60 protein-coding genes (2 of these 60 running past the window's edge) are annotated in these 55488 nt (G+C 56.8%); 37 read left to right on the top strand and 23 right to left on the bottom strand.

Going from position 1 to position 55488, the window contains the following annotated elements; translation table 11 throughout:
• A protein-coding gene (locus Q4G72_RS13420) for an aspartyl protease family protein (protein ID WP_303311943.1) crosses the window boundary here: on the bottom strand, positions 1–565 show its 5' portion. 719 nt of this gene lie to the left of the window's left edge; only the first 565 of its 1284 coding nucleotides appear in the window; its start codon is at positions 563–565; the stop codon falls past the left edge of the window.
• Between the two features lie 65 nt (positions 566–630).
• Positions 631–1704 (bottom strand): o-succinylbenzoate synthase, encoded by a 1074-nt coding sequence (locus Q4G72_RS13415; RefSeq protein WP_303311942.1) that lies wholly within the window; start codon positions 1702–1704, stop codon positions 631–633.
• 182 nt (positions 1705–1886) lie between these two features.
• Here Q4G72_RS13415 and egtB point away from each other — a divergent pair, with 182 nt between their 5' ends.
• From egtB to Q4G72_RS13385, 6 genes are all read left to right on the top strand, one after another.
• The gene (gene egtB / locus Q4G72_RS13410) at positions 1887–3179 is read left to right on the top strand and encodes an ergothioneine biosynthesis protein EgtB (protein ID WP_303311941.1); all 1293 of its coding nucleotides are present in this window, start codon (positions 1887–1889) and stop codon (positions 3177–3179) included.
• A gap of 48 nt (positions 3180–3227) precedes the next feature.
• Positions 3228–4211: an L-histidine N(alpha)-methyltransferase gene (egtD, locus tag Q4G72_RS13405; RefSeq protein ID WP_303311940.1), complete on the top strand. Its 984-nt coding sequence runs from the start codon at positions 3228–3230 to the stop codon at positions 4209–4211.
• 23 nt (positions 4212–4234) lie between these two features.
• Positions 4235–5329, top strand: coding sequence for a pyridoxal phosphate-dependent aminotransferase (locus tag Q4G72_RS13400; RefSeq protein WP_303311939.1), 1095 nt, complete (start codon positions 4235–4237; stop codon positions 5327–5329).
• A 68-nt stretch (positions 5330–5397) separates the two neighbouring features.
• The gene (locus tag Q4G72_RS13395; RefSeq protein WP_303311938.1) at positions 5398–6762 is read left to right on the top strand and encodes an MATE family efflux transporter; all 1365 of its coding nucleotides are present in this window, start codon (positions 5398–5400) and stop codon (positions 6760–6762) included.
• A 47-nt stretch (positions 6763–6809) separates the two neighbouring features.
• A complete protein-coding gene (locus Q4G72_RS13390) occupies positions 6810–7343 on the top strand; it encodes a DUF922 domain-containing protein (protein ID WP_303311937.1) in 534 nt (177 codons plus the stop codon).
• Positions 7344–7445: 102 nt separating this feature from the next.
• Positions 7446–7793 carry a tRNA-binding protein gene (locus tag Q4G72_RS13385; protein WP_303311936.1) on the top strand — a complete coding sequence of 116 codons (348 nt, stop codon included), beginning with the start codon at positions 7446–7448 and terminating at the stop codon, positions 7791–7793.
• Here the strand turns inward: Q4G72_RS13385 and Q4G72_RS13380 are convergent.
• Positions 7750–8151 carry a DUF4296 domain-containing protein gene (locus tag Q4G72_RS13380; RefSeq protein ID WP_303311935.1) on the bottom strand — a complete coding sequence of 134 codons (402 nt, stop codon included), beginning with the start codon at positions 8149–8151 and terminating at the stop codon, positions 7750–7752. The genes Q4G72_RS13385 and Q4G72_RS13380 overlap by 44 nt on opposite strands.
• A gap of 36 nt (positions 8152–8187) precedes the next feature.
• Here Q4G72_RS13380 and Q4G72_RS13375 point away from each other — a divergent pair, with 36 nt between their 5' ends.
• From Q4G72_RS13375 to Q4G72_RS13355, 5 genes are all read left to right on the top strand, one after another.
• Positions 8188–9090, top strand: coding sequence for a DUF58 domain-containing protein (locus Q4G72_RS13375; RefSeq protein WP_303311934.1), 903 nt, complete (start codon positions 8188–8190; stop codon positions 9088–9090).
• Positions 9083–10015, top strand: coding sequence for a hypothetical protein (locus tag Q4G72_RS13370; protein WP_303311933.1), 933 nt, complete (start codon positions 9083–9085; stop codon positions 10013–10015). The genes Q4G72_RS13375 and Q4G72_RS13370 overlap by 8 nt, the downstream gene beginning before the upstream one ends.
• A 90-nt stretch (positions 10016–10105) precedes the next feature.
• On the top strand, positions 10106–11131 hold the full coding sequence (locus Q4G72_RS13365) for a vWA domain-containing protein (RefSeq protein WP_303311932.1): 1026 nt from the start codon (positions 10106–10108) through the stop codon (positions 11129–11131).
• Positions 11132–11209: 78 nt separating this feature from the next.
• Positions 11210–11878 (top strand): YggS family pyridoxal phosphate-dependent enzyme, encoded by a 669-nt coding sequence (locus Q4G72_RS13360; RefSeq protein ID WP_303311931.1) that lies wholly within the window; start codon positions 11210–11212, stop codon positions 11876–11878.
• Positions 11879–11980: 102 nt separating this feature from the next.
• Complete coding sequence (locus tag Q4G72_RS13355) at positions 11981–12358, top strand: DUF423 domain-containing protein (RefSeq protein WP_303311930.1); 378 nt, start codon at positions 11981–11983, stop codon at positions 12356–12358.
• Positions 12359–12367: 9 nt separating this feature from the next.
• On the opposite strand, the gene hutI is transcribed toward Q4G72_RS13355, so the two are convergent.
• Positions 12368–13630: an imidazolonepropionase gene (gene hutI, locus Q4G72_RS13350; RefSeq protein ID WP_303311929.1), complete on the bottom strand. Its 1263-nt coding sequence runs from the start codon at positions 13628–13630 to the stop codon at positions 12368–12370.
• A 161-nt stretch (positions 13631–13791) separates the two neighbouring features.
• On the opposite strand from hutI, the gene Q4G72_RS13345 reads away from it, so the two are divergent.
• Positions 13792–15321, top strand: a complete 1530-nt coding sequence (locus Q4G72_RS13345; protein ID WP_303311928.1) for a T9SS type A sorting domain-containing protein — start codon at positions 13792–13794, stop codon at positions 15319–15321.
• On the opposite strand, the gene Q4G72_RS13340 is transcribed toward Q4G72_RS13345, so the two are convergent.
• Positions 15318–15716: a YkvA family protein gene (locus tag Q4G72_RS13340; RefSeq protein WP_303311927.1), complete on the bottom strand. Its 399-nt coding sequence runs from the start codon at positions 15714–15716 to the stop codon at positions 15318–15320. The two genes, Q4G72_RS13345 and Q4G72_RS13340, sit on opposite strands and share 4 nt — an antisense overlap.
• 94 nt (positions 15717–15810) lie before the next feature.
• Entirely contained in the window at positions 15811–16353 is a 543-nt protein-coding gene (locus Q4G72_RS13335) for a cupin domain-containing protein (RefSeq protein ID WP_303311926.1), read from the bottom strand.
• 292 nt (positions 16354–16645) lie between these two features.
• Between Q4G72_RS13335 and pncA the strand changes: the two genes are divergently transcribed.
• From pncA to Q4G72_RS13320, 3 genes are all read left to right on the top strand, one after another.
• Positions 16646–17275, top strand: a complete 630-nt coding sequence (pncA, locus tag Q4G72_RS13330; protein WP_303311925.1) for a bifunctional nicotinamidase/pyrazinamidase — start codon at positions 16646–16648, stop codon at positions 17273–17275.
• Position 17276: 1 nt separating this feature from the next.
• On the top strand, positions 17277–17807 hold the full coding sequence (locus Q4G72_RS13325) for a 2'-5' RNA ligase family protein (protein WP_303311924.1): 531 nt from the start codon (positions 17277–17279) through the stop codon (positions 17805–17807).
• An 84-nt stretch (positions 17808–17891) separates the two neighbouring features.
• A complete protein-coding gene (locus Q4G72_RS13320) occupies positions 17892–19412 on the top strand; it encodes a malate:quinone oxidoreductase (RefSeq protein WP_303311923.1) in 1521 nt (506 codons plus the stop codon).
• A gap of 21 nt (positions 19413–19433) precedes the next feature.
• Here Q4G72_RS13320 and Q4G72_RS13315 read toward each other — a convergent pair whose 3' ends face one another.
• From Q4G72_RS13315 to Q4G72_RS13290, 6 genes are all read right to left on the bottom strand, one after another.
• Complete coding sequence (locus Q4G72_RS13315) at positions 19434–20078, bottom strand: phosphoribosyltransferase (RefSeq protein ID WP_303311922.1); 645 nt, start codon at positions 20076–20078, stop codon at positions 19434–19436.
• 11 nt (positions 20079–20089) lie between these two features.
• Positions 20090–20752 (bottom strand): dienelactone hydrolase family protein, encoded by a 663-nt coding sequence (locus tag Q4G72_RS13310; protein ID WP_303311921.1) that lies wholly within the window; start codon positions 20750–20752, stop codon positions 20090–20092.
• 176 nt (positions 20753–20928) lie between these two features.
• On the bottom strand, positions 20929–21864 hold the full coding sequence (gene ctlX / locus Q4G72_RS13305; protein ID WP_303311920.1) for a citrulline utilization hydrolase CtlX: 936 nt from the start codon (positions 21862–21864) through the stop codon (positions 20929–20931).
• A gap of 77 nt (positions 21865–21941) precedes the next feature.
• Complete coding sequence (locus tag Q4G72_RS13300) at positions 21942–22706, bottom strand: oxygen-binding di-iron domain-containing protein (protein ID WP_303311919.1); 765 nt, start codon at positions 22704–22706, stop codon at positions 21942–21944.
• 270 nt (positions 22707–22976) lie between these two features.
• Positions 22977–23168 carry a cold-shock protein gene (locus tag Q4G72_RS13295; RefSeq protein ID WP_044514260.1) on the bottom strand — a complete coding sequence of 64 codons (192 nt, stop codon included), beginning with the start codon at positions 23166–23168 and terminating at the stop codon, positions 22977–22979.
• A 400-nt stretch (positions 23169–23568) separates the two neighbouring features.
• A complete protein-coding gene (locus Q4G72_RS13290) occupies positions 23569–23997 on the bottom strand; it encodes a BLUF domain-containing protein (RefSeq protein WP_303311918.1) in 429 nt (142 codons plus the stop codon).
• A 235-nt stretch (positions 23998–24232) separates the two neighbouring features.
• Between Q4G72_RS13290 and Q4G72_RS13285 the strand changes: the two genes are divergently transcribed.
• Both Q4G72_RS13285 and Q4G72_RS13280 read left to right on the top strand, forming a co-directional pair.
• On the top strand, positions 24233–24949 hold the full coding sequence (locus Q4G72_RS13285; RefSeq protein ID WP_303311917.1) for a 3-ketoacyl-ACP reductase: 717 nt from the start codon (positions 24233–24235) through the stop codon (positions 24947–24949).
• Between the two features lie 170 nt (positions 24950–25119).
• A complete protein-coding gene (locus tag Q4G72_RS13280) occupies positions 25120–25950 on the top strand; it encodes an ion transporter (RefSeq protein WP_303311916.1) in 831 nt (276 codons plus the stop codon).
• On the opposite strand, the gene Q4G72_RS13275 is transcribed toward Q4G72_RS13280, so the two are convergent.
• On the bottom strand, positions 25947–26498 hold the full coding sequence (locus tag Q4G72_RS13275; protein ID WP_303311915.1) for a GAF domain-containing protein: 552 nt from the start codon (positions 26496–26498) through the stop codon (positions 25947–25949). The two genes, Q4G72_RS13280 and Q4G72_RS13275, sit on opposite strands and share 4 nt — an antisense overlap.
• Before the next feature lie 379 nt (positions 26499–26877).
• Positions 26878–27270 carry a glyoxalase superfamily protein gene (locus tag Q4G72_RS13270; RefSeq protein WP_303311914.1) on the bottom strand — a complete coding sequence of 131 codons (393 nt, stop codon included), beginning with the start codon at positions 27268–27270 and terminating at the stop codon, positions 26878–26880.
• Positions 27271–27477: 207 nt separating this feature from the next.
• Here Q4G72_RS13270 and Q4G72_RS13265 point away from each other — a divergent pair, with 207 nt between their 5' ends.
• A complete protein-coding gene (locus tag Q4G72_RS13265) occupies positions 27478–28416 on the top strand; it encodes an NmrA family NAD(P)-binding protein (RefSeq protein WP_303311913.1) in 939 nt (312 codons plus the stop codon).
• 168 nt (positions 28417–28584) lie between these two features.
• Positions 28585–30402 carry a glycoside hydrolase family 13 protein gene (locus Q4G72_RS13260; protein ID WP_303311912.1) on the top strand — a complete coding sequence of 606 codons (1818 nt, stop codon included), beginning with the start codon at positions 28585–28587 and terminating at the stop codon, positions 30400–30402.
• A gap of 163 nt (positions 30403–30565) precedes the next feature.
• Here the strand turns inward: Q4G72_RS13260 and Q4G72_RS13255 are convergent, their stop codons facing one another.
• The 7 genes from Q4G72_RS13255 to hutU all read right to left on the bottom strand — a co-directional run bounded on the left by Q4G72_RS13255 (position 30566) and on the right by hutU (position 36875).
• Complete coding sequence (locus Q4G72_RS13255) at positions 30566–31060, bottom strand: anthrone oxygenase family protein (RefSeq protein ID WP_303311911.1); 495 nt, start codon at positions 31058–31060, stop codon at positions 30566–30568.
• Positions 31061–31130: 70 nt separating this feature from the next.
• Positions 31131–31925: a helix-turn-helix domain-containing protein gene (locus tag Q4G72_RS13250; protein WP_303311910.1), complete on the bottom strand. Its 795-nt coding sequence runs from the start codon at positions 31923–31925 to the stop codon at positions 31131–31133.
• A 144-nt stretch (positions 31926–32069) separates the two neighbouring features.
• Positions 32070–32696: a succinate dehydrogenase/fumarate reductase transmembrane subunit gene (locus tag Q4G72_RS13245; protein WP_303311909.1), complete on the bottom strand. Its 627-nt coding sequence runs from the start codon at positions 32694–32696 to the stop codon at positions 32070–32072.
• A 93-nt stretch (positions 32697–32789) separates the two neighbouring features.
• Entirely contained in the window at positions 32790–33224 is a 435-nt protein-coding gene (locus Q4G72_RS13240; protein WP_303311908.1) for a hypothetical protein, read from the bottom strand.
• A 211-nt stretch (positions 33225–33435) separates the two neighbouring features.
• Entirely contained in the window at positions 33436–34182 is a 747-nt protein-coding gene (locus Q4G72_RS13235; protein ID WP_303312006.1) for an NADPH-dependent F420 reductase, read from the bottom strand.
• Between the two features lie 224 nt (positions 34183–34406).
• The gene (locus tag Q4G72_RS17900; protein WP_502213682.1) at positions 34407–34655 is read right to left on the bottom strand and encodes a DUF3592 domain-containing protein; all 249 of its coding nucleotides are present in this window, start codon (positions 34653–34655) and stop codon (positions 34407–34409) included.
• Positions 34656–35111: 456 nt separating this feature from the next.
• Positions 35112–36875 (bottom strand): urocanate hydratase, encoded by a 1764-nt coding sequence (gene hutU, locus Q4G72_RS13230; protein WP_303311907.1) that lies wholly within the window; start codon positions 36873–36875, stop codon positions 35112–35114.
• 356 nt (positions 36876–37231) lie between these two features.
• Between hutU and Q4G72_RS13225 the strand changes: the two genes are divergently transcribed.
• Positions 37232–37606 carry a hypothetical protein gene (locus tag Q4G72_RS13225; RefSeq protein ID WP_303311906.1) on the top strand — a complete coding sequence of 125 codons (375 nt, stop codon included), beginning with the start codon at positions 37232–37234 and terminating at the stop codon, positions 37604–37606.
• A 221-nt stretch (positions 37607–37827) separates the two neighbouring features.
• Entirely contained in the window at positions 37828–38766 is a 939-nt protein-coding gene (locus Q4G72_RS13220; protein WP_303311905.1) for an MBL fold metallo-hydrolase, read from the top strand.
• 59 nt (positions 38767–38825) lie between these two features.
• Here the strand turns inward: Q4G72_RS13220 and Q4G72_RS13215 are convergent, their stop codons facing one another.
• Together Q4G72_RS13215 and Q4G72_RS13210 are read right to left on the bottom strand one after the other, a co-directional pair.
• Complete coding sequence (locus Q4G72_RS13215; RefSeq protein ID WP_303311904.1) at positions 38826–39629, bottom strand: DUF4097 family beta strand repeat-containing protein; 804 nt, start codon at positions 39627–39629, stop codon at positions 38826–38828.
• Positions 39630–39780: 151 nt separating this feature from the next.
• Complete coding sequence (locus Q4G72_RS13210) at positions 39781–40716, bottom strand: arginase family protein (RefSeq protein WP_303311903.1); 936 nt, start codon at positions 40714–40716, stop codon at positions 39781–39783.
• A gap of 69 nt (positions 40717–40785) precedes the next feature.
• On the opposite strand from Q4G72_RS13210, the gene Q4G72_RS13205 reads away from it, so the two are divergent.
• The 16 genes from Q4G72_RS13205 to Q4G72_RS13130 all read left to right on the top strand — a co-directional run.
• The gene (locus tag Q4G72_RS13205) at positions 40786–41229 is read left to right on the top strand and encodes a hypothetical protein (RefSeq protein WP_303311902.1); all 444 of its coding nucleotides are present in this window, start codon (positions 40786–40788) and stop codon (positions 41227–41229) included.
• A 122-nt stretch (positions 41230–41351) separates the two neighbouring features.
• On the top strand, positions 41352–42086 hold the full coding sequence (locus tag Q4G72_RS13200; RefSeq protein ID WP_303311901.1) for a YebC/PmpR family DNA-binding transcriptional regulator: 735 nt from the start codon (positions 41352–41354) through the stop codon (positions 42084–42086).
• A 96-nt stretch (positions 42087–42182) separates the two neighbouring features.
• Positions 42183–42596: a hypothetical protein gene (locus Q4G72_RS13195; protein WP_303311900.1), complete on the top strand. Its 414-nt coding sequence runs from the start codon at positions 42183–42185 to the stop codon at positions 42594–42596.
• A gap of 145 nt (positions 42597–42741) precedes the next feature.
• The gene (locus Q4G72_RS13190; RefSeq protein WP_303311899.1) at positions 42742–43815 is read left to right on the top strand and encodes a serine hydrolase domain-containing protein; all 1074 of its coding nucleotides are present in this window, start codon (positions 42742–42744) and stop codon (positions 43813–43815) included.
• 109 nt (positions 43816–43924) lie between these two features.
• A complete protein-coding gene (locus Q4G72_RS13185) occupies positions 43925–44983 on the top strand; it encodes a proline iminopeptidase-family hydrolase (RefSeq protein WP_303311898.1) in 1059 nt (352 codons plus the stop codon).
• A gap of 105 nt (positions 44984–45088) precedes the next feature.
• Complete coding sequence (locus tag Q4G72_RS13180) at positions 45089–45496, top strand: M48 family metalloprotease (protein WP_303311897.1); 408 nt, start codon at positions 45089–45091, stop codon at positions 45494–45496.
• 168 nt (positions 45497–45664) lie between these two features.
• The gene (locus Q4G72_RS13175; protein ID WP_303311896.1) at positions 45665–45847 is read left to right on the top strand and encodes a hypothetical protein; all 183 of its coding nucleotides are present in this window, start codon (positions 45665–45667) and stop codon (positions 45845–45847) included.
• 114 nt (positions 45848–45961) lie between these two features.
• Complete coding sequence (rluF, locus tag Q4G72_RS13170; RefSeq protein WP_303311895.1) at positions 45962–47086, top strand: 23S rRNA pseudouridine(2604) synthase RluF; 1125 nt, start codon at positions 45962–45964, stop codon at positions 47084–47086.
• Positions 47087–47176: 90 nt separating this feature from the next.
• Positions 47177–47701 (top strand): GNAT family N-acetyltransferase, encoded by a 525-nt coding sequence (locus Q4G72_RS13165; RefSeq protein WP_303311894.1) that lies wholly within the window; start codon positions 47177–47179, stop codon positions 47699–47701.
• A gap of 173 nt (positions 47702–47874) precedes the next feature.
• A complete protein-coding gene (bioB, locus tag Q4G72_RS13160; protein ID WP_303311893.1) occupies positions 47875–48879 on the top strand; it encodes a biotin synthase BioB in 1005 nt (334 codons plus the stop codon).
• A gap of 129 nt (positions 48880–49008) precedes the next feature.
• A complete protein-coding gene (locus Q4G72_RS13155; RefSeq protein WP_303311892.1) occupies positions 49009–49890 on the top strand; it encodes an alpha/beta hydrolase in 882 nt (293 codons plus the stop codon).
• Between the two features lie 98 nt (positions 49891–49988).
• Complete coding sequence (locus Q4G72_RS13150; protein WP_303311891.1) at positions 49989–51125, top strand: aminotransferase class I/II-fold pyridoxal phosphate-dependent enzyme; 1137 nt, start codon at positions 49989–49991, stop codon at positions 51123–51125.
• A gap of 41 nt (positions 51126–51166) precedes the next feature.
• Positions 51167–51799 (top strand): dethiobiotin synthase, encoded by a 633-nt coding sequence (gene bioD, locus Q4G72_RS13145; protein ID WP_303311890.1) that lies wholly within the window; start codon positions 51167–51169, stop codon positions 51797–51799.
• Between the two features lie 60 nt (positions 51800–51859).
• Positions 51860–53182 carry an adenosylmethionine--8-amino-7-oxononanoate transaminase gene (gene bioA, locus Q4G72_RS13140; protein ID WP_303311889.1) on the top strand — a complete coding sequence of 441 codons (1323 nt, stop codon included), beginning with the start codon at positions 51860–51862 and terminating at the stop codon, positions 53180–53182.
• Positions 53175–54347, top strand: a complete 1173-nt coding sequence (locus Q4G72_RS13135) for a beta-ketoacyl synthase N-terminal-like domain-containing protein (RefSeq protein WP_303311888.1) — start codon at positions 53175–53177, stop codon at positions 54345–54347. The genes bioA and Q4G72_RS13135 overlap by 8 nt, the downstream gene beginning before the upstream one ends.
• 50 nt (positions 54348–54397) lie before the next feature.
• Positions 54398–55488 carry the 5' portion of a M20/M25/M40 family metallo-hydrolase gene (locus tag Q4G72_RS13130; protein ID WP_303311887.1) on the top strand. Its footprint extends 274 nt past the window's final position, so 1091 of the gene's 1365 nt are visible here — the first part of the coding sequence; its start codon is at positions 54398–54400; its stop codon lies beyond the right edge, outside the window.

The following is a 55488-nucleotide window of genomic DNA, read 5'->3' as shown; positions in this document are numbered from 1 at the left end:
GGTGCTTGTATTTCACGGGGTCAAACAACACCAACCGACCTTCACTGGGCTGCACCTCCACAATAAAGCTCTGGAACAGGTCCCGGCCCAGAATGCCATGAATGGGTACACCTACGTAGCTGGAGAGGTCCAGCACATCATCAGAAAAAACCAGCATGTCGAGCTTGGGGGCCACTACACCGGCCAGTTCCACCCGCACGCCTTCCGTCATAAAAGCCTCCAGGGCCGTTTCCTCGCCTACGCCGGCCACCCGAAACCGCTGCCCTTCCGCCAGCTGCAATTGTTGCTGTAAATGCGGATCGGTGATAAGGGAGGTACCCACACCAGTATCGAGCATGAAGTTATACGGCCCCTTGCCGTTGAGCTGGGCACTTACGATGATGAGGTTGCGCTGCAGGTCGAAGGGCAGCTCCACCCGATGCTTGCGCGCCTTTGCAAACTGAAACACTGCCGGCTGGCTGAAACCGGGGGCCACCAACAGCAGCAACACCACAACCAGCAGCGCCCAGCAGCGGATCCGCGGCAGGTAATAAGCATGAGCAAAGGTGAACAGGAGGGCAGGCATCAGGGCAACATAGATATCGGGTAATATAAGAAAAATGCACTTCTGAAACCAGCCTTTTCGGTGCATTAGTCGGGTATTTCCCAGGCGCCACCAGCAGCGTAATGCAGGTAACCGTGTTGTATATGCAGGGGGCTGGCGATGTTATTATGGTAGAGTTGCCCGGTACCCAGGCCCTGCGGAAAATCACCTACCTGCAGAGCTGCTGTGAGTTGGCTCACGGCATTGAGGCCAATATTGGATTCCAGGGCGGAGGTAAGCCACCAGCCAATGCCCCGCTCCTTAGCCAGCGCTACCCAGCGCCGGGTGGCCGCAAATCCTCCCAGCAACGTAGGTTTCAGAATAATATATGCAGGCTGCAACGCATCCAGCAGGGCGGCTTGCTTCTGGGCATCCGTTACGCCAATCAACTCTTCATCCAGGGCAATGGGCACGGGTGAGGTTTGACACAGGGTGGCCATGAGGTTTGGCTGCCCGGGTTGCACTGGCTGTTCAATGGAATGCAGGCTAAAAGCAGCCAGCTGTTCCAGGCGCTGCGCTGCGTTTTCAGGGCTGAAGGCTCCATTGGCATCTACCCGCAACGTTAGCTCTTGCGGGCTGGCTACGGCCCGGATTTCCGCCAGCAGCTCCAATTCCGTGGCAAAATCCAGGCTCCCGATTTTAAGTTTCAGGCAGGAATAGCCCTCCCCTAGCTTCCGGCGAATCTGTTCCCGCATAAAGGCAGCATCCCCCATCCAGATCAGGCCATTGATGGGCAGGCCGACTTCTCCCCGGCTAAAGGCAGTATCAAAGAGGATGCGGCGGCCTACGTGCAGCCAGTCCAGAGCAGCGGCTTCCAGGGCAAAGCGGATGGATGGCCACTCCGGCGCAACCAGCACCGGCACTTCTTCCGGAGTAAATTGCTGATAACCGGCCGCGTTAAAGCGGGTGCATAGGTCCCTGAGAAACGCTTCTATATCGGGCCGGTGGTCGGGGCTGAGACCGGCCAAAGGAGCTGCTTCGCCAATGCCCTGAACTTGTGGTTGGCGCTCATCCGTGAGATGCAGGTACCAGGCTATATGCTCTGTCAGGGCACCACGGGAAGTACGGGCCGGAAAGTTGAACTGCAAAGCACGGCGGGAGTAGCGCAGGTGTAAAGCCATGGCGAACTAGTTATGAAAGAGAAGGGCAAATAACGACGGGTTTCGCTCTACCCCTTATCAACCTGGCCCAATGCTACGTATTTGCCGGTAAAAGCTGTTTGGTATGGATAGGGCCCGAAAACCTGACCCAGGCTTCAGCAGTTATTGAAATACCTACCTTTCCGCCCTAACCCTGCCACGCCATGCCTGAAGTCCTGACTCCTGCCACCCGCACCGGCGAAGCGCTGTTGGCCCGCTATTCCCTGGTACGGGCCCAAACGGAGGCCATCTGCCGGCCGTTGCTGCCTGAGGATACCGTGGTGCAGCCCATGCTGGATGTTAGCCCGCCCAAATGGCATCTGGCGCATACCACCTGGTTTTTTGAGACGTTTCTGCTACGCGAATATCTACCGGACTACACCGTTTTCCACCCGGAGTATGCCTACCTGTTCAACTCCTACTATAACTCCCTGGGCAGCCGGGTAAACCGCGCCGACCGAGGCACCATCTCCCGCCCTGCTCTGGCCGATGTGTATGCTTACCGCGCCGCCGTGGACCTTGCCATCCGCCGCCTGCTGGATGCTTATGCCAGCGAGCTGCCCGCAGTTTTTTTCGAGCTATTTGAGCTGGGCCTGCAACACGAGCAGCAACACCAGGAACTTCTGCTTACCGATATTCAGTACATTCTCAGCACCAGCCCCCTGGCCCCGGCTTATCGGGCGGCTCCCCCAAAAAACATCGAAGCCCCACTGCCCCCGCCTGCCGCCTGGCTGCCCGTGGCGGGAGGCGTATATACTATCGGCCAGCAGGAACCAGGGTTCTGCTTCGATAATGAGCTCCCGAGCCACCCCACCTACGTAGGAGACTTCAGCCTGCAAAACCGGCTGGTGACTAACGCCGAGTACCTGGCATTTATGGAGGCCGGCGCTTACAAGGACTTCCGTTTCTGGCTGGGCGAAGGTTGGGATATGGTGCAGCAGCAAGGCTGGCAAGCTCCTTTGTACTGGGTGCACCGCCCGGAAGGCTGGTTTCAGTTTACCATGCGCGGACTGCAGCCCCTGCAGCTGGCGGCACCAGTCACGCACGTTAGCTTTTATGAGGCAGATGCCTACGCCAACTGGGCCGGGGCGCGGCTGCCCACTGAGGCAGAATGGGAAATTGCCGCCCGCCAGTTTGCCCCCACTACCCCACAAGGCAACTTTCAGGAAAGTGGGCTGTATCATCCTAAACCACTCGCTGCAGATGCCTCACCCACGGAATGTCATCAATTGTGGGGCGACGTTTGGGAATGGACGTACTCGGCATATCACCCTTACCCGGGCTACCACAAAGCAGCCGGGGCGCTGGGGGAGTACAACGGCAAGTTTATGGTAAATCAGCTGGTGCTGCGCGGGGGCTCCTGCGCCACGCCCGCCAGCCATATCCGGTTGAGCTACCGCAATTTCTTCCATGCTGATAAGCGCTGGCAGTTTACCGGCATCCGGCTGGCCCGCTAGCCACTTTCTTCGGCTGAAAAGCCATTTTCTTCATCTCCGCTTTCCCTTATGCCTGCTTCTTCCACTGCGCCAGCCTCTGTTGCGGATACTGCCCTTGCCCACCACGTGCGCCAAGGCCTGAGCCACACGCCCAAAACCTTATCATCGATGTACTTCTATGATGATGAGGGCAGCCGGCTTTTTCAGCAAATTATGCAGCTCCCGGAGTACTACCCTACGCGCACCGAGCTGGGCATTTTTACCGGTCAGAAGGCCGAAATTAGCCAGGCGCTGCGGCCGGCTGGCAACAAACCGTTTCGGCTGCTGGAGTTGGGTGCCGGCGACGGTCTGAAAACGAAAGTGCTGCTGCGGCATTTGCTGGAGCAGCGTGCTGCTTTTACCTATGAGCCGGTGGACATCTCAGGCGGGGCACTGGCCGGGCTGGCGGAAAGCCTGCAGCGGGAGCTGCCCCAGCTGCAGGTAGAGCCTATTGAAACCGATTATTTCTCGGCGCTGGCGGAGGTGCGGCAAGATGCAGCTCCCAAAGCGGTACTGTTTCTGGGTTCTAATATTGGCAACTTTTTGCCCGATGACCGGCAGCAGTTCCTCCGGCAGCTTTCTTCCCATCTGGCTCCCGCCGACCGGCTGCTCATTGGTTTCGATCTGCAGAAAGACCCGCGCCTTATTCGTGCGGCTTACGATGACAGCCAAGGCGTTACGGCGGCCTTCAACCTAAACCTGTTTACCCGCCTAAACCGCGAGCTAGGGGCTGACTTCGACCTGAAGCACTGGGCCCACTATACTGACTATGACCCGCTAAGCGGCGCTGTGCGCTCCTTCCTGGTGAGCCGCCGGGCCCAGACGGTGCATTTTACCGCGTTGGATTTCAGCGTGCCCTTTGCCGCCTGGGAAGTCATTCACACCGAAAATTCCTACAAATTTACCCGTCCTCAAATTGAGGAACTGGCGGCGGCGGCTGACCTGCAGGTGGTGGCCTTCTTCACGGATGAGCGGCAATACTTTGCCGATGTGGTGCTGGCTCCTGTCCAATAGCTTTCCTTGTTGATCTTACCATTGTGTCATCCTCTGCTGCCCTAATCAGCCTGGCATCGGGCTACCCCCATTTTCCTACCCCGCCGCTGGTCTTGCAGCAGCTGGAACCCTACCTCCAGGGCAGGCCTTTGCCTACTGGCCCGGCGGCAGGACTTCCTGAGTTGCGTGCAGTACTGGCTCACCAGTATCAAGCGGCCAACGTCAGTCCGGAGCAGGTGGTGGTAACGGCGGGCACCAAAGCGGCGCTGTTTGCCGTACTGCGCGCCGCGCTGCGCCCCGGCGATGAAGTGCTGCTGCCCACGCCCAATTGGTTTGGGTTCGATGCCCTGATAGCGGAAGCTGGCGGCACTTTAAAGACCTTCCCCCTTTCGCCGGATGATGGATATACCCTCTCCCCCGAAAAGTTAGCAGCCGCCCTCACACCGCGTACCCGGATATTGCTGTTTACCAACCCCTGCAACCCTACTGGTCGCATTTATACCAGCGCAGAAATAGAGGCCCTGCTGCACGTAACCCGCCGCCATCCGCATATGCTGGTGCTCAGCGACGAAATTTATAACCTTGTCACGTTTGGGCCTCCGGTACCTTCCTTGCTCGATTTTCCCGATCCGCAGCAGCAACACGTGGTAGTGAATGGTTTTTCCAAGTCGCTGGCCATGGTGAGCTGGGGCCTGGGCTACCTGGTAGCTCCCGTAGAACTGGCGCAAAAGTGCGCGCGCTGGCAGCATGCAACCGGCGGCGCGGTGGCCAGCCTTAATCAATTGGCCGGACTAGCTGCCGCCAGCAACGCCGGCCCTATTGCCGCGGATTTGCTGGCTAAGCTGCAGCCGTTGCGCCAGCTTTTGTTGCAGGGGCTACAAGATATTCCACAAGTGCGCTTGGCACCTACGGAAGGCACGTATTATGCCTTCCCGGATTTTCGGGGTTTTCTTGACTCCTCCCTCTCTCCCACGGCAGCCTCGCATGCACTTACCTGCCAGCTGCACGAAGCCGGGGTGGACGTAGTGGACGGCGCTGGCTGCCATGCACCCGGGTTTATGCGCATTTCCTGCGCCGTGCCGGAATCAGCTTTGCGTACGGCTCTGGAGCGGTTGCGGGGTGCATTGCTGAAGCAGTAAGGTAAGCTAAGGATGATCGGCCCGCGGTAGGGTTGTACCTTTGCGGTTGATTCGTTTCTTCTGTTGCCATGCCACTTACTGCTATCCGCCCGCATATTAAACCCACCCTTTTGCTGGCCTACCCCGTGGTTCTGAGCCAGCTGGGCCACATTATGGTGAGTGTCTGCGACAGTATCATGGTGGGCCAGACGGGTACCGTTCCCCTGGCTGCGGTATCCTTGGGCGTCAGCGTCAGTACCGTAGTAATGGTGTTCGGGCTGGGCCTTTCCATGAGTATTACGCCGCTGGTAGCTACCGCCGACGGGCAGCGGGATATTCTTCGTATCGGACAGCTGCTTATCAATGGGGTAATGCTCTGCACCGTTGCCGGCCTGGTGCTAGCTGCTTTTGGTTTGATTGTCCCGGATTTGCTCGGGTATCTGAATCAGCCTGCCGAGGTAGTGAAGCTAGCGGCCCCCTGGGTGCGCGTGCTTTTTGCCTCCATGATTCCCCTGATGATTTTCCAGGGCTTTAAGCAGTTTGCCGAAGGCCTGGGCCTCACCCGGCAGGCTATGTTCCTGTCTATTATGGCCAACGTGGTTAATGCCCTGTTGTGCTATGCACTGATTTTTGGTCACCTGGGTGCTCCACGCATGGGCATGATGGGCGCTGCCTGGGCCACCCTTATTGCCCGGGTATTAATGGCCGCCCTGATGGCCCTTTATGTTTTGCGTGCCAGTCGCCTAAAGCCGTACCGGGAAGCTGCCGGCAGCTGGCTCACGGCTTCGGGCAGTACCATGCGCCGGCTGCTGGGCTTGGGCATGCCCATTGGGGTGCAGATGATGTTTGAGATGGGAGCCTTCAGTTTCTCGGCTATTATGATTGGCTGGTTGGGCGCTTCGGCGCTGGCAGCGCATCAAATTGCTATTAATGTTGCCTCGGTTACCTACATGGCTGCCAGCGGCATTGCGGCGGCGGCTACCATTCGGGTAGGTAACCAGCGGGGGCTGGGCAGTGCCCACAATACCCGGCAGGCTGGCCTTACAGCTTACTTCCTGACTTTTCTCTTTATGAGCAGCATGGGCTTGTTGCTGATTCTGGGCCGTCATTTCGTGCCCACGCTCTATAACCACGACCCTTCGGTGCTGGCTCAGGCTGCTACATTGCTCCTGATTGCCGCCCTGTTTCAGGTTTCCGATGGTCTGCAGGTAGTAGGCCTGGGGGCGTTGCGGGGACTGGAAGATGTGAAAGTGCCTTCCATAGTGGCCCTGCTGGCGTATTGGGCTATTGCACTGCCACTGGGCTACGGCCTAGGCTTTGGATTAAAGATGGGCGCACCGGGCGTTTGGATCGGGCTACTGACGGGCCTTAGCCTGGTAGCCGGGGTGCTTTTATGGCGTTTTCGTCGACTTAGTGCCTTTGCTGTGAACCAACAAATAGCATTAGCGCGTTAACCAAAAAAATCCTATTTTTGGTTATGATGAATTCTATGCTCTTCCCTATGTTGGTTTGGTTGTCAGCCCTGCTGCCTACCTCCCAACAATCCATTCCGGCGCAAGCTACTCTGGAATGGCAGTCTAACCGCCCCCTGACCTGGTCTGATTTTCAGGCGCGACCTACCCTGCCGGCTGAGCTGGCAGCCTTAACTTCGGCTAATCTGGACGTGCGCGTAAGCTGCGTTAACTACCAGGTTACTACCATCGTACGGGCCGTTTTCACGCCCAGTGAGTCGTGGGTACGCAATGCCTCCCAGGCTAAACCAGAGCTGCTGCGGCATGAGCAGATTCATTTTGACCTAACGGAATTGCACGCCCGGCGCGTCCGGCAGAAGATTGCCTTGGCAAAGTTCAATTGCGACCATCTCCAGCCTGCTCTCAACAACTTCACCCGAATAGCCTTTAATGATTGGCGCCGGGAAGAAGCCCGCTACGATCAGGAAACCAACCACGGCCTGAATGCAGCCAAGCAGCAGGCTTGGGACCAGAATGTGCAGCAGCGCCTGCAGGAGCTTTCGGCGTTTGCGGCAGCAAACTAAGAGTACATACCTCTCAATACACTTTGGGTGGCCGGCGCAATGCCGGCCACCTTTTTTGTGAGCTACGTCCGGCTTTTGGTAGCTTGCCGGCAAAAGCTACCTATGGATTCCGCTTCCTTCATTACCTGGGATGATTTCGCCCGCGTGGATTTGCGCATCGGCACCATTCTGGAAGCCCGGGAGTTTCCCGAGGCGCGCAAACCCGCATATCAGCTTTTAGTAGATCTAGGCCCGGAAATTGGCCTGAAGCGCTCCAGTGCCCAGATAACCCGCCACTATCAACTCCAGGACCTGGTGGGCCGGCAGGTATTGTGCGTGGTCAATTTTCCACCACGCCGCATCGGCCCGTTCAGCTCCGAAATCCTGGTTACCGGCGTGGCTGACGAGCACGGGGACATTGTGCTGACTACAGTAGATGCTCCGGTTCCGAACGGGGCTCGGCTGGCTTAGCCGATTTGCCCCGTAGCCTTACGCCGCGCAGATTCAGCGAGTCAATCACGGCATCGTATACTTCCTGCAGGTCTTTTCCATGGACGCTGTAGTACCGGTACGTCTGCCGGAAGGTGGAGTCGTTGGTATGGTGGCTTTGCAGCAGGCTGTCTTTCACCTGCTCAAACAAGGCCACGGAGGAGTCGCGCGAGAGGTGGGCAGCATCAATGCGGCTTTCCGTCAGGTGCAGTTCCATCAGCAGCCGGGCAAAGTCTGGTTTGGGCAGTAGCTTTTGCGGTGGCACGGGCTCTTCGGGCCGTTGGCAAGCACCTAGTAGTACACTTAGGGCCACAAGTGCCCGGAGGGAGAGACTTTTCACGCTGTAAAGTTAGGAAGATGCGTTAGTTTAGCCGGAATGAATACGCCTCAGGCCACGCCACTACAACTACTGCTGCGCAAACTGCGGCAGTTTGAAATCCGGATCCGCCAGGCCGTGGACGCTCAGTTGCAGGGCGACTTCCACTCCGTATTCAAAGGCACGGGACTGGAATTTGATGATGTGCGCCTGTATCAGTACGGCGACGAGGTGCGGGCCATCGACTGGGCCGTATCCAGCAAAGGCCACGGCACCTTCGTTAAAACCTATAAAGAAGAGCGGGAACAACAGGTATTGCTTCTGCTCGACGTCAGCGCTTCGCAACGTGTGGGCGCCGAAGGCCGGCGCAAGCTGGATGTGGGCCGCGAAATCTGCGGGATTCTGGCCCTGACGGCCGCCCGGCAGTCGGCGCAACTGGGTATCCTGGCTTTTTCCAACCAGAAAGAGCTATATCTGCCGCCGGGCAAAGGCATCCGGCACGCCTATGCTCTCATTAAATCCTTATTTGATTTGGCGCCCCGCTCACCCAGCACGGCCGTGGCGGCTGGCATAAAGCAGGCCCTTGGGCTGCTGAAGCGGCGCTCGGTGGTGGTGCTAATTTCCGATTTTATTGATACGGCCTATGAGCGGGAGCTAACCATGCTGGCCCGCAAGCACGACCTGGTAGTAGTGCAGCTGCTGGACCGCCGCGAGCGGGAGTTTCCGCCCCTAGGTATTGTGCCCCTGCACGACCAGGAAACCAACCGCACGGTGTGGGTAAATACCTCTTCCGCCACCTTCCGGGCGCGCTACCGGGCTACCTATGAACAGAACCGGGAGCAGATCAGCCAGATCTGTCGCCGCCACCGCACCGAGTTTTTATCCATCACCACCGATGCCGACTATCTGCCCCAGTTAGTCAATCTGTTTCGGCGGCGCAATCAGCGAGGCAATCGTGGGTAAGAAACACTGCCTGGTACTGGTTTGGGGCCTGCTAACGGGGCCTGCCCTGGCGCAACCAGACGAAACGCCGCGGGGGCGCTTTCTACGCCCTGCCACGCACGTGGGCGAAGTGGTAGAATATGAGTTGCGCCATACGCATAACCCGGGGCTGGAAGTAATTTTTCCGGATTCAGTGGCCGATTTCAGCCCATTTGAATACCTAGGGCAGCAGTACTACCCTACCCGCACCCGGCAAGGTCGTAGCTTAGACAGAACGGTCTACCGGCTGCGCACTTTCTCGCTGGACTCCGTGCAGCAGCTACGTCTGCCTATAACGGTGCTACGTGGCCGCGATACGCTGACGCTGCTTTCTGCCCCCGCGGCGGTGCGCCTGCTTTACACGGCGCCAAAAACGGTACCTACCACGCTGCCAGCCCTTCGCCAAACCACCACGTTGGTACCCATTGACGACCGGTTTAATTACCCTTACTGGCTGGCCGGACTGAGTGGCCTGCTGCTACTGGGCGGGGGGCTGGTGCTGGCCTTTCGCCGGGCATTGCGCCGCCGCTACCAGCGTTATAAGCTGCGAAAAAACCACGCTTACTTCCTGGCACAATATGCCCGCCACATAGAGCGGTTTGAGTTGTCGCGCTCTACCACCAACATGGAGCGGGCCATTACGCTCTGGAAAAACTACCTTACCCTGCTCGAGAACAATAACCTCAATACCCTTACTACCCGGGAAATTGAAGGCCTGTACAACCATGCGCCATCCGTGAGCACCGCCCTGCGCATCGCCGACCAGGTGATTTACGGCCATATGCTTACGGAGGACACCCAGGAAATTAATCGGGCGTTTGACTTACTGCGCCATTTTGCGGAGGAGCGCTACCAGAAAGCTACTCAACGCGGCGTTCTGGATAGCGCGGTTTATCAGGCGGGCTAGCCTGCCGGTAAAAGTGGTATTTGCGCTCGGTTTGGGCCATATTGCACGCTTGAACTCCATGACGCCATACTTTTTTCTGGTTGCTGCTGTATGCTGACCTTTCTGGAAGGGCTTCGCTACAGTACCCTGACTAGCTATACCTGGGAGTGGCCGCGTGTGCTCTTACTCCTACCGGCGGTGCCCCTGCTGTTTGGGTTACGCTGGCTATTGGCGTACCGCAACCGGCGGCGGCTTGGCGTAGCCTTCGTGGCGGGCCGGCTCCGCACCGATTGGAGTGCTGTGCTGCGGTTTTTGCCGGATGTGGTGCTGGCGCTAAGTATCCTGTTTGGTCTGATTGCTCTGGCCCGCCCCCAGCGCACTGATGAGCGAGTAATACAAAGCGGGGCGGGTATCGATATTCTACTGGTACTGGATGTGTCGGGGTCTATGGAGTTGCAGGACTTGCAGCCTAACCGCCTGGAAGCCGCCAAGCGGGTGGCCCGCGAGTTTGTGGATGGCCGCATGGGTGACCGAATCGGGCTGGTGGCTTTTGCTGGTGATGCTTATTCTTTGGCCCCACTCACCACTGACTACGACCTGCTGCGAGAAAACCTGAAAGAGCTGCACCTGGGCATGATTGCCAATGACGGTACGGCCATTGGCACCGCGCTGGGTGTGGCTACCAACCGTATGCGGGACTCGCCCAGCCAAACCAAAGTGTGTATCCTAATTTCCGACGGGGAAAATACGGCCGGCAACCTCGATCCGCTGCTGGCCGCCCAGTTGGCGCACGCCTATGGCCTGCGCCTCTACACCATCGGGCTGGGCCAGGACGGCACCATCCCCTTCGGCACTGACGAGTTTGGCCGCCCCCGCTACGTAGAAACCCGCTTGGATGAAAGTACCATGCGCCAGCTGGCGGCAGCCGGCGGCGGGCAGTTTTTCCGCGCCACAGACACCCAGGCGCTGCGGCAGATTTTCCGACAGATAGACCGCCTCGAAAAATCTGAAATTCGGCAGACCCGCTTTCGGAACACGCGCGACTATTACCGCTATTACCTCTACTGGTGCGTGGGCCTGTGGGTGTTTTGGCTGGGCCTGAAAAATACATTTCTCACCAATTCTATGGAAGACTAGAGCGGATGGTTGAGCTAATGGCCTGCTTGTTCTGGGCCGCTCTTCACGCTCAGTTTTAGCCTTTACTGATCAATTCCGATGAGCATCGCCGAAAATATACACTTGTTTGAACAGGAGCTGGCCGGCACCAGCTGCCGGCTGGTGGTGGTTACCAAAACCCATCCGGTGGCGCGTTTGCGGGAAGCCTATGAGGCCGGTAGCCGCCTTTTTGGTGAGAACCGGGTGCAGGAAATGGTGGCCAAACAGCCTGAGCTACCCGCCGATATAGAATGGCACCTGATTGGGCATCTGCAGACAAACAAGGTAAAATATATTGCCCCGTTTGTGCATACCGTAGAAAGCATTGACAGCCTGAAACTGCTAGTGGAGCTGGAGAAGCAGGCCGCGCGCTATGGCCGGGTTATTCAGGGCCTGCTACAGTTTCATATTGCAGAAGAGGAAGCCAAAACCGGTCTTTCGCTCCCGGAAGCCGAGGCCATTCTACAGTCAGCTGAGTACCAGGCCATGCGCCATGTGCAGCTGACCGGGGTAATGGGCGTGGCTACTTTCACAAAGGATGAAAACCAACTCCGGCGGGAATTTCGGGAGTTGAAAGGATATTTTGATTTGCTGAAGAGCCGCTATTTTGCTGATCAGCCAGCTTTTCGGGAAATATCCATGGGCATGAGCTCCGACTATAAGCTGGCTATTGCGGAAGGCAGCACCCTGATTCGGGTAGGCAGCGCTATTTTTGGGGCCCGGGAGTAATGGGCTCCTACTGGCTAATTTTAGAAGGCTGGTTGCAACAAGCCCGACTACAAGAGCTATTCCGGTCAAATCCTCCAACAATCCACCCCTAACCGATTCCCTATGTCCGCTCGTTTGATTCTGCAACTCGCTGCTTTCCTGGGGGCACTTGGCGTAGGCATTGGCGCTTTTGGAGCCCATAGCTTACGGCCTATGCTGGAAGCTACTGGCCGGTTTGACACGTTTGAAACGGCCGTGCGCTATCAGTTTTACCACACGCTGGCACTGGCCGCGGTAGGCGTTCTGCTGGCGGCCCGCCCAGAGCTGCGCGGCCTGGGGCTCACGGCTGGTTTATGGCTGGGCGGTATGGTGCTTTTTTGTGGCTCGCTGCTGGCACTGTGCTTCACGGGCTATACCAAGCTGGGCGCTGTAGCGCCCATTGGTGGGCTGCTCTTTATTGCGGGCTGGATCAGCCTGCTGGTGGTGGCCCGCCAGTTGTAGCATTAGCTATTAGTGCGGCTGCGGCACCCCCCCGATGATGACCGTACGAACGGGGTTTTCGCCCAGCCAGTAAGGAATTTCTTCGTAGTCGGCTAAGTCCAGCACCAGTATATCGGCCCGCTTGCCGGGCTCCAGGCTACCAATGCTTTCCTGACGGTTGATGGCCCAGGCAGCATTCAGGGTAACGGCCGCAAGAGCCTCGCGGGGCGTGAGCCCCATATTCAAACAGGCCACTGAAAGTGCCAGCCAGAGGTTCTTGCTGGGGCAAGAGCCCGGGTTAAAGTCGGTGCTAATAGCAATGGGCACACCCTGCCGGATCAGTTCCCGGCCCGGCGCATACTGCTGCTGGCGCAGGAATAGCGGCACTAAGGGCAGCAGTACGGCCACTGTGCGGCCCGTTGCAGCTACGCGGGCCGCATCTTCGGCAGAGAGGTAGTCGCAATGGTCTACGCTGATGGCGCCCAGCGCCGCGGCCATAGCGCAGCCGCCCAGGTTGTGCAGCTGCTCGGCGTGGATCTTGAGTTGAAAGCCCAGGTTTTTGGCTTGCGCCAGATACGCCTGGGAATCGGCTATACTAAAGGCACCTTCCTCACAGAAAATATCCACAAACTCGGCCTCGCCCCGCAGCTCCGGTAATACCTCGGCTACCAGATAATCGAGGTAGACGGTGGGCTGGCCTTTGAACTCGGGGGGCACCACGTGGGCGCCCAGGAAGGTGCAGACCACCTGTGCAGCCTGCTGGCGCCCGGCTTCCCGCGCCACGCGCACCAGCCGCAGTTCCGTTTCCTTATCCAGCCCATAGCCGCTTTTGGCTTCCACAGTCGTCACGCCGTAGCGTCGAAACCCTTCCAGATGGTGCAGGGCCTGCGTCAGTAGGTCTTCTTCTGAAGCGGCCCGGGTGGCGCGCACCGTGCTTAGAATACCCCCGCCCGAGGCCAGAATATCCAGGTATGACTCGCCCCGGAGCTTACGCTGAAACTCGTGGGCACGGTTTCCGGCAAAAACCAGATGCGTATGGCACTCCACCAAGCCAGGCATCACTACGCGCCCCCCGGCATCAATTACGGTGGTATCCTCAGCAAGCTGGCTGGAATCCAGCTCGACCATAGGACCAGTGGCCACAATGGTGTCCCCCACGCAGGCCACGTAGGCATTGGGAATGATTTTCCATTCAGTTAGCTCTTCCCTGCTCAGGGGTTGAAGAGACAAACCAGTTTTACTGGCCATGGTTAACAACTGGCTACAGTTCTGGATAAGGAGGGTATAGGGCATGAGAGAAGAATGGGAAGCTTTGATTTAATTTGTTATATAAAAAAATATTTTAATCCTATATTAAGCAGCTAAACGATGGATATTGAGTTGGATAGGCACGGTTAGACAAACCGGTTTTGAGGAATGGGCTGCTGCAAGTTGAATAGTTATCAGTGCGCAAAATGAAAAAATTATTACTCATCCTGGCTTTGGCAATAGTTGATCGGGAGCTATATGCTCAGTTTCCCACAAACAGCTTTGCCGTTACCTCCGCCTGTCCCGCCAGCGCCGGGAACCCCTCTATTCTAAAAAAGATAAATACCGATGGCTCACTCACGACCATTGCCACGGTGCGCGAAGGCTCCACGCCTCTCATTCTAAACGCGCTGGGCTATGATAATAATCCGGACGTAGCTCTGCGCGCAGCCTACGGCCTGAATGTAGTGCAGCCCCTTACCATCAGTAATTTTCAGACCCCACCCAACTTATATAAGATTAACCTGGCTACGGCGCAGGCTACCAAAATTGGGGCAATAGTACCACCATCAGTTCCGGGGCCCACTTTTACCACCGTGTTTCTTAGCCAGACCCTGAATTTTGTGGGAGATGGTAGTCCGGCTTCCGTTTATTACGTGGGTGCTGCCACCTTCCGATATGGGCTATTTACGGGCCAGATAGATATGGTGAAGCTCTACGTAGGCACGGTTCCGCTGCTCCCGGTACCCAGCGCTACGGCTACCTGGCGACTGTTGGATATCAGTGACCCAGCTACGGCACAGGTGATAGAAAATTTTCGGCTACAGGTGCAGGCCTTTATCAGTTCTGGAGGCAGCAGCGCTACGCCCGAAGGCGGGATTCAGGATTGGGTATTTGATTCTTTCTCAGGAAATCTGGTGAGCTATCTGGGCCAGGAGTTTAAGTTTCTTACTATCAAAAACCCTGGCTCGGCACCGGTTGCTACCACCACGCTTATTCCCGCTGCCAACCGTATTCCCACCCCAAGCCCGCAGGATATTGGCTCCATGTTCACCGATAAAGTGGGGAATATGTACGTGGTAACGGCCAATAGCGGCAGCATCTTCCGGATAGACCGCACCACTGGCTTTTATACCGGCCTGGCATTTCCCGGCACGTTTGGCTGCTCACGCGGCGATGCGGTAAGCTTTGCCGGGGCATTGCCGCTACCTGTTAGCCTGGTTAGCTTTACGGCCCGTGCCGCAGCCGGACAGGTAGTGCTGCAGTGGGAAACCGCTACCGAAGACCAAACACGGCAGTTTGTTGTGCAGCGTAGTCAGGATGGGCTTAGCTGGACGCAGGTAGCCACCGTGCCGGCCACCAGCGCCAGCCACGGCGCCCGTTACCAGGCCCGTGACCAAACGCCCCCCTCGGGCACCTTGTTTTATCGGCTGGCTATGGAGGATTTAGATGGCAGCCTAGCTTACTCCCCGATTGAAACCGTGAATAATCAGCCCCTGACGGCTTGGCGGGTATACCCTAACCCCGCCCACGATTTTATGCTGGTAGAAGGGGCTGCCGGGCCCGGTGAGGTGCTTCTGCTCAATGGCCTGGGGCAGGTGGTACGCCGCCTATCAGCGCCTGCCCGGTTTACGCCGCTACGCATAGCTACTGCCGGGCTGCCCGCTGGCCTGTATTACCTCACGGCCTCCGATGCCGCCGGCGTGGCCTTTTCACAGAAAGTGGAGGTGCGTTAGGGCCGACGCGTGCGCTGGTAATACCAGGTATAGGCGTAGTGCCCCGCAATGCCTAGCCCCACCACCCACAAAACCAGAATAATAGCTCCGGCCACCCAGTTAGGCTTTCTTGCCAGGCCCTGCTCCCGTGCCCGTATTCGCGCCTCATCCATAACCGCGGCCGGTATCAACCGAATACTGAGGGCGATACAGGCGGGCACAATCAGGAGGTCATCCAGGTAACCTAATACCGGAATAAAATCCGGAATCAGGTCGATGGGACTCATGGCGTAGGCTAGGGTAAACCCCATTAATGCCTTGGCATACCAAGGCGTGCGCGCATCCTGCGCGGCATAATACAAGGCATAGAGTTCGGCCTTAAGTGCCTTGGCCTGTGCTTTTAAGTGAGCAAACATGCAGGAGTAGAATACGCCGCAGGAGTTACAGCCACTGCTCTAACCGGTGCGGATGGAGGCTTTTACGTACCCGTGTCTTTCGCAGCTAACCGCGCTAGTGCTGGGGTACTTTCTGTAAGCCGGTAATCCGAGCAATTGGCCGCAGAAGGGCAAAAAGGGTCCCCCATAGCCCATACATCGGTGCCGAGAGTTGAAGCTCCTCCCGAAATTCCTGCATGAGCAACGCCGACTGCAACAACGATGGATTGCCGGCAGCAGAAACCTGCCCATCCTGCGCCAACTGAAAAATGGCCGTCAGGAATTCCTCGCTGCGCAGTGCCGGTGTCGCCGTCCAACGCACCACGGTAGGTAGGTCGGCGGCATTCCAAAAGGTATGGGGCTGCCCCGGCAGCAGACGTAGCACCTCCCCTTTTTTCAACACCCTCTCCCCCTCTTCTAACCGTACATGCAACTCTCCCTGGGTTACTTCAAAGCACGTATGCTGCCGCGGATGAGAGTGACTGGGAGGCTGTATCGTGCTTCTAGGAAATACCACCTCTACCTCCACCTTTTCCCCGTCCGATTCTCTGGCCGTTACTACAAAACGTATAATTTGCCCCGTTACCGGGTTTTCGATAACCTTTCCTTTATAAATCATTACGGCGTATTTCTTACTGAATAATTACCTGTCAAGTGCAAAAACTATAAGCAAATCTTCTGGTATAGACTAGTATATCACTCTACAAATGTAAGCCAACTTGTGGCCGTAAATATCACATATTCATGTGGTTCAGCAATATATATTTTATTATATATAAATCATGCTGCATTAGGTTTTGAAATGCATTTGCAGCCAGCTGTTTTTTGGTGCTCCGTGACAATCTACCGGCTTAGCTGTTGATAGTGTTTTTGGCTCTGTTAATTCTTCTTCTTTTTCTGCATTTCCTGGTATGAAGGCGCTACTGCTGATAGATATTCAAAACGATTTTGTACCCGGTGGCGCGTTGGCTGTACCCGATGGCGACGCTATTATTCCCCTGGTAAATGCACTGCAGACCCAGTTTGAGCTGGTAATAGCTACGCAGGACTGGCACCCGGCCGGGCATAAAAGCTTTGCATCGGCACATGCCGGACAGGCCGTTTTTTCTACTATTGAACTGCATGGCCAGTCGCAGGTGCTCTGGCCCGACCACTGTGCGCAGTCTACAGCGGGGGCAGACCTGCACCCGGCGCTGGAGACCCACCGCATTGAGACTATTTTTCGCAAGGGCATGCACCCCGAGATTGACAGCTACAGCGGCTTTTATGACAACGGCCATCTGAAATCAACCGGGCTGGCCGACTACCTACGCGGCCGTGGCGTAACGCAAGTGTACCTGGCCGGCCTGGCGGCAGATTATTGCGTGTATTTCACGGCTAAAGATGCTTTGGCTGAGGGCTTTGAAACCATTGTATTGGCCGACGCCACCCGCGCTATATCGGAGGAAGGATTTGCCCAGGCCAGGGCTGATATTATTCAGCGGGGCGGGCAGGTGCTGCTCAGTACAGAAGCCCTGGCCACCAGCCGCCAGGAGGCCTAGCATGCTGGCCACAACCGATGCGCCACTTATACTTACGCTGCAGCTGAATGTGGAAGCCTTTGCGTTTTTCAACCAGCTCCGCCAGCAGCATTTTCCACCCGAGCGGAATTACCTCGATGCCCACCTCACGCTGTTTCACCACTTGCCGGGCCCGGATTTGCCCCGGATAGTAGAACAGCTAAGTGCCCTTAGCGCCACGCTGCCGCCCATGCCGCTGCAGGTAACGGGGGTAAGGTTTCTGGGGCAGGGAGTAGCATTTGCGCTGGAAAGCCCCGCGGTAGAGGCCCTGCATCGCCGGCTGCAGCAGCTGTGGCAGTCCTCCCTCACACCGCAGGATCAGCAGCGCCGCAGGCCGCACGTTACTATTCAGAATAAAGTGCACCCCGAAAAGGCAAGGCGTTTATTTGAGCAGTTGCAAAGTGACTTCACCCCCTTTACAGCTATGGGCACCGGGCTGCGCCTGTGGGCATACCAGGGTGGCCCCTGGGCCTTGCTGCAGGCTTTTGATTTTGAGCCTGAGCAGAATGGTTAGCGTGTTAACGCTCCGGCCGTCCGTTAAATATCCGGAACCCCTTTACAGCGTTTCGTCGTAACCTGTACGCATCGATATTTTTATATGAGTACTTCTGACACTTCCGCACCGCTCACCGCTGATGTTATTCTGATTGGAGCAGGCATTATGAGCGCTACCCTGGGCATGATGCTTAAGGAGCTGCGTCCCGAGCTGACCATTGCCGTTTTTGAGCGTCTGGATGTAGCAGCTGCCGAAAGCTCTGATGCCTGGAACAACGCCGGAACCGGCCACTCCGCCTTCTGCGAGCTGAACTACACACCTGAAAAGGCCGATGGCAGCGTTGACATTTCCAAAGCCATTAAGATTGCCGAGCAGTTTGAGCAGTCCAAGCAATTCTGGTCGTACCTGGCGGAGAAATACCAGGTAAAAGAACTCACACGCTTTATCAACCACATTCCGCACATGAGCTTTGTGTGGGGCGATAAGAACGTGGATTTCCTGCGCAAGCGCCATGCTGCCCTGGTGCAGTCACCGCTTTTTCAGGGCATGCAATACTCAGAAAGCCGCGAAGAGCTGGCCCAGTGGATGCCACTGATAATGGAAGGCCGCGACCCGCAGCAGTCCGTAGCGGCCACCCGTATGGACTTGGGCACCGATGTCAACTTCGGTTCCCTCACGCGCGGTATGTTTACCCTGCTGCAGGCCAAGCCGGGGGTATCGTTCTACTTTCACCATAACGTAGAAAAGCTCAAGCAAAAGGAAGACGGCCTCTGGCGAGTGAAAGCCAAAAACCTGGCTTCAGATGCGGAAATAAAAATCCGGGCGCCGTTTGTCTTTATTGGGGCGGGTGGTGGTTCGCTGCCGCTCCTCATCAAATCAGGCATTCCGGAAGGCGCTGGCTTTGGTGGCTTCCCTGTGAGCGGACAGTGGCTGAAGTGCGTGAACCCCGAAGTAATAGCGCGCCACCATGCTAAAGTGTACGGTAAGGCTGCCGTGGGCTCACCGCCTATGTCGGTACCCCACCTGGATACGCGCGTGATAAATGGCAAACAGGAGCTGCTGTTTGGGCCTTATGCGGGCTTCAGTACCAAGTTCCTCAAGCAGGGCTCATACCTGGATCTGCCTTTATCGGTGAAGCTGAGCAACATGCGCCCCATGATTATTGCCGGGCTTAAGAATATGCCGCTGACCAAGTACCTCATTGATCAGGTGCGCCAGTCGCCGGAAGACCGGCTGGAGGCCCTGCGCGAGTATATGCCCACTGCTCAGGGTCCGGACTGGGAGTTGGAAATAGCGGGCCAGCGGGTGCAGGTAATCAAGAAAGATGCGAAGGAAGGTGGCGTGCTGGAGTTCGGCACCGAAGTAGTAGCTGCCTCGGATGGCTCCATTGCCGCATTGCTGGGTGCTTCCCCGGGAGCCTCTACCGCCGTAAGCATCATGCTGGGCCTGGTTAAGCGTTGCTTTCCGCAACAGGCAGCCTCCCCGGAATGGGAGGCTAAAATGCGGGAGATGATTCCGTCCTACGGGCAGGAACTGAACGACAATCCGCAGTTGGTGGAAGAGTTGCGGGCGCATACCAGCGCCGTGCTGGGCCTGAACCAGGCATCTGCCCCGGTGCAATAAGAAATCAACAAGAAACTTTGCTTAGATGCCGCCCCGGCTTGCTGCCGGGGCGGCATTGTTGTGTAGCAGCTGAATGACTTCTTCATCACTAACCTGCTCAAAATCGACGTAGAACTGGCCTACTGCCATAAAATCCTGCGGCTGCAACAGGCATACGTACTCATCAACCAACGGCCGGAGCCGGTGGGCAGCCTGCGGCGGGGCCACTGGCACCGCCACAATTAGTTTGGCGGGCTGGCTGTGGCGAATGGCCTGCACAATGCTGACGATGGTATGCCCAGTGGCAATACCATCATCTACCAAAATAACCGTTTTGCCGTGAAGGTTCGTGGGAGTACGGCCACCCATAAACAGGTGGAAGTTCTCGCGCAGCTTAGCCTGAATGCGGGTCGTTTCTTCCTCAATGTACCGAACGGGCACTCCAGCGGCATTTTCATTCACTACCGAGCCATCCAGCGTAACGGAGCCTATGGCATATTCCCGGTTGTTGGGGTGGCCTATTTTTTTGGAAAGCGCCACCTCCAGCGGAAAGCCCAGGTGTTGCGCAATAACGGCGCCCAGCGGCACCCCACCGCGCGGAATAGCCAGCACAATGCCGTCCTGTCCCCGGTACTTCCGCAGCTTTTCGGCCAGCTGTACAGCCGCGTCATGTCGGTTCAGGAACATCAGCAGGCAGGTTAAGAAGTGGGTTGCGGCACGGGCTGCAGGTAGTTGCTAAACCAGCCAGCAGCCAGCTCTGCTACCTGGTTCAGCGCGCCAGGCTCCTCAAACAGGTGCGTGGCGCTGGGAATAATGGCCAGGCGCCTGGTGCCGGGCAACACGGTCAAGGCTTGCTCATTGAGCGCCAGCACCTCTACATCCAGGCTGCCTACTATTAGCAGCGTAGCTGCCCGCACGTGGGCCAGGCCAGGCCCGGTAAGATCAGGACGCCCGCCGCGCGACACTACCGCGCCAATGCGGGCTGGCAGCAGCGCCGCCGCACCTAGCGCCGAAGCCGCCCCCGTGCTGGCTCCGAAATAGCCAAAGGGTAGCGCAGCCGCAAGGGGAAGACTATCCAGAAAGCGCGTAGCCTCCACCAGCCGCCTGGTGAGCAGCGAAATATCAAACCGGTTGGCGTAGATAGTATCTTCAATCTTGGTGAGCAGATCAAAGAGGAAAGTGCCAATTCCGTGCTGATGCAGCACCTTGGCCACAAAGTTATTGCGGGAGCTAAGGCGGCTGCTGCCGCTGCCATGGGAGAAAATAACCAAGGAACGGGCATTGGTGGGAATTATCAACTCCCCCGTCAGCATTGGCCCCTCTACCGGCACTTCTAACAGCTTGTGAAAGTCGTACGTCATGTGTGTATTGTAGCCGGCTTCTGTGAAGCAACAGCCCGTCCTGCCCTACTGCCTTCCCACTTTCTGTGGTCTATATAAGTTACCAAAAACTCCTGATACCTGAAACATAGCCACCAAAACCGCCTCACTACATACCCATGAGTATTACTTCAAGCTACTGAAACCCTTAGGCCCGCTTACCCAGCCGGGCTCGGTTGTGCAGGCAGATACACTTCGGCCAGCATACACCGAGCACTGCCGCCCCCAATGGTTTCAATGGTAGGAATAGGCAGTGGCACCAGCTCGCAATATCTGCTCAACTCATCCCGCTGCTCAGGAGTAAGCGCATCAAAAGCACTCTGGGACATGGCCAGCAGCTCCCGCCCCGCAACCGGCTGCAACGTGAGCATATTGCCGGCAAAGCGGGCTACCTGCGCCAGCGTGATAGGCACAATTTTATGGCCGGTTGCAGTCAGAAATCCAATAACCGATTCCCTTTCCTCCGTATCGGTAATGCTTTCCAGACACACCACGGCAAAGTCTGCGCCCAGGCACATCATGACGTTGGTATGGTAGATTTCCTTTTGCAGGGCATCGTAGGCCCGGAAAGTCACCGGACGGTAACCCAACTGTGCGCATACTTCCTGCAGCAAGCCGGCATTAGTGCGGGGCGAAAGACAGGCGTAGGCTATGCGGTGCTCGTGGTCGAAGATGATGCTGCCGGTGCCTTCTAGAAAGCGGTCCTGCTGCTCATGGGCCGAGAAATCAAGGATTTCCCGGATGGCAAACTGCTGACCTAAGGCTGCCAGAATATCGGGGCGGCGCTCCGGGCGGCGGTTGGGCGCACACATGGGGTACAACAGCACGCGGCCATCGGGGTGCAGCGTGAGCCAGTTATTGGGAAACACCGCATCGGGTTTGTGCGGCTCGGCGGTATCCTCAAATACCAGCACCTGCATGCCGTGGGCACGCAGCGTAGCTACCATGGCATCAAACTCGGCAAATGCCTGCTGCTGCACTTCATCGGCCTCCAGTCCGGCAATAGTATGCTGAAAATGGTTGGACGCGGCCGTTTCCGCATTAAAGGCAAAGCGGGCCGGGCGAATCAGGAAAACGGTGCGGGCAGATTGCATGTGGGACGAAGCCAGAGTTCGGCACAAAGAAAGTGCTTCCGGGGCAAAAGCCGCCGCACGCTTCTGGCCAGGCTGACTCAGGCCACCAGCTGTGGCCCGGCTTTAAGGGTGCTATACCCTGGCTGCCCCCATAGCTCCTTCATTACCCCATCCAGATCCAGCAAAGCCTGCGCGCAGTTGCCCATAAAAGAAGAGCCATGCATAACGGCCAGCGTTTTGGGCTGCAGTTCAGCCAGCGTCTGCAGCAGCTTGGCAGTATTGGGACTGTAGGGCGTGTACTCCAGCAGCGGCCCTTTTTCATATTCCAGCATCGACTGCCGATGGGCACCCAGAATATCATGGTCGGTAATGGCCGCACAGTTTCCGTTCTGATGAAAAAGGTCGGAGCACAGGAGCGTCTTGTTTGTTTCCTCAAACAGCACACTCGCATCCCAGCCGTGGGGTACGTGGGGCGTGGCAATGAGCCGATAGGCGTATTTGCCGGTCTGCAGCCGCTCGGGTGCAGGCAGCAGCCGGGCCGGCCGGATGGCGTAATCGGCCATATTTATAATGCCGCAGATATCACTGCACACGGCCTGCGCTTGCGGCGCTATCTGCAACCACTCGTTCAGGGCGCCGCATTCATCCATTTCAAAATGGCTAAAGCCAATCCACCGGATGCTGGCAGGGTCCAGAAGCTCCCGTACGGCGGCCAGCACTTCCGGAAACATCAGCCGCATCCCGGCATGGTATAGCAGGGGCTCCTCGTCGCGGATCAGGAAATGATTGAATTGCAGATTGTATTCTTTAACGAATACCGAAATGCGGTATACATCGGGAGCTATTTCAGACACTTTGTACATGGCACTGTGGGCATAGGCGGCTCTTCTTTGCTTCTCTTTCCTCCGATGACGGCCTTGCCCGGCCGTTCCTTCCCGGGAAACTCCCAGACCTGTTGCAGGAAATAAACTACAGAATTACAGCGTCAAAAGCCAGCCCAGCGTTAAGGGAAAGTTTACTCCGTGCATCAGCAAGGCACATCCTGACAGTGGAGCAGCAACCGGCGGACAGGGCACAAAAAAAGAAGCATGCCCTGGGGCATGCTTCTTAACTTCATAGGAAGTTCGCGGTAATTAAGCGCGACGCACTTTAACAGCGCTCAGACCTTTACGGCCTTCTTCCACTTCGAATTCAACTTTATCGTTGTCACGAATTTCGTCGATGAGGCCCGTTACGTGGACAAATACGTCTTGGCCGGTAGCGGCGTCGTTGATGAAACCAAAGCCTTTGGTTTCATTGAAGAATTTTACGGTTCCTGTTGACATGATGCTTAGGAAAGTGGTGAAAATGAAGCAACTGGCAACGGAACTCTACTATTTTTCAACACGGAAGGAATGGTAGTGACACGAGGCATTTTGCCTTTAACAATGTAAACGTACGCCTTTTTTTTGGCTGACCCGTTGTTTGATCAGCATTAGAAGCAGCGTCGAATGACATGGGGGTAACGGGGACACCCTGATTTAGGTTCATATCGGTACAAATACATTCCTAGTAGACAGGCTCTTTGAAGCCAATGCCGCCTTATAACTATTTGATATTTAATATATTATGATAATAATATTTTTAACACTGAGAATTGAGAATCCTTTGTATATCGGCCCGGCTTTTTTTCCATAATACTTTTCGCTGCGCCTAATAAAAAGCAGCAAAGCCACGGCGTATGCTTTACTGTTGCTGACTTTCGTCCTCTACAAAGGATTTAAGCATCTCCAGCATGCCATCATCAATCTCGGGCAAGTAGTCATCTAAAAAATTGGAGCGGTAAGGATTGATATATCCGGAGAGGCGCTCAAAGTTCTCGCCCGAGAGCGGCTGAAACCCCATGGACCAGTCTTTGAACATGCGTGCCTGAATGGGCCCATCGGCGAGGGTATGCACGCGGGTATGCCGATAATCGGCCTGGATTTTAGCGTACACTTCCCGCACTGCTTCCTCCTCGCCTTCCAGCACCTGCACAAAGCTGCCGTTGCCATAGAGTAATAGCCCCGTTATGCCCAGCCGCAGATTATTGGCGCGTGCCTGCTGCAGCAGAAATGTGAGGTCGTCGGTGCTTTGCTGCCCCACGGCATAGCTATGATAAACGATGTGGTGCATAACCTTCAGCCAGTATCCGGCTCTCCCCTGCAGCCAGCCTTGCGTTTTCCTGTTCCGGATTAATAATATACCAACTCAGGGGCAGAAAACCTAGAAAGACCGGCGCTGAGCACACAACTGCCGGGCTTTCCCACCACTCTTCATGGCGCCATTTAAACTGTTTGCACACGCCCGACGCAACACTGAGCGCTGGCTTCGGTTATACCCTTCATTATTCATACTATCTGAACCCTTCATGGAATCACTCACCGGAAAAGTTGCCCTGGTTACGGGCGCGGGAAAAGGAATTGGGCGCGCGGTAGCATTGGCCCTGGCGCAGGAAGGCGCGCACGTGGGGCTGCTGGCCCGCACCGAAAGTCAGCTCAGAGAAGTAGCCCAGCAAATAGAATCCCTGGGCGGAAAAACGGCCGTAGTTACGGCCGATGTAGCCAACCGCGAAGCCGTGGAAGCCGCCGTAGCGCAGGTGAAAGCCCAGTTGGGGCCCATTGATATCCTCATCAACAATGCGGGCATCGGCACTTTTGCCAAGCTGGTAGATATGCCGCCCGCCGAGTGGGAGCATATTGTGCAGGTAAACCTGATGGGCACTTACTACACTACCCGCGCCGTACTGCCGGACATGATTGCGCGCGAAACCGGCGACATCATCAATATTGCCTCCACGGCCGGCCAGCGCGGCGCCGCTACTACCAGCGCCTACAGTGCCTCCAAGTTTGCCATTATGGGCCTTACCGAGTCGCTGATGCAGGAAGTGCGCAAGCAAAATATCCGGGTATCTGCCCTCACGCCCAGCACCGTGGCTACGGACCTGGCCATCAGCAACAACCTCACCGATGGCAACCCCGAGAAAGTAATGCAGCCGGAAGACCTTGCCGAGTTCATCATTGCCCAGCTCAAACTCAACCGCCGCATCTTTATCAAAGAAGCCGGCATGTGGTCTACCAATCCATAGAAAGCGTTTGAATGTGTACAGGGAAAGTCTGTAACCGCCTACTGGGTGGTTACAGACTTTTTTATGTGGCAGGAGCCTGCCTGGTGCGACATGTCAGCGCATCACATGCTTGTTTCGTAAGTTAGACCAGCTGAATAGCTACGGCAACGCGTAGCGCACTCCTGCTGTGTATGGACATCCGCCCCCGCGAACAAGCGCCTAAGTGGCAGCAAAGCGCCTTCCACATCATCTTTGAATCAGACACGCCGGCCGGACGTGCATTTGATATTGTGCTGCTGGCGGCCATTATATTGAGTGTGCTGGCCGTGATGCTTGAAAGCGTGGCCAGCATTGCGGCCCGCTATGGGGCCTATTTGCAGGCCGTAGAGTGGTTTTTTACGGGTGTATTTCTGCTGGAGTATATCATGCGGCTGTTGGTGGTGCGACGCCCACTCGCCTATGCCCTGAGTTGGCTGGGCATTATTGATTTTCTGGCTATAGCGCCCACGCTGGTTTCTTTGCTGGTGCCGGGCAGCCGCTACCTGCTGGTTATCCGCACGCTGCGGCTGCTGCGGGTATTCCGCATTTTTAAGTTGGGCCGCTTTGTGGGCGAGGGCGAGTTTATTACCGCCGCCCTCAAGGCCAGCCGCTTCAAGATTCTGGTATTTCTGACGGCCGTTTCGACCTTAATTATTGTAGTAGGCACCCTCATGTATGTAATTGAGGGGGGAGAGAATGGCTTTACCAGCATTCCGGTGAGCATATACTGGGCCATTGTGACCGTAACAACGGTAGGCTACGGGGACATTTCGCCCGTAACGGTGCTGGGCCAGGCCCTGGCCTCGGTGCTGATGATTCTGGGCTACGCCATAATTGCCGTGCCTACGGGCATTGTATCGGCGCAGATGGCGCAGCCCGCGCCGGCACCTCCGGCCTTTAAACAGATAAGGTGCCACGTGTGCCAGGCCGACGGGCACCGTAACGATGCGGAATTCTGCTGGCACTGCGGGGAGAAGCTCTAAGCAGGTACCCCAGATTGCTTCTTTAACTCTGCCCTTTGCCGGGCATTTTCCCCAATGGCCGTACGCACGGCCAGGCGCAGCTCTATTTCATCCATCACAATGCTGGCCATATCCTGCAGAATCAGCTTTTGGGAATCCGTTAAATAGCGGGGCTTTTTATCCATAATGCAGAAGGTGCCCAGGCTATGGCCATCGTGGGTGGTGAGTGGGGCCGCAGCGTAGAAGGACAGCCCCAGCTCACCGGCCACCAGCGGGTTGGCCATGGTACGCGGATCCTTGCGAGCATCCTCCACAATATAGAGCTCATCTGAAAGAATAGCTGAGGCACACAGGCCGGGCTCCCGGTCTATCTGGGCCACTTCTACGCCGTGGTGCGACTTAAACCAGATGCGGTCAGTATCCACCAGACTGATAATAACAATGGGCATATTAAAGACCTTAGAAGCCAGCGCCGTCATCCGGTCAAAGGTGCCGTCGGCGGGCGTATCCAGGATATCGTAGCGCTTCAGGGCGGTAATGCGGGCGGTTTCCGTTGGATTCTCGGTCATAGCAATGGATGGTTAAGTATTGACTTCCTAGCATAGTGAAGATACCAAATCAAAAACTTCCAAGCACATGACAAACGTTATACTTTCATATACCTATCCTGCCTATTAAGTCTTTACAGACGAGCTTGTTAGCCTATAATACACGTGCTACAGTGTCCTAACAGGAATTTAGACAGATGATACACCGACGAAAAAAAAGCTATTAGCGCAACCACAAAAATCAACTATCCCCAGCCTACCCAACAGCAAGACACCAACCTCAGGGAAATAACGGACATCACCACGCCCCCTAGCCTGCCATTAGACAAGAAATACGGTGACAATACGGGTGAAATGCTGATCTATAGCTGAATGAAGCGGATTACCCCAGGGCCGAATATTAGCCAGACTTTGCATCCTGGGAAGCCTCGGTCGGTACTTCTGTAAAAGTGAGGCGGTTTCCGAAGGGGTCAACAACTTCCATTTCCAGGGCTTGCGCATTCCAGGTGGGCACGTGCAGACCGGGGCGGTTGTAGCGGTAGTCTTTGGCCAGCAACTGCTGATGATATCCGGTCAGATCGGCAAAATCCACTACCCGTACGCGGGCTCCGGGGCTGCAGTCGCCGTGGTGCTCGGAGAGGTTCAGCACTACGCCCGCCATTGATATCTGCAGATAAACGGGCGCCTCCGCCGGCAGATGCGCCCAGTCTACCGTGAAGCCCAGCCAATCGACGTAAAATTCCAGGGCCTTTGCGTAATCGAAAATGCGCAGAATGGGAACGAGCGTGGGCATAGAGAGTGGCTGGAAGAATTAGGCAGTAGTGCCGGTTGGCGCAGTTGCGTGGCTTAAACGCAAGCTACTTGGTTTACCTATGGCTTGCACTTTTCATAACATTCCGGGACGCAGCGCGGTAGTACCGTGCAACGATGTCCGGCTGGGATTTGGCCGGCCTTCGAAGGAGAAATATTCCTCGCCAGCTGACACCCTATTTCTTAACCCATGCCTACTATTCCGGTACCAGGAGAGCAGAAAACTGAAAACACCGCCCACCCAGCTACCATTGTGCTGGCAGGCGCTACCGGGGCTCTGGGGCAACAGATTGCCCAGAATCTGCTGGAACGGGGAGCCAGCGTACGGGCACTGGTGCGTAAAGGAAGCACCAACCCATCCGTTACCGCGTTACGGGAACAAGGCGTTTCCCTGGTGGAGGTTGATTTCAATAACCTGATAGAACTCACGCAAGCCTGTGCTGGCGCAACGTGCGTCGTTTCGGCTTTGTCTGGCTTGCGGGAAGTGATAGTAAGTGCGCAGACGCGGCTGCTCAAGGCAGCCGTGGCAGCCGGCGTGCCGCGCTTTATTCCCTCCGACTACTGCATCGATTTTACCAAGCTCCCCAACGGCAGCAACCGCAACCTGGACCTGCGCCGGGAGTTTGCCGAGGTGCTGGATAAGTCGCCTATTGCGGCTACCTCCATCCTCAACGGCATGTTTACCGACCTGCTCACCGGGCAGGCGCCGGTTATCCTGTTTGGCCTGAAACGGGTGGTGTATTGGGGTGATGCGGACCAGCTCCTGGACTTTACTACTTTGGCTGATACCGCTAAGTTTACTGCCGCGGCCGCCCTGGATGCCACCACGCCCCGTTACCTGCGCGTGGCCGGCGAAGTGGCCAGTATCCGGGATTTGCAGGCCGCTGCCAGTCAGGTAACGGGGCAGCAGTTCAAGCTATTCCGCGTGGGTAGCCTGGGCGCTTTTGGTACCGTCATTAAAATAACCAAAGCCCTGATGCCTGCCAACGACGACGTTTTTCCGCCGTGGCAGGGCATGCAATACTTACACAATATGTTCAGCGGCCTGCCCAAACTGGAGCCGTTGGATAATGCCCGCTACCCGGAAATTCGGTGGACTCCGGTGCGGGAGGTGCTGGCGAAAAAGTAACGCCGGACAGAAAGGTTTTCCGGCTCGCTCCTAAAGCAAGTGGGCGGGGTTATACCGCAACAGCTTATCAAGCAGAAGCAGGCCTGTCCCTTCTGTTTGGCTCCTTTGCGCAGGCTTGCGTATGTTGGCACTGCTAAACCTCCGTCCCGTCTACTTTTTGCATGTTGCATGATGATAAAACCTTTTCTCACAGCGCTGTTCGTTACCTCGGCGCAGCTACTTATAACCGCTCCAGCCAGCGCCCAAACCGACTTCACGCCCACCTGGAGCAAGGGCGTGGTGTGGTACCAGATATTTCCGGAACGCTTCAGCAACGGCGACCCCAGCAACGACCCCAAAGTAACGGATCAGAACGGCGCCTACCCCTTCGACGACACCTCTCCCTTTGAGATTCATCCCTGGCAGAGCGACTGGTACCAGCTGCAGCCCTACGAGCAAAAGAACGGCAAGGACATCTGGTTTAACATCCAGCGCCGGCGCTACGGCGGCGACCTGCAGGGCGTGCTCAATAAGCTGGATTACCTACAAAAGCTAGGCGTGCAGGCCGTGTATCTCACGCCGGTGTTCTGGTCGCCCTCCTCGCACAAGTACGACGCGCTGTGCTACCACCACGTCGACCCCACTTTTGGGCCCGACCCGGACGGTGACAAAAAGCTGATGGCCACGGAAAACCCGCTCAAGCCCGAAACCTGGGTGTGGACCAAGGCCGATATGCTGGTGCTCAAGCTCATTGAGGAAGTGCACAAACGCAAGATGTACATCATCTTCGACGGGGTATTCAACCACCTCGGAGCCAAGAGCTTTGCCTTCCAGGATGTGGAGAAAAACCAGCAGGCCTCTCCCTACGCCGACTGGTTTATGGTGAAAAGCTGGCGCGATGCCTCCAAGGGCACCAGCTTCGAGTACAACGGCTGGTTTGGGGTGAAGACCCTGCCCGAGCTGAAAGAAGACGCCAACGGCATTGTGGCCGGCCCCAAGGAGTACATCTTCAACGCTACCAAGCGCTGGATGAACCCCATGGACAAAGGCGCATCCCACGGCATTGATGGCTGGCGCCTGGACGTGGCCTATGACGTGGGTCACCCCTTCTGGAAAAGCTGGCGCGCCCACGTGCGCAGCATTAACCCGCAGGCGTACATGACGGCCGAGCTGGTGTTTCCGATTGAGCAAACCCGGCCCTACCTGAGCGGCGACGAGTTCGACGCCACCATGAACTACAACTTCGCTTTTGCCGTGCACGACTTCTTCGTGCAGGACGCCACTGCTTCTACAGCCACGCAGTTTGATGCCCGCCTTAAGGAACTGCGCGAAGCCTTCGGGCCGGGCGTGGCCCTGAACATGCAAAACCTGGTAGACAGCCACGATGCCACCCGCATTGGCAGCGCCGTGGCCAACCCCGACGGCAAGAAGTTCGGCGACTGGGGCGCGTATTTTAACTGGAGCCAGAAAAGCAACAACAAGAGCTACAACGCCCGCAAGCCCACCGCTGCTCAGCTGCAAAAGCAGAAGCTGATTGCCGCCTTCCAGATGCTGTACCTGGGCTCGCCCATGATTTTCTACGGCGACGAAGCCGGCCTATGGGGCAGCAACGACCCCGACTGCCGCAAGCCCATGCTCTGGGCCGAGAAAACCTACGACCCCGAAACCTTCAACCCCGACCAAACCCAGCACGATGCCGACCCGGTAGCCTTTAATCTGGAACTGTTTGCCTGGTATCAGCAATTCATCAAGCTCCGCCAGCAGCACCCGGCCCTGCGCCTGGGCACCTTCACTACCCTAGCCACCGATGACGCGCAGAAGCTCTACGCCTTCCGCCGCCAGCAGGGCTCCGACGATGTGCTGGTCATCTTCAACCGTGGCAGCCAACCAGCCACCTTCACCCATGAGGTCCTGACCAGGAACAAATACCGCAACGCCTTAACCAAAAAGAAGGTGAAGCAGGTAACCGTTCCCGCTATGGACGTGCTGGTGTTGAGCAAGAAATAAGGTTGCCTTTTGCGGATTTGGCTGGCTAAGAAAGTCGCTGAATACTGCTTAAAGCGAATTACAAAAGCTCGCTTATATAGAATAAAAGCGCCGCTCCGGTTATCCAGTGCGGCGCTTTTGTTCTGTTTTCATTTGGCTGCTGAGGCCGTACCCTATTCTCCTATTACGCTTCGGCTAGCTTTGGCTGCTGTGGGGCGGTGTAGGTGCGGTGCAGGGCCAGGGCCGAGCATACTACTCCCGCCGCTACCACCAGGGTCCGGAACCAGTTGGTGGTACTCCACTCCTGCCACACGTTTTTCAGCATGACCTGATCAGTGGTGCCGGATTCAAACATGATGGCATTGCGGGGGTAGAAATACTGGAACGTGAGGCCTTCGGCCAGAAAATACAGCAGAAAGGCCCCGATGAGAAACTGACGGGTTTTGCGCCCGCTTTTCCAGAACAGCACCACGCATAGCAGCCCCAGCCCCTGGTTGAGCGGGGAGAAAATCCGGAAGAAATTGCCGGGGTTCGACGCCTTATAGTACTCCCGGGCCACGTCCATGGAATAGGGAATATTATTTCCCCAGGAGGGCGCGTCTACAATGGAGCTGTAGATGTTGGTGAGCATCAGGCCCGATGCCACCACGAGCGAGGCGAAAAGGAAGGTGCGTTTCATAGCGGTAGGTTGTTTGTTTACACAAATATCCTGCGCCCTGAAACCGGGTAATTGTATATATCGGACAACTTTAGTGGAACAAGTGCCCGGGCCGCTGGCTGCGCCGCTGCCGGTAGTTGCCCGGCGGCATGCCAGTAAAATGCCGGAACTCCCGGATAAAGTGCGCCTGATCGTAAAACCCACTTTCCAACCCCACTTCCGTCAGGCTTTTGTTGGGTTGATGCAGGGCCTGCAGCGCACTAAGGTAGCGCCGGTACCCCAGCAAAGCCTCCGCCGACATCCCAAACAGCTCGTGCGCTTTCCGGCTGAGCTGCCGCGGCGAGTAGCACGCCCGGGCAGCCAGCTCCGTAACCGACACGGCCGCAGCCGGACTGCTGAGATATCCGGAAACCACCGCATCCTGCACCGGCACGGCCTTGAGCTGGCGCTGCACCCAGGCCTCTATGAGGGCCCGCCGCTTGGCAAAGGTGCCGGCTTCCGCCAGCTGGCTGGTCAGCGCCTCATAGGCCGGGCTCAGCAACCGCAGATCCGTAAGGCTGTTTAAAAATTCGCCGGCGGGCACCTTCAGCAGCTTTCTGACGGCCAGCGGCGTAAGCTGCACTCCAAACAACGCCTGCGCTGGCGGCGCCTGCAGCTGCAATGGCCGGGTGGCGAGGCCGCTGATAAAGCACGAAGACGTGGGCTGTACCTGGGCTTCCGGCCCCACCGCAACCTGCAGCGTGCCGGCAAAGCTGAAAATCAACTCAATAATTCCTTTCGGCAGAATGGTTTCCTGCTGATGCGCGGGCATCCCCTCCACTTGCCACATAGCAGCAACGTAGGGGGCCACCTCAGTGTGGGCGCAGGAGCAGTAGTGTGCTTCCATCGGTCAGGCGGGTAGCTGCCCTTGGCTGGCCTTGATAGTTAATGCGGCACGAACATATTGACTAACTAATATAATAAGTATCAGAACAATACGGCTGTATGCCACCTCCTGGCGCGGCCACCAAACTCGTGCAAGGAGGTAGCATTATTTCCCCAAAGTCTGCAGGTAGCGCGCAGGAATGGGCAAGCCTTGCAGGCGGTTGGTCATGGCAAACAGAATGAGCAGCGCCACCACTACCCCCGCGCCGCCAATACTCAGCGCCTGCCGACGCGCGCTTGCTTCACCCCAAAGACGAGTGCCTTTTTGATAGTGTAGGCTGGCTATGTGCAGAAAGACGGCCGTCACCCCCAGAAAGTAATACGGGATGAAGAACAGGCTAAACGGAAAGGTATTGATGCCCGCCGCCGCGAAGTACAGATTTGTATCGAGCCCAAACCAGGCCCGCCCCGTGAGTACCGCGCCGGTATGCACCAGCAGAAAGAAAGCGAGGTACAAGCCAGAGAAAATCTGAATCCGGCCCGCTAGCGGCCGCTGCGGCTGACTGCGGCTGTGCCAATACAAGCGCAGGCCCGTGAAAACCTGCCCCGCTACGGCCAGCAGCAAGCCTGTTTCCACCACCGGGTTGCGGTACACCACGCGCAGTGCTGCCATGGTAGCCAGGTGCGCCGACACACTCCACAACGCCACCAAATGGTTGCCGAGGTGAGCCAGGATAAAAACCGACAGCAGCAGGCCGGTCCAATAATGGTAGGTATGGAGAGCGGAACGCATAAGCCGTTGAGAAGATTAACGGCCTCAATATTAGCTCAGGTTTATATTTATTCCCCGCTGGGGCAGCAATTGAAATATAACCCCGCCCTAATGTCAGGCATGAGTAGCAAGTTCGCGCCTGGGTATAGCGCTGGATTTTCCAAGGGCCAGTCGCAGACTAAAGAGCGACAATAACAGCGTAATGGGCGTGAAAATCATCTTTTCGACCTCGTTTTTCGACAGCAGATTACCCAGGGTGTTCAGCAAAAACAGCCCAAACATGATCCACAGCGCCGTCTTTATCAGTCCAGGATGGATGCGCACCTCTAGCAGGCCAGCTTTTACTGCCACCACGCCTAACATTACCAGGTTTATTGCCACCGATATAGTTTCGAAGGTCAGCATCTGGGCCTGATCTTTCATTCTACCGCCCCACACAATGCCGAAGGGAATCACGCCGGTGATAATCAACGCGTGGAACATCAATGTCAGTGCAATAAGGAGTAGCAAGGCATACGCGGTGAAGCGTTCGGTCAGCAGCAGTTTCATGAGGCAGGGAAAAGTAGTGTGGAGGGCGGAACAATAATACCGGAACGGCCCGAATGATACGCCCTGAGTGGCAAGCAGCAGAAAAAAAGCGCCGTCTGAGTTTCCCCAGACGGCGCGGTATCGAATTCGTATTACCTGGGAGCTGTTTCGGCTGCGCTCAGCATAACGGCTTAAATAGTCGGTTTTCAGCCGCCAGCTACCCAGCCGTCAGTTACTGCAGCTTGATGCCTTGCGCCGCCATGGCCTGTTCCTGCTGGGCGTGGTTGCCCTGGAACTCGGTGTGCTGGGCATCCGTGCGCTGGGTACCCAGGCTGGCCAGGTTCTCGCGCAACTTGTCAGCTGGCATATCGGCGCCGTATGCGGGGGAGCCGGGCTGCTGCCGCCACGATTCGCGCAACGTGCCGGCGTCCACGGCGTCGAAGCCCAGTTCCTCCACCAGGGCTATTACTTTCTGCTTGGCGGCGGCATCGTCGCCGGCTACGGGCAGGGAGATACGGCCGGGCGTGCCAGCGGGCTGGCCCTTCTGCTCGAGGTGGTGGGCGTAGATGTTGTTAAACACCTTCACCACCGAGCGGCCCAGATGCTGTTGCACCCACTCGCTTTCGGTCAGGGCGCCGCTTTCCAGCTCCGGAATCCGGCCGTCGCGCAGCTGCGGGTAGTAATTGCTCGTGTCGATGACGGGCACGTCGGCGGCCACGCCCTCGAACAGGTCTTTGGGCAGATCGGGAATGTTTTTCAGCGGAATGGTTACCACGATGAGGTCACTGCCGTGACGGGCTGCTTCCTTGGCCGTTACGGGAGTAGCGCCGGTTTTCCGGGCTAAGTCCTGCAGCGTCTCGGGGCCGCGGGAGTTGGCAATGTATACTTTATGGCCGAGGCTGGTGAGCCGCACGGCAAGGGCGCTGCCGATATGGCCGGCGCCAATGATTCCGATGTTCATAACAGGGATAGTTTGTATGGTTTGCGCGGCGGCACTGCACCGCCGCAGGGTAGTAAACAGCGGAAGTGGGGAATTGCTTTTTGGACGGGTAGATGGTGAGGGTTAGCTTATGGCTTATGCCTACCTATGACTAGCAGTTGCATCCACCTTTTTAGAATGAACAGCGCCGCCTGAGGAAACACAGGCAGCGCTGGCATTAAGATGCCATTTGGTAAATCCCAGAGCTACAAGCAATACAATCATCAGATATACCTACGGCTAGCATCTGCAATATCGAATTCATAAGGATCTTCTTGATTATATGTCACCGTTACAGTAGCTCCTTTTGGATAACGAGGTATAGCAAAAGATACTCCATATACAGATTCTGCTTCAATTGTCTTCCCATTCTGAGTCACAAATCGAACAATAGGACGCACAGTTGTTGTCCTTCCCCAGTTTATCTTATTGCGCACAATTAGACCTTGCACACGTACACCATGTGTCTGCATTCTGTCATGGTGACGCTTCGCTCCTCGGTAGGCAAATACCAGGATTGCGGCCATTATGCCAAAAACAAAAACTGCGAAGGGGTTTAACTCAAAGCCCATACGTTCCTAGCTTATTACACTAATTTTTTAATACCCGTAATCTTCACCCCGTACTCCTTGGCTACCTGCTGCGCCAGCAGGTAAAGGAGTACGGGGTGAAATAAGCACATGTCTGATTTCAGACTACTGTAGTGTTAACCTTGGAGAATGGCACCGTCGAAGGCAATTACTTCTGACGATTTGAAGTGGGATTGCGGCCAATAAGGTAAACACCCAGAATTATTAGCGGAAAAAACACAATCCATGATAATTTACCCACAACCTTAGGAACAGCAGGTTCAGCAAAGCAGACTAGAAACAGAAGGAAGTCGCCTATTATTAGTGCAATGCCTCCTATGATTTCCCAAGTTTTTTTGTTCACGATACACCCGGAATCTTCACCCCGCGCTCCTCAGCTACCTGCTGAGCCAGCTCGTAGCCCGCATCCGCGTGACGGAAGACGCCCATGCCGGGGTCGGTGGTGAGCACGCGGCGCAGGCGCTCGGCTTTTTCGGGGGTGCCGGTGGCCACGATGACCATACCCGCGTGAGTGCTGTTGCCGATGCCCACGCCGCCGCCGTTGTGGATGGATACCCAGTCGGCGCCGGAGGCCGTGTTGGCCAGGGCGTTGAGCAGGGGCCAGTCGGCTACGGCGTCGGAGCCGTCCTTCATCCCTTCGGTTTCGCGGTTGGGCGAGGCCACTGAGCCGCAGTCGAGATGGTCGCGGCCGATGACGATGGGGGCCGATACTTCGCCGCGGGCCACCAGGTCGTTGATAACCAGGCCGAACTTTTCCCGCTCGCCGTAGCCCAGCCAGCACACACGGGCGGGCAGGCCGATGAAGGGCACCTTGGCCTGGGCCTTCTCAATCCAGCGGGCCAGCATCTTGTTGTCGGGGAAGGTTTCCAGCAGGGCGCAGTCTATGCGTAGGATGTCCTGCGGGTCGCCGGAGAGGGCGGCCCAGCGGAAGGGGCCTTTGCCCTCGCAGAACAGCGGGCGGATGTAGCCGGGCACGAAACCGGGGTACAGGAACTGGCCGTGCTCGTCGCGCACTTTAAGGCCGCCTTTTTCGGCCTGGCCGCGCAGGTTGTTGCCGTAATCGAGGGCCACGGCGCCGGCGGCCTGCATATCAATAATGGCCTGGCAATGCTTCACAATGGACTGCAGGGCCTGGCGCTTGAACTCCTCGGGGTTATCCTTGCGCAATTGCAGCACCTGGTCAATGCCGCCCTCAGGAATGTAGTCCATCAGGTCGTGGGCCGAGGTCTGGTCGGTCACGATGTCGACGTGGTAGCCGCGCTGCAGCAGCTCGGGCAGCACGGTGGCGGCGTTGCCGGTCAGGCCGATGCTCCAGCCTTTGCGCGCCTGCTTATACTGCTCGCATAGCTCCAGGGCGTGGTTCAGGTCGCGGGCCTGCTCGTCGAGGTAGCCTTCCTGCACCTTCTGCTTCACGCGGGCGTCAATGGGCTCGATGACCAGGCACACGCCGTCATTCATCGTCACGGCCAGCGGCTGAGCGCCGCTCATGCCACCGAGGCCGGCCGTAACGGTGACGGTGCCGGCCAGCGTGCCGTTGAAGTGCTTATCGCCCACCGCGGCGAAGGTTTCATAAGTACCCTGCAGAATGCCCTGGGTGGCAATATAAATCCAGGAGCCGGCCGTCATCTGCCCGTACATCATCAGGCCCAGCTTATCCAGCTCATCAAAATATTCCTGGGTACTCCAGGCGGGCACCAGGTTGCTATTGGCAATGAGCACGCGCGGGGCGTGGGCCCAGGTGCGAATCACGCCCACCGCCTTACCCGACTGCACCAGCATGGTTTCGTCGGCTTCCAGATTTTTGAGGGTGCGCACAATGGTCTGGTACTCCTTCCAGTTGCGGGCCGCGCGGCCGGCACCGCCGTACACAATCAGCTCATCATACACCAGGCTCACGGCTGGGTCGAGGTTGTTTTCCAGCATGCGCAGAGCGGCTTCAGCTTCCCAGGTTTTGCAGCGCAGGGTGTTGCCGTGCATGGCCTTTACCGTTTCCTCGGGCTTGTACTCGTAGTACATGGGTCGGGTGGCTGGTTTGCTCGCTTCCGAGGATTGGCTGTTGGCTTCGAGGTTGAGTTCGGGGGTTTCCAGGGCAGAGTGCGGCATGGGTGGGAAAGCTAATGTTGGGTGTTGAGTGGAGCGGCGAAGATATTGGTTTTCGGCGGGTGGCAACGGGCTTTTTAACCAGGCCAGCCGCTTCGTATTAATTGCCTTACCTGCTTATAAATGCACTGAAAACGAGTTCTGATTGGGGCATTATACCGCTCTGAAACAGCATAAATGAGTCAAAGCCACATTGATTTTATTCCATTCGGTGCTGCTCAGTGACGAGCTTACCACAGCATGAACATAATTATATTATAGTTGTCTCTGAATTAGTTACGTACTCCCCACTTAGTATTAAGGCTGCTTACCAGCGGCTACAACCAACCCTATACTTCACTCTATTCTTTAGCCCTCCGATGAAAAAGCATTTGATTCTCAGCCTGTCTTTAGTTGCAGCCTCATTAGCCTTTACCTCGTGCGGTAACGACCGGGCAGGTAACGAAACCCGGGACGTTGGCACTGGCGTCAACGAAGCCAATACCACCTCAGCCACATCCATTGACCCTGCCTTAAATACCGATACCAGCACCCTGAGCACCACTACCACAACGGGTACGGGCGGCTCAACGGCGGGTGGCACTACCGCCGGGGGCGGTACTACTACCGCAGGCACCACTACAGGTAGCACCACAACTGGCACTACGGCTGGAAGCACTACCTCCGGCGGTACTACTGGGGCTGGGTCAACAGGTGGTGGCACTTCGGGCACAGGCTCTACCACTGGCCGCTAACCCGGTTCTGCTTACTAAATCCGATAAAGCCCTTTGCAATCTGCAGAGGGCTTTTCTTTTCGAGGAACGTTCATGGCAAGGGGCTTATCAGCTTTAACCGATGTCAGAAATCGGAGACACCCCTCCGGACAAACCAAGTGCATGGGCATCAGCAGAGGCACCTGACTGCGAATGATTTGCGTAGGAATATTATTGCGCCATCACTTCACACAATCTTTCCTATGGAACAGGTAGCTGCTGGCATTACCCAGCTTCGCATTCAGCGTTTTGTGAATCTGTATTTTGTGGAAACCGGCGAGCCGGGCGAATGGGTGCTGATAGATACCGGCCTGCCGGGCAGCGAGGGCACCATTAAAAAAGCTGCCGCCAAGCTATTTGGAGACGAGAGCAAGCCCAAAGCCATATTTCTGACGCACGGGCACATGGACCATGCCGGCTCTGCGCTGGCCCTGGCCGAGTATTGGCAGGTACCCATTCATGCGCACGCGCTGGAAATGCCGTTCCTGACCGGCCGGGCCGTATACCCGCCCGCCGACCCTACCGTGGGGGGCTCCCTGGCCTTTGTATCCCGGTTTTTCCCGCCCCAGTCTTTTCAGTTTGATGGCCACGTGCAGGCCCTGGCCCCCGACCTGCATGAGCCGCCGTTTATGCCCGGCTGGCAGTGCATACACGTGCCCGGCCACGCCCCCGGGCAGGTAGCCTTTTTCCGCCACCAAGATGCCACCCTGCTAGGTGGTGATGCCTTTGCCACCACCGACCATGACTCGGTACCGGCTATTCTGCTGGGCCTGCCGCGCATCAGCCGCGCCGGCACCCCTATTACCTTCGATTGGCAGGCCTCCTGGCAATCGGTGGCGAAGCTGGCCCACCTGCGGCCCAATGCCATTGGGTGCGGGCACGGCCCGGTGATGCGCGGCCCCCACGTAGCCGATGAGCTGCTGGAATTCGCCACGCACTTCCCTATTCCCAAGCATGGCCGCTACGTAAATCACCCGGCCCGCACCGATGAAAACGGCGTAGAATATCTTCCCCCTGCTCCGCCCGATCCGCTACCCGCGCAGCTGGTTCTGGCGGGCAGCGTGGCCGCTTTGGTAGCCTCTGCCGTGTGGTGGTCTTCCCGGCGGCGCGTGAGGACCACGCAGCATGAATGGGCCCTATAAACAAGAAAAGGCCCGCCGGAACGTTCCGGCGGGCCTTTTTATATATCAACAGTAATTAGCTATTGCTGATTGACTTTGATTCCGCCATTGGTGGTAACGGCTTTCACCTGAGCACCGCCCTGGCCGAGGCTGGCCGTAATTTCTTTGCTCATCATGCCGGTTTTAGTCACGGGCAGGTCGCCGCTGATTCCGCCCATGTTGGTGCTGGTGTACAGCTGAGCCGAATAATTTTTAGGCAGCTCCCAGGTAATGCCGCCATTGGTGGTGGAAACATCCAGGCCTTTGCCTTCCCACTTGGTGCCGGCCAGCTTGATGTGCAGGCCGCCGTTGGTGGTGTTGCCTTTCACGTAGCCCGCCACGTTGTTCAGGGAAATACCGCCATTCACCGCGTCAAACTGAATGTTGGACCGCATATCATCAATGCGAATACCACCATTCACCGTGTTCATGGCCAGGGAAGTCTGGCGGGGTACAAATACCTCATAGCTTACCGCCCAGTTATCTCCCAGCGGACTGGAAGGCCCTTCAGCGCGGAGCTTGTCGTTTTTGGTGGTGATGCTGATTGAGGAAGCCCGCTTGCGTGCCTCTTCTTCTGATTTAGCCCAGGTAGTTACAATGGCCCGCACCCGCACGTCATTCCCATCCCAACCGTGTACCGTAATGCCGCCATTGGCCCGGCCATCAATCGTGAGCGTTGCCGACGAAGCTGGCGCCGCCATAGTCAGGTCGCGGGTTTCGCAGAACTGCTTATTGGAGCCAGAGGAGTTTTTATCGTGGCAGGTGCTGGTGAAGGCAGGGGCCGTTTGGGCCGTGGCAGAAAAGGCGGCAAGGCCGAGCAGCAAAGCGAAGCAGGTAGTTTTCATAGCAAAGTAGTAGGGTAAGAAGTGAATATGGGGCCCAGGATTAAAGGACTTCGTTGCTATAGATTGTATTCGCTCTTAAACCGTTGCCTGCCTTTTCATTTTTATCAGAATTTTTATGGTGGCTGAAGGATATAACAATCCATTACTTCCCTTAAATGGGAGGCAGTTTCTGGCTTTTGGCTGTGCGGCTGGCTACACCGGTCAGGTATGCGGTAATGATGGTGGCAGCTAAGCGGGCCGTTTGGTTGTCACGGTCGAAAATGGGGTTGAACTCCACTACTTCGAAAAGGCGCACAAAGGCGTTCTGGCCGGCCATGAAAGCGGCTTCAACCGCCTGGCGCGGAGTGAAGCCGTCGGCGCTGGGTGCCGACACCGCGGGAGCATAAGCCTCTGCTACCCCATCTATATCAAAGCTCACAAAGGCCGGGCCAGTGGCCGTGGCCTGGTGTAGGGCTTCCCGCATGGCAGCCTCCATTCCACCCTGCTGCACCAGCGCCAGCGGCACAATGTGCGCCTGCTGCGTGCGCAGAAACTCTATATCCTCCCGGGTATTCAGGTTGGAATGCAGCCCCAGCTCCGTAAACCGGGAGCCATCCAACTGACCTTCGCGCAGCAATTTGCCGAAGGGAGTGCCACTGCTGATGAGGTCGGGCTTGTGCTTTACATCGGCGTGCGCGTCCAGATTTATACCGCCTACGGGCTTTTCTCCTTCGGCGTGAAAGAGGCCGCGCACAGTGCTGTAGGTGCCATCGTGGGAGCCACCCAGCACCACCACCAGCGGGTACAGTTGCAGCAGCTCCGCCAAGCGCTGACGGATGGTTTCGTGGTTGGCGGCGTGGTCTGGGTGGCGCAGGGGCAGGTTGCCGGCATCAGCAATGCGCAGGTGGTCCAGGGAGACGTCGTGCTCCAGGTTGTAGGTTTTATGGTAGCGGCGCAGCTCCCGGCGAATGGCATCGGGGGCGCCGGAAGCGCCGGCACGGCCGCCTTCCAGCACAGTACCAAAATCGAGGGGTAAGCCTACCAGGCACACGTCGGCCTGGGGCAGCTCGGCAGCGGGACGGATGAGTTCACGGAGAAAAGTGGGCATGGGTCAAATATATCATACCGAAGCGGCTCCTGACACTATCCACGCGGGGCCCATGTACTATCTTTGGGTATGATGCGTATTCTACTTCTGGCTCTCGGCAGCCTGTTTCTCCTGCCTGCTGCTTCGGCCCAGGCCCAGCAGCGTACCAAATACGTGGCCCGGCCTACTCCTTCGTTCTTCACTACCTACTCGTATCTCAGCTACGCTATTTTGGATAAAGCTACCAGTCCGGACCCCATGCCGGCCCGGGGCGTAGGTGGCACGCTCACGCTCCGCCCCGATGGCACCTACCAGAAGCGCCTGACGCTGGCCATGAACGGCGGCACCATGCCCTTCGACCAGGACGGCCGCTTTACGTTTTCCGGCAACCGTATCAGCTTTTCCTATACTGATAAGAAAGGGCAGCCCCGCACCGATGAAGGCACTTTTCAGCTGCGCAATGGGCTATTAACCATTACCCTGCAGGGCTATCCGGCCAGCAACCAGAGCGTGTACACGCTGCGGCAGCAGTAACCTGCCGGTTGCTATGGGGCCTGCGTTGCGCCTGCCCGGGCTTTCTGCTAACTTGCGGCCCTTTCGGCCCTAACTGGCCTTCTTACCTAGTTTACCCACTCACCTAATCACCTTTTATATAGATGGGACGCGCGTTTGAATTCCGCAAAGGCCGCAAAATGAAGCGCTGGGACCGGATGTCCAAGGACTTTACCCGCATTGGGAAGGAAATTGTAATGGCCGTGAAGGAATCAGGACCCAACCCTGATACCAACTCCCGCCTGCGCACCGCCATCCAGAATGCCAAGGGCGTGAACATGCCCAAAGACCGGGTGGAAGCCGCTATTAAGCGCGCCAGCAGCCGCGAGGAAAAAGACTACCAGGAAGTAGTATATGAGGGTTACGCTCCCCACGGCGTGGCCATCGTAATTGAAACCGCCACTGATAACCCTACCCGCACGGTAGCCAACGTGCGCATGTATTTTAACCGCGGCAACGGCGCCCTGGGCACTGCGGGCTCTTCTGATTATACCTTCACCCGCAAAGGCGTATTCAAACTGGCCGCCGAAGGCCTGGACCTGGACGAGCTGGAACTGGAGCTAATTGATGCCGGTGCCGAAGACGTGTATACTGCTCAGGACGAAGATGAGCACGGCAATGTGAAAGACCTTATTGTGGTGGAAACAGCCTTCTCTGACTTCGGCCAGATGCAGAAAGCCATTGACGAAAAGGGCCTGCCGGTTCTTTCCTCGCAGCTGCAGCGCGTGCCCAACACCACGGTACACCTGGAAGGCGACGAGCTGGAAGAAGTAATGAACCTGATTGAGAAGTTTGAAGAGGACGACGACGTGCAGGCCGTGTACCACACACTGGGCTAATCTTTTAAATCAGTTAGATCAAATTTTATTTTTTAATTACTGCACAATTTTAAGTACAAACTCATGCGATTTTGTCTCCTCATTGCATTTGTATTTTTGATTTTTAATTCGGCAAGAGCACAATCAACTCCTCATGAGATGATGAATAAGTTTTTTGAAATATACAAACAGGCTGATTCGGATAAAGCAGTTGACTATCTGTTTTCTAATAGCAAGTTTTCGAAAGAAATAACTGACGGAATAGACGACGTAAAAAGACAATTAAGAAAGCAAATAGAGGCTGATGGCAAATTCTACGGAGCAGATTTATTAACAAAGCGGAGTGCTGGCCCTAACTTACTGATGTTTACTTATTTAGTTCGACATGATAGAGAGCCACTAACTTTCAATATTATGTTTTATAAAGCGTCAGATAAGTGGCAACTACAGAACTTCAAATATCACAACAAGACTGACGAAGAACTGGAAGAATCTAGCAAAGCGTTTCATATGAAAGAAAATATTGAATAAAATTTGCTTTCATCTCAACACTGCAAAACAAACGCGGACCTCCCTATTTAGGGAGGTCCGCGTTTGTTTTGCTAAGCAACCATTCAAAGCTTCACGTCATCTGAAAGTCAAACGCCCTATTCGGCTACTACTTCACAAAAGCTTTATGCCCGCCAAAATTCACCTCGCTCTGTTCCTTTTTCTGTTGAGCTGCGTAGCGGCCACCGCCCAACAAAAAGAGCTGGCCACACTGCTCCGGCAAAAGCAGGTAACCGGCATTCAGCTGGTGTACACGAAGAACAACCAAGTAAAAAACTATACGCTCGGCTATGAGCAGGGAGATACCCACCGGGCACTAACGCCCCGCTCTACCATGCAGGCGGCCTCACTGGGCAAGGTGGTGCTGGCGTACGTGGCCCTGCGCCTGCACGACCGGGGCCTGCTGGCTCTGGATAAGCCTCTGCTGAGCTACCACCCCTACCCGCGCCTGCAAAACGAGCCTCGTGCCGCAAGAATTACGGCCCGCATGGTCCTCACGCACACTAGCGGCCTGCCCAACTGGGCCGAAAACCCACTTGCCGAAAGCTGGAAAACCTCAGCCCTGCACCTTAAATATGCGCCCGACAGCTGCTGGAACTACTCCGGGGAGGGCTTCGTGCTGCTGCAGAAAACCCTGGAACAGATTACCGGCAAATCGTTGGAGCAGCTGGCCCGGGAGGAGGTTTTCATTCCTCTGAAAATGGCCCACAGCAGCTACGTGTGGCAGCCGCGCTTTGCCAAAAACGCTGCCACCGGGCACGATAAAGCGGGAAAGCCCACCGAAATCCGACGGTTTACGGAGCCCAACGCGGGCTTCAGCCTGCTCTCCACGGCCACCGACTATAACCGGTTTATACAGGCTCTGCTGGTGGGCACAGGCCTGCAGCCCGCCACGCACCGGCTTCTGCTCCAGCCCGCCAACGATGCCAACCGGTGCGGCCACGCCCTCACCCCCACCAACGCAGACATTGCCTGGGCTTACGGCCTGGGGCTGGCCAACACCAGCCACGGCCCTGCCCTATGGCACTGGGGTAGCAATGATGATTTCGAAGGCTTTTTCATGGTGTTTCCCGACCGGAAAGAAACCCTCCTGTTCCTGACCAACAGCGCCAACGGGCTGAAAATAGCCGATGACGTGCTACGCCTTTTTTGCGGCCCCGGCGACTATAAAGCGCTGCAGTGGCTGGCCGAGGAGAAGTAAACTACTACGGGCCGAAGCGTTAAGCAGGCTGCCGGGGTCGGCTTTGGGAAGGGCAGGAATTATAGCTAGGTTTAGTCTTTTCCACTCTACCTCAACGCCTCTCTCCAACATGCTGAAACAACTACTCGGAGCCTCTCTGCTCTGCCTGAGCCTGGGCAGTATTTCCTGCACCCAGCAGGAGCAGAAAAATACTTCCGAATCTTCGCTGGCTTCTTATACGCAAACCCAGGAAACGGGCGTGCAGGATGGTGGCGTACAGGTAATTCCCATTACAACCCCCAAGGGCAAGTTTAACGTCTGGACCAAGCGCTTCGGCAACAACCCCCAGATGAAAGTGCTGCTGCTGAACGGCGGCCCGGGTGCCACGCACGAGTATTTTGAGTGCATGGAAAACTTCCTGCCCCAGGAAGGCATCGAGTTTATTTACTACGACCAGCTGGGATGCGGCAACTCCGATAACCCCAAGGACACGGCCATGTGGAGCCTGCCGCGCTACGTGGAGGAAGTAGAGCAGGTGCGCAAAGCCCTGAACCTGAACAAGGACAACTTCTACCTGCTGGGCCACTCCTGGGGAGGTATTCTGGCCGCTGAGTATGCCTTCAAATACCAGCAAAACCTGAAAGGCCTCATCATTTCTAATATGATGATGAGCATTCCTGAATATGGCAAATATGCCGACAACGTGCTGGCCAAGCAGATGAAGCCCGAGGTGCTGAAGGAAATCCGGGAGATTGAAGCCCGAAATGATTTCCAGAACCCGCGCTATATGGAGCTGCTGATGCCCAACTTCTACGTGGAGCACATCTGCCGCATTCCCCTGGACCAATGGCCCGAGCCCGTCAACCGCTCCTTCAGCAAAATGAATCAGTCCTTGTACGTGACTATGCAGGGCCCCAGCGAGTTTGGCGTATCGGGCAAGCTGCTCAACTGGGACCGGACCCCCGACCTGCCCAAGCTCACGGTGCCGGTTCTCTCCATTGGCGGCAAGCACGATACCATGGACCCCGAGCACATGCGCATGGTGGCCAACAAAGTACAGAATGGTACCGCCCTCATCTGCCCCAATGGCAGCCACATGAGCTTCTATGATGACCAGCAGACGTACATGGCTGGGCTAACCAAGTTTATCCTGGGTGTGAATAAGGGTGAGAAGAAGGTGGTATTATAGGCGGGGCCTCTACCTCTGTCGCCGTTACTGCCTTACCTACTAGGCAACCTCATGGCAAAAGTATAATTTACCCTAAACGCCCGAAATTGCGGCATCATTTGAATTATGGAACCCACTACGGCATCTCCCAATCCACCGCTGTATTCTGCGCAGGCTATTCGCATTTTTTCTATTCTATTTAGTGCAATAGTCGGTGGCGTGCTGACGGCCCAGAACTTCAAAGCGGTTGGCCGCTTCGATGCTGCCCGCAAGGCCTTATGGGGCAGCATTATTTATACCGTGCTCGTGCTCATAGCGGTTTCCTACTTGCCTGAGCGCGCCAGCAATAGCAGCACTATAGGAGTAGTTACTGGTTTAATTGGGGGCTTAGCCCTGACGGCTTATTCTGACAAGGTTATCCCACAAAAAGAAACATTTCCAAAGAAGAAAATCTGGAAACCCTTGCTGATTTGCCTGCTCATTTTTATCCCCCTCATTGGGCTGATTATTTACTTCATGTCGCTTCAATCGTAAATAATTCCTGTGCCCTACCGCCCACTTTTTTACTTAGTAAACGATTCGACCTCCATTGTTGAAATCAAGCGCACAGATCTGCCTGATGGGGCAGACCCGGACAAGGTGTATCATTGGCTAATCTTTGACAGAAAAAGTCAGCAAATCAATAAGCTTGGATTTGTTTCCATGAACTCCAAACCCGCTTTGCAGGAGCGCACCTTTCAACAGGGCCAGCTTCGGTTTACAGCTGATGAGGGCACTTATACCGACAATCAAACCAGTCAGCAGCAGGAGCTTCAGGTGGGCCTACCGGCTGAATTACCGGAGGATTTAACTAGGGCTATAGCCGCGTATTTGCAGGCGTTGTAGCGCTACCTGACTTCCGCCGTATCTTTGTGGCTCGCTGCGTGGCTTTGGCTCCGGCGGGCCACCTTGTTTGTGGTCGTTTTCCGTTTCCTTTCCTTGCCCCGAATTCCCAGCAGTATGGCCACTCGTCTCAATAAATACATCAGCGAAAGCGGCATCTGCTCCCGGCGGGAGGCCGACCGCCACATCGAGCAGGGCAACGTGTTCGTGAACGGCAAGCGCGCCAACATCGGCGACCAGGTGACCAGCAAGGACCGGGTGGTGGTGAACGGCAACGTTATTGAGCCGCGTGCCGAGGAAGATGCCGTGTACATTGCCTATAACAAGCCGCCCGGCATTGTAACTACCACGGATACTGGCATTAAGGACAACATTATTAGGGCCATTAAGCACGCGGTACGCATCTTCCCCATTGGCCGCTTGGATAAGGAGTCGCAGGGCCTGATTCTGCTGACCAGCAACGGCGACATCGTCAACAAAATCCTCCGGGCCGGCAACAAGCACGAGAAGGAATACATTGTGATGGTGGACAAGCCCATTACCGACCTCTTTATTGAGGCTATGGCCAATGGCGTGCCCATTATGGGGGTGATGACGCAGAAATGTGAGGTAAAAAAAGAAACCAACTACATCTTCCGCATCACGCTTATTCAGGGCATGAACCGCCAGATCCGGCGTATGTGCGAGCATTTCGGCTACGAAGTAGTGCAGCTGGAGCGCATCCGGGTGATGAATATCAATATTAAGGGCCTGGGCCTGGGTGAGTGGCGCGAGCTGAAGGAGAAAGAGCTGAAAGTGCTGTTTGAGATGCTGGAGGGCTCAAGTAAAACCGATGACGGTGCCCTGCCGCGCCGCAAGAAATCCACCTCTACTGCAGAGCAATGGGCCGACCGCCCCAGCCGCAAAACCGCCAAGCCCCGCACGCACGCCCCCGAGGATGAAGCCCCTCGGACGGCCCGCCGCAAACCAGACGCGGGTGCCTGGGTAGAGAAGCCCGGTCCGGGCCGCAAGCCGGCCGCTCCTAAGGGCTTGGCTACGGCCGGCCGCGCAGCCGGCTCGGGCCGGCCTACCGGGCCAGTGGGTCCGCGCCCAACCGGCTCACGGGCTGGTGGCCCGGCTGCAGGTAAGCCCAGCCGGCCAGGTAGCAGCAGAAGCACCGGTGCTGGACGTAGCTCTGCTCCGCCTAAGGGCAAAACCAGCAGCCGGGGCACACGCGGCGCTGGTCGAGGCGGCAACCGGTAGCGCATGCTACCGGCTACAGTCGGAAGAGAAGAATAGGTTAATATCAGGCTGAGCTGGGCGAAGCCGAAAGGTCTTCTTCAGTGCATTTCCATGAAAATCTTCGTCGAAACGGACCGCCTGATGATGCGCGAGCTGCTGCCTGCCGATGCGCCGGGCATGTTCGAAATGGACTCCGATCCTGAGGTACACCGCTACCTCGGCAACAAGCCCGTGCATACTCTTGAGCAGAGCCAGGAGCAAATTGCCTTTGTGCGGCAGCAGTACGTCGATAACGGAATTGGCCGCTGGGCTGTGGTGGAAAAAGCCACCGGTGACTTTGTGGGCTGGTCGGGACTAAAACTAGTGGTAGGTCCCACCAATGGCCGCATCAACTATTATGATCTGGGCTACCGATTCCTGCGCCGCTACTGGGGCCACGGCTATGCCACCGAAACGGCCCGGGTATCCGTGCAGTACGGCTTCGACACCATGCGCCTGCCGCTGATATGTGGCATTGCCGACGTTCAAAACCTGGCCTCTAATCAGGTGCTACAAAAGGCTGGCCTGCGTTTCCAGAACACCTTCGATCTGGACGGCGTACCGCACCACTGGTATCAGCTGGAGCGACCTAAGTAGAGCAACATTCTGAAAATATCCCGATGCAGGGTATTTAATGCCGACGCGTGCCTCATACTAACAGTAAAATCCGCTTCTCGCGTATCTTGCGGCCCGCTGCGCAGCTTTAGCTCCGGCGGGCCGCTGCCGTTTCAGCCCTCCAATCCGCAACCCACCCAACCTACTTTCCCCGTATGCTCCGTACCGACTGGACTCTCGACGAAGTAAAAGCCATTTATAACCAGCCTGTTCTGGAGCTGGTAACCCAGGCTGCCGCTATTCATGCCCAAACGCAAGCCACCGGCGAAGTACAGGTTTGCACTCTGCTGAGCGTGAAAACCGGCGGCTGCCCCGAGGACTGCGCCTACTGCCCCCAGGCCGCCCGCTACCACACCGGCGTGCAAGCCCACAAGCTTCTCCCCGATGCTGAAGTACTGGCCTCGGCACAGCGCGCCAAAGACAGCGGCAGCACCCGTTTCTGCATGGGCGCCGCATGGCGCGAAATCCGCGACAACCGCGACTTTGACCGGGTTCTGGGCATGGTGGAGCAGGTAAATGGCCTGGGCCTGGAAGTGTGCTGCACCTTAGGTATGCTGAATGAATACCAGGCCGAGCGCCTGAAGCAGGCTGGCCTGTACGCCTACAATCACAACCTGGACACCAGCCGCGAGCATTACGACGATATCATCACTACCCGAACCTACGACGACCGGCTGAATACGCTGGAGCACGTGCGCAAAGCCGGTATTTCGGTGTGCTCAGGCGGCATTATTGGTTTGGGCGAAACCGACGAGGACCGGATTGCCATGCTGCATACGCTGGCCACGCTACCTTCTCACCCAGAGTCGGTGCCGGTGAATGCCCTGGTGCCGGTAGAAGGCACGCCCCTGGCCGACCAGCCCCGCGTGAGTGTGTGGGAAATGCTGCGCATGATTGCCACGGCCCGCATTCTGATGCCGAATACCATGGTTCGCCTCTCGGCTGGCCGCCAGGAAATGCCCGTTACGGAGCAGGCTTTATGCTTCCTGGCCGGTGCCAATTCCATCTTCTCCGGCGAAAAGCTCCTCACTACCCCCAACCCCGATTTCGACGCCGACAAACAGATGTTCGCGCTGCTGGGCCTCAAGCCCCGCAAGTCGTTTAAGGATGTGCCGGAAGGCGCTATGGTGCTGGGCAAAGAGGCTTCGGTAGAAGCGTAGGTTTTACCGGAAGACTTTTCTCCCACTCTTAAGCCCGTTCTGGCTCGGCTTTGCTCGCAGGACGGGCTTAATTGAAAGCTTAGAGCCTGCTGCTGCCACTTTGCTTGCCTACACAACACTACATCAGGTATGACCCAACTTCGCCTTCTTCTTTTCGCACTCCTACTCAGCTGTGCGGGTACTTCGTTCGCAGCGAAAGTGGATACGCTGGCTATTCCGAGTGCGGCGATGCACAAGACGTATCGCGCCAATGTAGTATTACCGGCCACCTACGCCAAGCAGAAAAAAGCCAGTTTCCCGGTGCTGTACCTGCTGCACGGGGCCTACGGCCACTTTTCCGACTGGCTGGCCAAAACGCCCGATAAGCAATTGGTGCACCGCCTGGCCGATCAGTACAACCTCATCATTGTAATGCCCGAGGGCGAAACATTTGGGTGGTACATTGATAGTCCCGTCAACAAGGAAAGTCAGTTTGAGACCTACATCACCCAGGAAGTCATTCAGAAAATAGACCAGACCTACCGCACCATACGGGACCGAAAAGGCCGGGTAATTACTGGCCTGTCTATGGGCGGACATGGCGCCTTATACCTCTCTGCGCGCCACCCCGATTTATTTTGTGCGGCCGGTAGCATGAGTGGGGCTGTAGACATCAATACCGCTAAATGGAAGCTAAACCCGGAAGACGCTAAAAACACTGCGGCCCGGTTTGAGCCTATATTAGGCCCCGTTGGAGCTTCTCCGGAAACCTATCTTGCCAATTACATGGTACTGCCACTGGTGGATAAACTGAAGGCTAACGGCCTGCCGCTTATCATTGACTGTGGGGTAGATGATTTCCTGATTACGTCCAACCGCGAGCTGCACCAGCGCCTGGTGTACAACGGCACCCCACACGACTATGCAGAGCGCCCGGGCGCCCACACCTGGGAATATTGGCAAAACTCGCTGCCCTACCACGTGCTCTTTCTTCATCAGGTGCTCCAGGCCAATGCCGTTACGATGCATTAGTCTGCTCTGCTGCCGCCTAGCAACATGATTTCTACCACAAAAAAGGACTGGGCATTCCCGTCCTTTTTTGTTGCTCCGCTACTGAAGCGCCTTCACCTATGTTCACTTCCTCTCCACTCCACCAGCGTCTGGAAGCCCAGCTCGCCCAGCGCGAAGCCGAAGGCACACGCCGGCACCTTACCCTTGCGGCAGACGGGTTGATAGATTTCAGCTCCAATGATTATCTGGGGTTGAGTGGGCATGCGGCCGTGCGTCTGGCGATGCAGCGGGCCGCAACGGCTGCAGCGGGTAGCACTGGTTCCCGTTTGCTCACGGGCAATTCAGCAGCGGCCCAAGAGCTGGAAGCGCAGTTAGCCCAATTTCACCATGCCCAGGCCGCACTGCTTTTCAACTCCGGCTATGCAGCTAATTTGGGGTTCTTCACCGCCGTGCCCCGGCGCGGCGACACCATTCTCTACGACGAAGCCTCACATGCGTCCGTCAAAGACGGCATCCGCGGCTCCTTCGCCACCGCCTGGAGTTTCCGCCACAACGACCTCCACGACCTGGAAAAGAAGCTTACCCGGGCCACCGGAGCTGTTTTTGTGGCGGTGGAAGCATTATACTCCATGGATGGTGATATGGCCCCACTCCCCGAGCTGGCCGCTTTTTGCCGGGAACGAGGAATTTATCTGATTGTAGATGAAGCACACACCAACGGCCTCTACGGGCCAAAAGGTGAAGGGCTGGTGGTGGAGTTGGGCCTGGAAGAGGCGGTTTTTGCCCGCATCCTCACTTTCGGCAAAGCCCTGGGTTGTCAAGGCGCCGCTATTGCCGGCTCTACGGTACTACGCGACTATCTACTGAATTTCAGTCGGCCCTTTATCTACACTACTGCTCTGCCACCACTTACCATCACAGCTCTTTTGGCAGCATATGCGGTACTGCCTACGCTGGTGGCTGAGCGGCAGCAGCTATTTACGCTTTCTGATTATTTGAAGGCCACTCTAAATACAGTGCCCGGGCTCCAGGTACCGTTGGCAAGCCACATTATTCATCCGGTCTTTTTTACGGAGAACCCCGGCCCCCAAAAAGTACGGGCCATAGCTACCGCAGCCCAACAAGCTGGCTTTGATGTGCGGCCGATTGTGGCTCCTACCGTACCTGCAGGCACTGAGCGGCTGCGGATCATTGTGCATTCCTACAACACAGAGGCCGAAATTGACGACTTGGCCAGCGTACTGAGTAAGAACTAAAACTGGTCATCCTGGAATAACTCACGCTTTCATCCCTCACTTTGGAACGTCTTTTCATTACTGGCATTGGTACCGATGTCGGCAAAACGGTTGCCTCCGCCATTCTAACCGAGGCCCTGCAGGCTGATTACTGGAAGCCAGTACAGGCCGGGTTGGAGCCATCAACGGACACCGGCACCGTACGCCGCCTCGTGCAAAACCCGGTGAGTACGTTCTGGCCTGAGCAGTTCCGGTTGCAAATGCCGGCGTCACCTCACGCGGCCGCAGCGGCGGAGAATATCAACTTAAAGCCAGACGATTTTCAACTACCCGCTACTACCAACCATTTGCTGGTAGAAGGCGCGGGCGGTTTGCTGGTGCCCCTGGCACCAGGTTTTTTGATGGTGGATTTGCTGCAGCAGTTTGGTCTGGAAGCGGTAGTAGTTTCGCGGAATTACCTGGGTAGTATCAACCACACCCTGCTCACGCTGGAGGCGCTACAGCTGCGGGGCGTGCGGGTGCGCGGCCTTATTTTTAATGGCGAGCCTAACGCTACTACCGAGGAGTTTATCCAGTGCCATACAGGGGTGCCCGTGATGCCCCGCATTCTGCCAGAACCAGTTATTGATGCAGCTATGGTGAGCCGGTATGCGGCAGATTTTCGCCAGTGGTTTGCGGAGGAGGCGAGGCCCTAGCAAAATGCGGGCGGGCAGCCTCGGCTGACTTACCTTTGCCACCTTCCCTGTTTACTGCTCATGCCTACACTTGCCGACCGGGACCACGCCGTATTGTGGCACCCTTATACCCAAATGCAGACGGCCCCCCTGCCCGTACCCATCGTACGCGGGGAGGCTTCCTGGCTGATTGCGGAAGATGGCACGCGCTACCTGGACGGCATTTCCTCCTGGTGGGTAAACCTGCACGGCCACGCCCACCCGCACATTGCCCGGCGCGTGAGTGAGCAGCTCAGCACCCTGGAACACGTGCTGTTTGCGGGCTTCACGCACCCTACTGCCGTAGAGCTGGCGGAGCAGTTGCTGGAGCTTCTGCCCCAAAATCAGGCCCGGGTTTTCTATTCCGATAATGGCTCCACGGCCGTGGAAGTAGCCCTGAAAATGGTGCTGCAATATTTCCATAACCACGGGCAGCCGGAGCGGCGCACTTTCCTCTGCTTCCGCGACTCTTACCATGGCGACACGTTTGGGGCTATGGCAGTGAGCAGCCGCGGGGCCTTTACGCAGCCGTTCTGGCCTCTTCTCTTCGATGTAGAGTTTATTGATGTACCGGTACCGGGCCAGGAAGATGTTGTTCTCAGCCAACTGGATGCCGTACTGAAGCGCCCGGACGTAGCCGGGTTCATATTCGAGCCGCTGGTACTGGGCACGGCGGGCATGGTTATGTATTCGCCGGAGGTACTGAGTAAGATGCTGCGCCGCTGTCACCAGCAGGGCGTGCTGTGTATTGCCGATGAAGTGATGACGGGTTTCGGCCGTACCGGGCCGCTGTTCGCCAGCGAGCTGCTCACGGAAAAGCCCGACATCATGTGTTTTTCCAAGGGTCTTACCGGCGGCACCCTGGCTATGGGCCTGACCACCTGCGCCGCGCCCATTTATACGGCTTTCCTCAGCGACGACAAGATGAAGGCCCTGTTCCATGGGCATTCTTACACGGCCAACCCCGTAGCCTGTGCCGCGGCCCTGGCCAGCCTGGAGCTAACCCGTAGTGAGGAATGTACTTCCCAGCGTCAGCGGATTGAATCTGCCCACGCTGCCTTCCGGCAGGAAATCGAAAACCAGCCCGGCATCCGTCAGGTACGTCACCGGGGCACCATTCTGGCTGTGGAGTACGACCCGGGCGAGGGCACCAGCTACTTTAGCCGCCTCCGCGACACATTTTATCAGCTGGCCATCGACAGCCATGTAGTGCTGCGCCCCCTGGGCAATGTAGTGTACCTGCTGCCGCCATATTGCACTACGAATGAGGAGTTAGGGCTGCTCTATACTGTACTGCGCCGCATACGCGAGCTGGTCTTGAACCATATTCCGGCCGCCAACCTGCCCGAATATCTGCATGACTGATACGCGCATCGTTATTCGGGGGCGGGGCCGCGTTTCGGCATTGGGCACACAGGCGCTGGCAACCTTCCCTCAACCTGCTTTTCTGCAGGATTTCGCCTCTGGCCTGCCCGTGGCCTTGCTGCCGGATAAAGCCGAAACGGCTCTGCTAGAACTCCGGCGCAGCCGCCCCGCCTACCGTACCCTAGACCGTAGCGTGTTGCTGGCTTTGCTGGCGGCCCAGGAGGCCGTGGCCACAGCTGGCTGGTCTGGTGAGGCTGGGATAACCACTGCCGTCAGTTTGGGCTCTTCCCGTGGGGCTACGGAGCGGCTGGAAGCATTTCACTCGGAATTTCTGCGTACGGGCCTACCGCCAACCCCTACCTCCCCGCTTACCACCTTGGGCAACGTAGCCAGTTGGGTGGCTGATAGCCTGGGAGCTACAGGCGGTGCCATCAGCCACAGCAGTACATGCAGCACGGCGCTGCAGGCCTTGGGCAATGCAATGGCATGGCTGCGGGCCGGTATGGTGCCCCGCTTTGTAGCGGGCGGCACCGAGGCTCCGCTCACGCCTTTCACGCTGGCTCAAATGCAGGCACTGGGCATTTACTCCGGCTTGCCGGCCGCTAATTATCCCTGTCGCCCCGGCGCAGGTGGCGCTTCTACCTTTGTTCTGGGAGAAGGGGCAGCCGTATTTTCCCTGGAAGCCGTGCCGGTTACGGACCTGCAGTCCGGCAACTTATTATTAGAAAGCGTGGGCTTTGGCTTTGAAGCCACCGGCACTAAAACCGGCCTCACCCCCGATGGGCAGCACTTTCAACACGCTATGCGGCAGGCCCTGACGCTGGCCGAATGCGGGAACACCGATATTGACTTACTTGTGCTGCACAGTCCGGGCACGGCGGCCGGTGATGCCGCGGAGCGCCGGGCGGTGCAGGAAGTATTTGGCGCCCATGTGCCGGCCTTCACGTCCAATAAATGGCTGCTGGGCCACACCTTAGGCGCATCCGGCGCGCTCAGCCTTGACTTTGCCCTGCAGATGCTGGAAGGCCGCTTCCGGCCCGAGCCCTTGCCTTTTTCAAGCTGGCTAAATGAGACGCCCACCCCCACTCGCCTGCGTCGGGTTTTGGTAAATGCGGCGGGCTTTGGCGGCAATGCTGCCTGCGCGTTGGTTTCAGTGGTAGAATAATCGGCAGAAATTTCTGTGGCAACATCGAACTTCAGCGTTTACCTTGCTGTATGAAGCTCTTCCACGTACTGCTGCCGGCTGCTTTTGTATTGCCGCTCACCCTCTCTGCCCAAACTGCTACTCCCGTTACCGCTCCTGATCCGCTCATTCAGAAAATGGTGAGTGAGATATCAGCCCAGAATCTGGAAGCGGACATCCGCAAGCTGGTATCCTTTGGCACGCGCCATACGCTGTCTGATACCAAAAGCAAAAAGCGCGGTATTGGGGCTTCCCGCCGGTGGGTGGAAGACGAGTTACGGAAGTATAGCAAAGCCAGTGGGGGCCGCCTGCAGGTAACGCAGGACACCTTCACCATTAAGCCTGATGGCCGCCGCATCAGCCGCCCAGTATTGATGGCCAACGTTATGGCCACTCTTCCCGGCACCGACCCTACCGATTCGCGCGTGCTGATAGTGAGCGGGCATATTGATTCCCGGGTGTCAGATGTAATGAATGCCACGGCCGATGCGCCCGGCGCCAATGATGACGGTTCCGGCACCGTGGCCGTGATGGAGCTGGCCCGGGTGATGTCAAAGCAGAAATTCCCCTGTACTATTGTGTTTGTAGCGGTGCAGGGCGAAGAGCAGGGCCTTTATGGCTCTACGCACCTGGCCGAGCGCGCCAAAAAAGAAGGCTGGAATCTGATTGCCATGCTCAACAATGACATTGTGGGCAACTCTACCGGCCACGACCCGGAAATCAAGGATGCTACCCATTTGCGCGTATTCAGCGAGGGGGTGCCGGCTAATGAGACGCCCGAGCAGGCCAAACTGCGCCGCACGCTCAGCAATGAAAACGACTCTCCGTCCCGCGGGCTGGCCCGCTATGCTCAAACTGTAGCCAAGCAATACCTCCCCGACCACGACGTGGTGCTGGAATACCGCCCCGACCGGTTCCTGCGCGGCGGCGACCATACCCCGTTCAACCAGCTAGGTTTCACGGCTGTGCGCTTCACGGAAATGAATGAGGACTTCACGCACCAGCACCAGGACCTGCGCACCGAAAACGGCCGTGCCTACGGCGACACTCCCGAAGGCGTGGACTACGAGTATCTGCGTAAAAATACCGGCGTCAACCTCTCTACTCTGGCCAGTCTGGCCCT

The sequence above is a fragment of the Hymenobacter sp. BT730 genome (assembly GCF_030542105.1).
Taxonomy (GTDB): Bacteria; Bacteroidota; Bacteroidia; order Cytophagales; family Hymenobacteraceae; genus Hymenobacter.
Note: the sequence above shows the minus strand (reverse complement) of the source record. Positions and strands in the feature narration are given on the sequence as shown.

Coding starts and splice junctions, on each gene's coding strand:
- Q4G72_RS13415 (WP_303311942.1), bottom strand. CDS start 1,704: ATGGCTTTACACCTGCGCTACTCCCGCCGTGCTTTGCAGTTCAACTTT.
- egtB (WP_303311941.1), top strand. CDS start 1,887: ATGCCTGAAGTCCTGACTCCTGCCACCCGCACCGGCGAAGCGCTGTTG.
- egtD (WP_303311940.1), top strand. CDS start 3,228: ATGCCTGCTTCTTCCACTGCGCCAGCCTCTGTTGCGGATACTGCCCTT.
- Q4G72_RS13395 (WP_303311938.1), top strand. CDS start 5,398: ATGCCACTTACTGCTATCCGCCCGCATATTAAACCCACCCTTTTGCTG.
- Q4G72_RS13390 (WP_303311937.1), top strand. CDS start 6,810: ATGTTGGTTTGGTTGTCAGCCCTGCTGCCTACCTCCCAACAATCCATT.
- Q4G72_RS13385 (WP_303311936.1), top strand. CDS start 7,446: ATGGATTCCGCTTCCTTCATTACCTGGGATGATTTCGCCCGCGTGGAT.
- Q4G72_RS13375 (WP_303311934.1), top strand. CDS start 8,188: ATGAATACGCCTCAGGCCACGCCACTACAACTACTGCTGCGCAAACTG.
- Q4G72_RS13365 (WP_303311932.1), top strand. CDS start 10,106: ATGCTGACCTTTCTGGAAGGGCTTCGCTACAGTACCCTGACTAGCTAT.
- Q4G72_RS13360 (WP_303311931.1), top strand. CDS start 11,210: ATGAGCATCGCCGAAAATATACACTTGTTTGAACAGGAGCTGGCCGGC.
- Q4G72_RS13355 (WP_303311930.1), top strand. CDS start 11,981: ATGTCCGCTCGTTTGATTCTGCAACTCGCTGCTTTCCTGGGGGCACTT.
- hutI (WP_303311929.1), bottom strand. CDS start 13,630: ATGCCCTATACCCTCCTTATCCAGAACTGTAGCCAGTTGTTAACCATG.
- Q4G72_RS13345 (WP_303311928.1), top strand. CDS start 13,792: ATGAAAAAATTATTACTCATCCTGGCTTTGGCAATAGTTGATCGGGAG.
- Q4G72_RS13340 (WP_303311927.1), bottom strand. CDS start 15,716: ATGTTTGCTCACTTAAAAGCACAGGCCAAGGCACTTAAGGCCGAACTC.
- Q4G72_RS13335 (WP_303311926.1), bottom strand. CDS start 16,353: ATGATTTATAAAGGAAAGGTTATCGAAAACCCGGTAACGGGGCAAATT.
- pncA (WP_303311925.1), top strand. CDS start 16,646: ATGAAGGCGCTACTGCTGATAGATATTCAAAACGATTTTGTACCCGGT.
- Q4G72_RS13325 (WP_303311924.1), top strand. CDS start 17,277: ATGCTGGCCACAACCGATGCGCCACTTATACTTACGCTGCAGCTGAAT.
- Q4G72_RS13320 (WP_303311923.1), top strand. CDS start 17,892: ATGAGTACTTCTGACACTTCCGCACCGCTCACCGCTGATGTTATTCTG.
- Q4G72_RS13315 (WP_303311922.1), bottom strand. CDS start 20,078: ATGTTCCTGAACCGACATGACGCGGCTGTACAGCTGGCCGAAAAGCTG.
- Q4G72_RS13310 (WP_303311921.1), bottom strand. CDS start 20,752: ATGACGTACGACTTTCACAAGCTGTTAGAAGTGCCGGTAGAGGGGCCA.
- ctlX (WP_303311920.1), bottom strand. CDS start 21,864: ATGCAATCTGCCCGCACCGTTTTCCTGATTCGCCCGGCCCGCTTTGCC.
- Q4G72_RS13300 (WP_303311919.1), bottom strand. CDS start 22,706: ATGTACAAAGTGTCTGAAATAGCTCCCGATGTATACCGCATTTCGGTA.
- Q4G72_RS13295 (WP_044514260.1), bottom strand. CDS start 23,168: ATGTCAACAGGAACCGTAAAATTCTTCAATGAAACCAAAGGCTTTGGT.
- Q4G72_RS13290 (WP_303311918.1), bottom strand. CDS start 23,997: ATGCACCACATCGTTTATCATAGCTATGCCGTGGGGCAGCAAAGCACC.
- Q4G72_RS13285 (WP_303311917.1), top strand. CDS start 24,233: ATGGAATCACTCACCGGAAAAGTTGCCCTGGTTACGGGCGCGGGAAAA.
- Q4G72_RS13280 (WP_303311916.1), top strand. CDS start 25,120: ATGGACATCCGCCCCCGCGAACAAGCGCCTAAGTGGCAGCAAAGCGCC.
- Q4G72_RS13275 (WP_303311915.1), bottom strand. CDS start 26,498: ATGACCGAGAATCCAACGGAAACCGCCCGCATTACCGCCCTGAAGCGC.
- Q4G72_RS13270 (WP_303311914.1), bottom strand. CDS start 27,270: ATGCCCACGCTCGTTCCCATTCTGCGCATTTTCGATTACGCAAAGGCC.
- Q4G72_RS13265 (WP_303311913.1), top strand. CDS start 27,478: ATGCCTACTATTCCGGTACCAGGAGAGCAGAAAACTGAAAACACCGCC.
- Q4G72_RS13260 (WP_303311912.1), top strand. CDS start 28,585: ATGATGATAAAACCTTTTCTCACAGCGCTGTTCGTTACCTCGGCGCAG.
- Q4G72_RS13255 (WP_303311911.1), bottom strand. CDS start 31,060: ATGAAACGCACCTTCCTTTTCGCCTCGCTCGTGGTGGCATCGGGCCTG.
- Q4G72_RS13250 (WP_303311910.1), bottom strand. CDS start 31,925: ATGGAAGCACACTACTGCTCCTGCGCCCACACTGAGGTGGCCCCCTAC.
- Q4G72_RS13245 (WP_303311909.1), bottom strand. CDS start 32,696: ATGCGTTCCGCTCTCCATACCTACCATTATTGGACCGGCCTGCTGCTG.
- Q4G72_RS13240 (WP_303311908.1), bottom strand. CDS start 33,224: ATGAAACTGCTGCTGACCGAACGCTTCACCGCGTATGCCTTGCTACTC.
- Q4G72_RS17900 (WP_502213682.1), bottom strand. CDS start 34,655: ATGCAGACACATGGTGTACGTGTGCAAGGTCTAATTGTGCGCAATAAG.
- hutU (WP_303311907.1), bottom strand. CDS start 36,875: ATGCCGCACTCTGCCCTGGAAACCCCCGAACTCAACCTCGAAGCCAAC.
- Q4G72_RS13225 (WP_303311906.1), top strand. CDS start 37,232: ATGAAAAAGCATTTGATTCTCAGCCTGTCTTTAGTTGCAGCCTCATTA.
- Q4G72_RS13220 (WP_303311905.1), top strand. CDS start 37,828: ATGGAACAGGTAGCTGCTGGCATTACCCAGCTTCGCATTCAGCGTTTT.
- Q4G72_RS13215 (WP_303311904.1), bottom strand. CDS start 39,629: ATGAAAACTACCTGCTTCGCTTTGCTGCTCGGCCTTGCCGCCTTTTCT.
- Q4G72_RS13210 (WP_303311903.1), bottom strand. CDS start 40,716: ATGCCCACTTTTCTCCGTGAACTCATCCGTCCCGCTGCCGAGCTGCCC.
- Q4G72_RS13205 (WP_303311902.1), top strand. CDS start 40,786: ATGATGCGTATTCTACTTCTGGCTCTCGGCAGCCTGTTTCTCCTGCCT.
- Q4G72_RS13200 (WP_303311901.1), top strand. CDS start 41,352: ATGGGACGCGCGTTTGAATTCCGCAAAGGCCGCAAAATGAAGCGCTGG.
- Q4G72_RS13190 (WP_303311899.1), top strand. CDS start 42,742: ATGCCCGCCAAAATTCACCTCGCTCTGTTCCTTTTTCTGTTGAGCTGC.
- Q4G72_RS13185 (WP_303311898.1), top strand. CDS start 43,925: ATGCTGAAACAACTACTCGGAGCCTCTCTGCTCTGCCTGAGCCTGGGC.
- Q4G72_RS13180 (WP_303311897.1), top strand. CDS start 45,089: ATGGAACCCACTACGGCATCTCCCAATCCACCGCTGTATTCTGCGCAG.
- Q4G72_RS13175 (WP_303311896.1), top strand. CDS start 45,665: ATGAACTCCAAACCCGCTTTGCAGGAGCGCACCTTTCAACAGGGCCAG.
- rluF (WP_303311895.1), top strand. CDS start 45,962: ATGGCCACTCGTCTCAATAAATACATCAGCGAAAGCGGCATCTGCTCC.
- Q4G72_RS13165 (WP_303311894.1), top strand. CDS start 47,177: ATGAAAATCTTCGTCGAAACGGACCGCCTGATGATGCGCGAGCTGCTG.
- bioB (WP_303311893.1), top strand. CDS start 47,875: ATGCTCCGTACCGACTGGACTCTCGACGAAGTAAAAGCCATTTATAAC.
- Q4G72_RS13155 (WP_303311892.1), top strand. CDS start 49,009: ATGACCCAACTTCGCCTTCTTCTTTTCGCACTCCTACTCAGCTGTGCG.
- Q4G72_RS13150 (WP_303311891.1), top strand. CDS start 49,989: ATGTTCACTTCCTCTCCACTCCACCAGCGTCTGGAAGCCCAGCTCGCC.
- bioA (WP_303311889.1), top strand. CDS start 51,860: ATGCCTACACTTGCCGACCGGGACCACGCCGTATTGTGGCACCCTTAT.
- Q4G72_RS13135 (WP_303311888.1), top strand. CDS start 53,175: ATGACTGATACGCGCATCGTTATTCGGGGGCGGGGCCGCGTTTCGGCA.